Genomic DNA, 57,365 nt, shown 5'->3' on the forward strand with positions numbered 1-57,365 from the left:
CATCGTGCATGCTCATTTTCTCGTGGCGCCATTGCGAGCTGTGGCCGTAGAAGAAGCTGGTGCCGTTCATCTGGCGCGGTGGGCGGTTCCAGTCCAGGCCGAAGGCCAGGGGCAGCCAGCCGCACTGCGGACGCAGTTTTTCCTGGCCGACGTAGTGGGCCCAGCCGCCGCCGGTCTGGCCGACGCAACCGCAGAGCATGAGCATGTTGATCAGCCCGCGGTAGTTCATGTCCATGTGGTACCAGTGATTCATCGCCGCGCCGACGATGATCATTGAGCGACCCTTGGTCTTGTCGGCGTTGTCGGCGAACTCACGGGCGATCTGGATGGCTTTCTCGCGGCTGACGCCGGTGATCGCTTCCTGCCACGCCGGGGTGCCCGGCACGCTGGCGTCGTCGTAGTCCTTGGCCACGTTGTGGCCGCCCAGGCCACGGTCGATGGCCAGGTTGGCCGCCGACAGGTCGAACACGGTCGCCACCTTGGCCACGCTGCCGTCGGCCAGGGTCACGTTGTGGACCGGCACGCGGCGGTACTGCACCGCCTCGCCAGCGACGTGCTGGAAATGCTCCTGGACTTCGCCGGCGAAGTACGGGAACGCCACTTCGGCGACGTCGTCACCGATCAGGCTGAGTTTCAGGTCGATCGCGCGGCCTTCACCGCCCTCTTTGGCGAGGATGTTCCACTTGCCCTTCTCGCCCCAGCGATAGCCGATGGAGCCTTGCGGCGAGACCAGTTCGCCGCTCTCGTCGAGGGCGATGGTTTTCCATTCCGGGTTGTTGTCCTGGCCGAGGTTGCCGGTGAGGTCCGAGGCGCGCAGGAAGCGGTCCGGCTGGAAGCCTGCGCCGGGAGCGAAACCGGTCATCGGCTTGAGCATCACCAGCACCGGCAAGTCGGTGAAGCGCTTGGCGTAGTCGGTGAAGTAGGCGCTCGGCTTGTCCAGGTGAAATTCTTTGAAGATCACATGGTTGAAAGCCTGGGCCAACGCGGCGTCGGTGCCCTGCTTGGGGTTGAGCCACAGGTCGGTGAGCTTGGCCACTTCCGAATAGTCGGGGGTGATCGCCACGGTCTTGGCGCCCTTGTAGCGCACCTCGGTGAAGAAGTGCGCGTCCGGGGTACGGGTCTGCGGGACGTTGGAACCCCAGGCGATGATGTAGTTGGAGTTGTACCAGTCGGCCGATTCCGGCACGTCGGTCTGCTCGCCCCACACCATCGGCGAGGCCGGTGGCAGGTCGCAGTACCAGTCGTAGAAGCTCAGGCACACGCCGCCGATCAGCGACAGGTAACGCGAACCCGCCGCGTAGCTGACCATCGACATGGCCGGGATCGGCGAGAAGCCGACGATGCGGTCCGGGCCGTATTGTTTGATGGTGTAGACGTTGGAGGCGGCGATGATTTCATTCACCTCCTCCCAGTTCGAGCGAATGAAACCGCCCATGCCGCGCTTGCTCTTGTAGGAGTCGGCCTTGGCCTTGTCCTCGACAATGCTCGCCCAGGCTTCCACCGGCGCCAGGGTCTGGCGCGCTTCACGCCACAGCTTGAGCAGCGGCTTGCGGATCTTCGGGTACTTGAGCCGGTTGGCGCTGTAGATGTACCAGCTGTAGCTCGCACCGCGCGGGCAGCCACGGGGTTCGTGGTTGGGCAGGTCGTTGCGGGTGCGCGGGTAGTCGGTCTGCTGGGTTTCCCAGGTGATCAGGCCGTTCTTCACGTAGATCTTCCACGAGCAGGAGCCGGTGCAGTTCACGCCATGGGTGGAACGCACGATCTTGTCGTACTGCCAGCGCGAACGGTAGACGTTTTCCCAGTCGCGGGACTCTTTACGGGTCTCGCCGTGGCCGTCGGAAAATTCGTTTTGTTTGCGGTTGAAGAACCGCAGTTGATCCAACAAATGACTCATGGTGCTTTCCTCATCAGGCGTGCTGCGGGGTGCGTTGCCCCGCGAATTCAGGTCGGACTAGCAGGGGGTGGCGCAACCTTTGCGGGCATACCACCACCAGGTCACGACAATGCAGCTCAGGTAGAAACCGACAAACATGTAGAAGGCCATCGCCGGGCTACCGGTGGCGGCCATGGAGGTGCCGAAGGACTTGGGAATGAAGAACGCACCGAAGGCGCCCATGGCCGAACTGAACCCCAGTACGGCGGCGGATTCCTTGCCGGCATTCTTGATGGCCTGCTCGCGCTCGGCGGCGGATTTACCGGCGCTGGCTTTCTCGTGCTGGGTGCGGAAGATCACCGGGATCATGCGGAAGGTGGAGCCGTTGCCCACGCCTGTGGTGATGAACAGCAACATGAACAGGCCGAGGAAGCCGTAGAAGTTGCCGCCCTGGCCGTTCTGCGGCAGGAAGTGCAGCACGCCGAATACCATCACGATCATCAGCACGAAGTTCCACAGGGTCACTCGCGCGCCGCCCAGTTTGTCCGCCAGCCAGCCGCCCAGTGGGCGCACCAGGGCGCCAACCAGCGGGCCGAGGAAGGCAAACTTCAACGCTACTACGTCCGGAAACGAGGTTTTGATCAGCAGCGGGAACGCCGCCGAAAAGCCGATGAACGAACCGAAGGTCGCCAGGTACAACCAGCACATCAGCCAGTTGTGCTTGCGTTTGAAGATCACCGCCTGCTCGCTGAACGAAGCGCGGGCGCTGGACAGGTCATTCATGCCGAACCAGGCCGCCACGGTGACGGTGAGGATGAACGGCACCCAGATGAACCCGGCGTTCTGCAGCCACAGCTGGCTACCGTCGGGCAGGGTTTGCGCTTGCCCGCCGACCATGCCGAACACCCCGAAGGTGATCACCAGCGGCACGCAGAACTGCATCACCGACACGCCCAGGTTACCGAGGCCGGCGTTCAGGCCCAGGGCCGTGCCTTGCTGCGCCTTGGGGTAGAAGAAGCTGATGTTGGACATGCTGGAGGCGAAGTTGCCGCCGCCGAAGCCGCACAACAAGGCGATCAGCACGAACACGCTGTAAGGGGTGTTGGGGTCTTGCACCGCGAAGCCCATCCACAGCGCCGGCAGCAACAGCGACGCGGTGCTCAGGGCTGTCCAGCGACGCCCGCCGAAGATCGGCACCATGAACGAATAGAACACCCGCAAGGTCGCGCCGGACAGGCCGGGCAACGCCGCCAGCCAGAACAGCTGGTCGGTGGTGAAGCTGAAGCCGATGGCGTTGAGGCGCACGATCACCGTGCTCCACACCATCCACACGGCGAAGGCCAGCAGCAGCGCGGGAATCGAGATCCACAGGTTGCGGGTAGCGGTTTTTTTGCCGCTGGCCCCCCAGAACGCGGGGTCCTCGGGGCGCCAGTCGTGAATCACCGGGCCCGAATCGGGCTTTTGCGCGATGGACATGTTCATTCTCCTTGGAGACGTTGGGCGGTGTTGCCCAGCAGCGGTTGTTTGCGGATTTCGCTGAGGTACATCCAGGTCAGGGACACCCAGACCACGCCGTACATCAACATGAAGCAGGACGAGCGCACGCCGGTGAGGTCCACCAGGGCGCCAAACAGAATCGGCAGCACAAAGCCCCCCAGGCCACCGGCCAGGCCGACGATGCCGGACACCGCGCCCATGTTCTGCGGGTAGTCATTGGCGATGTACTTGAACACCGAGGCTTTGCCGAACGCGAAGGCGATGCCCATCACGAACAGCAGCACGGTGAACAGGGTGGGGTTGAGGCCGATGTGCAAATCCAGGGGACCGTTGACGGTCTGCACCTGCAATTGAGTCTGCGGGTAGCTGAGCAGGAACAGGCAGACCCAGCTCACCCACAACACCCACCAGGTCACGCTCTGGGCGCCCCAGCGGTCGGACATCCAACCGCCGACTGCGCGCAGCACACCGCCGGGCAGGGAGAAACAGGCGGCCAGCAGCGCCGCGCTTTGCAGGCTGAAACCGTATTCCTGTACGTAGTACTTGGTCATCCACAATGCCAGGCCGACGTAGCCGCCGAAGACAATCGAGTAGTACTGGCAGTAGCGCCACACGGCCGGGTCTTTCAGGCACCGCAGTTGCTCGCGCAAGGTGGCGCCGCCGGCACTGCGGTGGGCCTTGTTCTCGCTGGTGAGGAACCAGAACAACAGCGCGGTGATGAACAGGATTGCGCCGAACACCTTGGGCACCAGGTGCCAGGTGCCAAGGGCGATCAGCGCCGGGGCAAGGAACTTGGTGACCGCGGCCCCGGCGTTACCGGCGCCGAACACGCCCATGGCGAAGCCCTGGTTGTCCTTGTCGAACCACTTGGCGACGTAGGCGATGCCCACCGAGAACGAACCGCCGGCCAGGCCGACAAACAGGCCCAGCACCAGGAACTGCCAATAAGCGGTGGCGTAGGTGATCAGGTACAGCGGCAGCACGCAGGCGAGCATCAACAGGAAGAACACGATGCGCCCGCCGAAGCGGTCAGTCAGCAAGCCCAGTGGCAGGCGCACCAGGGAACCGGTCAAGACCGGTGTGGCGGCCAGCAGGCCGAACTGGGTTTCGTTGAGTTGCAGCAGCTCTTTGATGGGCACGCCCAACACGGCGAACATCATCCACACCATAAAGCAGACGGTGAAGGCCAGCGTGCTCATGCCCAGCACCAAGCCTTGTCTTATACGGGGTTGAGTCACGGTATGCGCTCCGAAAGGTGATTTCATGAGCGCAGGTTAGGGGCGACACCCCCTTGGAACTTGACGCAGATCAACGTCGGCCAGGGGGGTATAAGGCTATGCTGATCCCATATACCTCTAAGGAGGTAGTCCCTATAACAAGAGAAAGTCTTTATTTATCAATGGATTGATCTCTTGTGCCGGCGTTTTCCCGTGGGAGGGTTTGCCGGCAACTCTTTAGAGGTAGTGCGCCAGGGATCGCCGTTTTCCAGCTCGTTTTTCCTTTTCAGGTGCCGCCATGCAGGCTTTCTCCCCCCTCCGACTACGCCGTGATGTTTAACTGGCTACGCAGCTCCCTGCCCGCACGCGCCGGCTTGGCTGTGATCCTGATCGCTATCCTGGCCCTTGCCAGTTCCTTGAGTGCGGGGCTGATCGCCTGGTTCAGCCAGGGCGACGCCGCCGCAATCAACACCGCCGGCTCCGTGCGTATGGAGACCTACCACCTCAGCTGGCGGCTCGCCGCCGCCGCGCCGGCCGAAGAGATCAACACCATCACCCAGAGCCTGCAAAGGCGCCTCGACAGCGACTCGCTCAAGGCGGTGCTGGAAGACGGCCCGAACAGCGCCCTGCTGCAGAGCTACCAACAGATCCAGCAACGCTGGAACGACGAGCTGCGCCCGGCCCTGACGCGCGGTGATACGGCGCAATTCCAGGCCAGCGCGCCGACATTCGTCGAGCAAATGAATCAATTCGTCAGCCTGTTGCAGCAACAGAGCGAACGCAAACAAAGCTGGCAGCAAGGCATCCAGGGCCTGGCGCTGTTCAGCACGTTGATCATCCTGTTGATCGGCCTGTATGAATTGCAGTACGGCGTGGTCAACCCTTTGCAGGAACTGGTACAGGCCACCCGGCGCTTTCGCGACGGCGATTTCAAGACCCGGGTCAACCACCGTTCCGACGATGAGCTGGGGCAACTGGCCCTGAGCTTCAACACCATGGCCGAGACCATCGAGGCGTCCCACCGCACCCTGGAAAGCCAGGTGCGCCTCAAGACCCTCAACCTGCAACAAGCCAACGCCGCCCTCGAACTGCTGTACCAGAGCAGCAGCAGCCTGGCCACGCGCCTGGCCAATGCCGAGGGCCTGGACGAATTGATCCGGCGCTTCCAGAAACGCCTGCCGGGGTTGCGCCTGTCGTTGTGCCTGCAAGGCCACTTCCTCGCACCGGCCCAGCAGATGCTCGCCTTGCACGGCGGCGACAGCCGTAACATCTGCGCCATCGGCGATTGCGCGAGCTGCCATAAACACAAAGTGGCGCCGCCGCAGATATTCAGCATCAGCAACCAGGGCTCGGAACTGGGCGAACTCAAGGCCCACTTCGACGATGGCCACCCTCCGCAAGACTGGGAAAAGCAATTGATCCAGGCCCTGGCCAACCTGATCGGCACTTCGCTGTCGCTCAAACGCCAGCGCGAACAGGACCATCGTTTGCTGCTGCTCGACGAGCGCACCATCATCGCCCGGGAACTGCACGACTCCCTGGCGCAGGCGCTGTCGTACATGAAGCTGCAAGTCAGCCGCATGCAAACCCTGATCCGCCGGGGCGAACCCGTGGAAACCCTGGCCACCGTCACCGCCGAACTGCGCGACGGCCTGAACAACGCCTACCGCCAACTGCGCGAACTGCTGACCACCTTCCGCCTGCAAATCCACGATGCCGGGTTGGTACAGGAGCTATCGGAAACCGCCGAAGAGTTCTCCCGGCGCGGCGAATTCCAGGTCCACCTGCACGTCGACGCCCTCGCCTTCCAATTGTCGGCCAGCGAACAGATCCACTTGCTGCAGGTCACCCGCGAGGCCTTGTCCAACTGCCTGCGCCACGCCCATGCGCAAAACGCCTGGCTGCAACTGCGCCAGGAGGGCGAGACCGTGAGCCTGAGCATCGAGGACGACGGCCGTGGCTTTTGCGGCGCCGTCGACCAACGCGAACACCACGGCCTGACCATCATGGACGAACGCGCGCGCAGCCTGCACGGCCAACTCGACATCAGCCCCCGCGAGCCCCAGGGCACGCGGGTGCATTTACGTTTTCAACCGGAATTTCTCGGGCAACCTCTACAAGGTAACCTCCCATGAGCACACTCCCCCGCCACCGCATTTTGCTGGTCGACGATCACCCGATGATGCGCCATGGCATGCGTCAGATACTCGAACTCGAAGACGATCTGCAGGTGGTCGGCGAAGCCGGCAATGGCCAGGAAGCCCTGGACCAGATCGAAACCCTGCAACCGGACCTGGTGCTGCTGGACAACAACATGCCGCAGATGAACGGCCTGGAAACCCTGCGCCGCCTGCGCGCCATGAACTATGCGGGCAAGGTGCTGCTGTTTACCGTGTCCGATGCCGAGGATGACATTCGCGATGCACTGCGCCTGGATGCCAACGGGTATCTGCTCAAAGACATGGAGCCGGAGTTGGTGGTGGAGTTCATCCGTGATGCGTTGCACGGAGCGCTGGTGATCAGCCCCGGGTTGACGCGGGTGCTGGCCCAGGCACTGCGCTCGCCGCAACCCCATGCGGCAGTGGACTTGACGGAGCGGGAACGGCAGGTGCTGCGCACGATTGCCAGTGGCTACAGCAATAAGGTGATCGGGCATAAGTTGGGGATTACCGAGGGGACGGTGAAGGTGCATGTGAAGAATCTGCTGCATAAGTTGGGGTTGCGGTCACGGGTGGAGGCGGCGGTTTGGGCGATGGAGCACTTGCGGCAGGCGGGTTGATGGTTTTTCGGGGGGTTGGGTACATATCCGTTTCTTCGGTAGCGGCGGCTGGTGGCTCCGCTCTTGCCCCAACACTCGGCACCTCACTAATGCTCGGGCAAGGGCAAGAACAGATCAAAAGCAGAGCAAGGTCTATCTGACCCATAGAGATCCAAATGTGGGAGGGGGCTTGCCCCCTCCCACATTTTTGACCGAGTCCAGCTTCCAGGATCGGTTGGCTATAAGTCCGCACCTAAGAGCAAGAGCAAATACAGAATGAGGTCTATCTGACCCATGGAGATCCAAATGTGGGAGGGGGCTTGCCCCCGATAGCAGTGTGTCAGCCACTACATGCATGACTGCTCCACCGCCATCGGGGTGTACAGACGGAGACATCCTTTACAAACGAGACCGGGGACATCCTTTACGTTTCTGGGTGCTGGACAGCCGGCTTGCACCGCTGTCTAGCCTACCCAGTGGATAGTTACATAGGTACATGTCCCACACGTTGTCGTCCACTTCTCGCAGTCCAACGGACTCTCCTACCAGTGACTCACTCAAAAAGATCATCCTGCCCCTCCACTTCATTGATCCGTCTGTTCTGACTTTGCGTACCTCCATATCCGCTCCATATTCGGCAGGAGGTACCCAGCCTGTATAGATCCTTGGCGATTTATCGTACAGATCGTTCGGCACTTTCATACCCAACGCCTCGTGCGGCCGATCATGATTGAATTCCTGTCGAAATCGTTCAAACGCCAACTGCTGCTGGACCATATTGGCTTCTGGCGTCTTCAGTAACGCGGCCTTGAGTGAGCGATGCATACGCTCATGCCGCCCGTTCTGATCGGGTCGCCCCGGCTGAATACGCTCTGGGTAGATACCCAGTCGTATCCACCATACGGCCAGACTCGAGAGCCTGTTGAGGCCGGTTGAAGCGAAGGGTGAACCGTTGTCAGTCCTGATGACGTCAGGCAGACCATACTCGCGAAAAGCCCAGTCAAAACCCTCGCGGGCCCCAGCCACACTGGGCTGAGCACGACACAACAATATGAATCTGCTGGCCTGATCCGTGAGTGTCAGCGGGTAACAGCGTCGGCCATCCGTCATTAAAAAGTCACCTTTGAAGTCAGCGGCCCACGTTTGATTGGGGAGGTCTGCCGGGCGAAGTTTGACGGGGCCGGTAGGCGGACGATTGCGCTTGCGCCGCTCTTGGACCAGTCCCGCTCGTTTGAGCCATTCCCCCGCCGTGCTGGGTGCCGGCCAATGACATTCCGGATAGCGATTGGAAAGGACCTTGACCAGCTTTTTGGGGCCCCAGTCATGGTGTTGATGCTTGAGCTCAATTAGAGCAGCAATATGTGCATCGCACGTTTGAAAAGGGCTTGAGAGTGGACGGCGTGAAGCCTCCTTGAGTCCGTCCAAGCCCGCAGTGGCGTACCGTTGCAGCCACTTGTCCAAGGTCGGTCGACTAATGCCGTAGCTCAATGCCAGTTGACGTTTTGAATAGGCGCCGGACAGCCAGTCGCCTATCAATCTGACTTTTTGGTCCATAGGGGACTCTCGATTCCATGACATGGCCAGTTACCTCCTGGCCATGATTAATACATGTAAACGATGTCTCCGGTTTCAAACGTAAAGGATGTCTCCGGTCTGTACCGGGGCAAGCCCCCTCCCACATTTTTGACCGAGTCCAGCTTCCAGGATCAGGTTGGCTATAAGACCGCGCCTAAGAGCAAGAGCAAATACAGAATGAGGTCTATCTGACCCATAGAGATCCAAATGTGGGAGGGGGCTTGCCCCCGATAGCAGTGTGTCAGCCACTACATGCATGACTGCTCCACCGCCATCGGGGGCAAGCCCCCTCCCACATTTTTGACCGAGTCCAGCTTGCAGGATCAGGTTGGCTATAAGTCCGCACCTAAGAGCAAGAGCAAATACAGAATGAGGTCTATCTGACCCATAGAGATCCAAATGTGGGAGGGGGCTTGCCCCCGATAGCAGTGTGTCAGCCACTGCATGCATAAGTGATCCACCGCCATCGGGGGCAAGCCCCCTCCCACATTTTGACCGCATTCGGCTTGCAGGATCAGGTTGGCTATAAGTCCGCCCCTAAGAGCAAGAGCAAATACAGAATGAGGTCTATCTGACCCATGGAGATCCAAATGTGGGAGGGGGCTTGCCCCCGATAGCAGTGTGTCAGCCACTACATGCATGACTGCTCCACCGCCATCGGGGGCAAGCCCCCTCCCACATTTTTGACCGCATTCGGCTTGCAGGATCAGGTTGGCTATAAGGCCGCACCTAAGAGCAAGAGCAAATACAGAATGAGGTCTATCTGACCCATGGAGATCCAAATGTGGGAGGGGGCTTGCCCCCGATAGCAGTGTGTCAGTCACTACATGCATGACTGATCCACCGCCATCGGGGGCAAGCCCCCTCCCACATTTTTGACCGAGTCCAGCTTCCAGGATCAGCTCGGCTATAAGTCCGCCCCTAAGAGCAAGAGCAAATACAGAATGAGGTCTATCTGACCCATGGAGATCCAAATGTGGGAGGGGGCTTGCCCCGATAGCAGTGTGTCAGCCACTGCATGCATAAGTGATCCACCGCCATCGGGGGCAAGCCCCCTCCCACATTAAGGCCGCCTCTTTAACCCAAGCTGACCGAACGTGGGAAGAGGTACCCCCTTCGAGGCATATCCCCAAACCCCGGGCCGCCCTACCCTGATGAACCGCGGAGGCCCTTATGCTCACCCATCCCAACATCGTTCTAACCCTGCGCAGGCATCACCTGTTCAGCCGGCTGCCTGAAAAAACCTTCCAGGATGTCTGCACCCTGGCCAGTCTCAAGCGTTTGCCCAATCACACCCCGCTCATGCACCAGGGCGATCCCGCCGATCGGTTCTTCCTGCTGGTCAGCGGCCAGATCAAGCTGCACCGGGTCACTGGCGAAGGTCAGGAGCATCTGGTGGAAGTCATCCGCCCCGGCCAGACGTTTGCCGAAGCGCTGCTGTTCACCCAGGCCAAGGCGTACCCGGTGAGTGGCACCGCGCTCAAGGACAGCGTGCTGGTGAGTATCGAAGGCCAACACTATCGCCGCGCCCTGGAAGACCAACCGGCCATTTGCCTGGCGATTCTGGCGAGCATGAGTATTCACCTGCATCAGCGCCTCCAGGACATCGACACCCTGACCCTGGCCAATGCCAGTCGCCGGGTGATCAATTTCCTGTTCCAGGAGCGCGACGACGTCAGCGGTGAGGTGGTGTTGCAGGTGCCCAAGCGCCTGGTGGCGTCGAAGCTGGGGATTCAGCCGGAGACGTTTTCGAGGATTCTGCATCGGCTGGTGGAAGGCGGGTTGATTGAGGTGCGCCAACGCACCATTCGAATCCTGAACGCAGAACAGTTGATGGGGTATCAAGCCGGTTGATACCCCCTCGCGGTCAATGCCCGCTGTGCATCATCGGCATCGGTTGCTGCAACAGCGCCAGGTCGATCTGCTCGAAACGCAACAGCCGGCCACCGGTGTCCGCCGCGACTTTCTGCGCTTTGGCCTCATCGGCAAACGAAGCCAGTACCACGCCCATGGCGCCCTTGAGCCCGGTGCCGATCACGTAGTACGCAGTGCGGGCGTCGATCAGGTGCTTGTCGTCGGGGGCATTCCATTGGCTGCGGCCCATGTCGTGTACGTACAGCTTCGCGTCGTCGTGCCGGTTTTCCGGTTGCAGCCACCAGCCGAGCATTTCGGCGGTAGAGCAGAATTTCTTCACCCCGCCCCGCTCCACCACTTGGCCCTTGGGCCCGGGGAATTCGTTGATCACCATACCGCACACGTGGCACTCGTCGTTGGGATGAAACGCCACCGGCGCGTCACTGAAGCTCGACTCCGGCGCCTTGTCGCAGGCGGTCATCAACAAGCCGACCAACAAGGCCGCCACTACCCGTGTCTTGAAACCCATTTCACTCACTCCAGCAGTCATAAAAAATCCTCACGCCGCACGGCGGCGGAACAGCCCGTAGGCCAGTGCCAGCGGCACGGCCACCCATGCCAGCAGGCACGCCCACAGGGCCAGCGGCGGCACGTCCAGGTCCGAACCCAGGGCCATGACCCCGACGGACTGGGTGCCCGTACCGAAACCCGAGAGGTTGATCAACCGATACACGTCGGTGGGGTTGAGCAGCAGCAACCAGGGCAGCCCCTGCGGGTTGAACTGGCCTTTGCTGAGCACCAGCAAGGCCAGCAGCGCCAGGTCGAAGACCAGCACGAAGAAGAACCACACGCCGAGCGCCAGCCCGGCGGCGGTGGATTTTTCCGCGCACAGGCTGCTCAGGCCATAAGCCAGCCCGAGAAAGCACCAGCCAAGCAGGGCCGAGGTCAGCATGAACCGGCCAAAGGCCCAGAGCAGCATGGCGAAGTCCACGTCGTCGACCAGCAACGCAATGGCGAGCATCGCGCAGCCGAAGCCGAGGACCGTGGCCAGCGCGAGGATCAGCCCATGGCCGACGAACTTGCCGAGCAGGATCTGCCCGCGCCCCAACGGATAGGTGAGCAACAGCAACAAGGTGCCGCTCTCGTCTTCGCCGACGATCGCGTCGTAGGCCAGCAACAGCGCGATCAGCGGCATCAGGAACGTCGCCAGGCTGGCCAGGCTGGCGATGGTCGCCGGGATCGAGGTGAAGCCCAGTTGCCCGGCGGCGGCGGCGCCCAGCCAGGCGATGCCGATGGCCAGCACCGCGAACAACAGGCTGATCGCCAACAGCCAACGGTTGCGCAAGCCGTCGCAGAACTCTTTGCGGGCCATGTTCCAGATCGGGTTCATAAGGCCGCCTCCTGTGCCGTGACCATCGCGCTGTCCATGTAATGCCGGTAGATGTCTTCAAGGGACGGCGGCAGGATTTCCACGTCGCTGGGGCTGTCCTCGGCCAGCAGTTGGCGCAGCAGTTGCACTTTGCTGCCGTTGTGCGCCGCCACTTGCAGCCCTTCGACGCCCCAGCGTCGGGTGACATGGCCGGCGGCGCTCCAGCGTTGTTGCAGCGATTCGACGCGCTGCAAGCCGCAGGTGCGGATCAGCGTCGGCAAGCCGGCCTCGGCGCGCAACTGCGCCAGGCTGCCCAAGGCCAGCAGGCGGCCCTGGGTCAGGATCGCCGCGCGGTTGATGTGCGCCTCGACGCCCGGCAGCACGTGGGAGCACAGGATGGTGCTGGTGCCGGCCGCACGCAGGCGGTCGAGCAGGCGATACAAGTCCTGGGTAGCGAACGGGTCGAGGCCCACGGTGGGTTCGTCGAGCAGCAACAGGCGCGGCTCGCCGAGCAAGGCCTGGGCCAACCCGAGGCGCTGGCGCATGCCCTTGGAATAGGTCTTGACCCGCCGCCCTGCCGCCGCGGTCAGGCCGACGTCGTCCAGCAGGCTGTCGACCTGATGCATCGGCGCGCCCTTGAGCCGGGCAAAGTGACGCAGGGTTTCGACGCCGCTCAACTGTGCATAGAACGTGACGTTTTCCGGCAGGTAACCGAGCCAGCGACGCACGTGGGGATCACTCGGCGCACGGCCGAACACCCGCACCTCGCCGGCGCTGGCGCGCAGCAGGCCGAGCACCAGTTTCATCGCCGTGGTCTTGCCCGCGCCGTTGTGCCCGAACAACCCCAGGACTTCGCCGGGGGCCAGGCTCAGGTTCAGGTCGTGCAGCACCGTGGCACGCCCATAGCGCTGGCTGACGCCTTCGATCTCGACGACATTCATCATGCAGGTTCCTTCTGAGTGGGGGCTTGCATCAGGGGGTGGCTGTCCATCACACCCGGCGACTTCATCACCGGAAACGCACGTTGCACCCAGCGCAGCAACTCGATGCCGGGGCTGTTCATCAACAGCCGCACCTGGGGGTACAACCACAGCAGGCGGTCGACGTTGTCGTTCGGCTCATACGCCACATCGCCAAGGCCATCGCCGTTGCGGTCCCAGCCGAGGTAGTCGCTCCAGTAGTTGCCCCGGCCGTCCGCCGACCATTCCTGCAAGCGGCTGGCGACGTATTTGACCTGGCGCTGGTTGTCGATGAAGGCGTTGCCGGCGATGCGGTTGTCTTCGGAGCCGGCGGTCAGGTGAATGCCCACCGCGCTGCGCGCGAAGCGGTTGTTTTCGATGCGGTTGAACAGCGAGTTGTAGATGAACAGTGCCTTGCCTTCGCCGCCGGCGATCATGGTGTCGCCGGTGGAGCCGTCGCGCACATCGGTGACGACGTTGTCCTGCAAGGTCGAATAGGTGATGTAGTTCATCAGGATGCCGTAGTTCTGGTCCTGCTCGGAGCGATTGCCGATCACCGTCAGCTTGCGGCTTTGCATCAACGCATAGCCGGTGCGGGTGCGGCGGGTGGTGTTGCCCAGGACCTGGTTGTCGTTGGCAAACATGTAATGGATGCCGTAGCGCAGGTCTTCCAGGATGTTGCCTTGCAGCAGGTTGCCGTTGGAGGTGTCGATGTAGATGCCGTCGCGGGTGTCGCGCACGTGGTTATCGATGACGCGGGCACCGTGTACCGCGTACAGGTGAATGCCGTTGCCCCGGTCCTGCGAACGTACCGAGGTGTCACCCTGGATGCGGTTGCCGATCACGCTCACGTCCTGGGTGCCATCGACCCAGATGCCAAAGCCCTGGCCTTGCAGGCGGTTGCCCAGCACTTGCGCGCCACGCGCCTGGGGCTGGATGAACACAGCGGCGTTCATGGCCGTGAGGTCGTCGCCCCAATCGAGGAACGTGCAGCCTTGGACGCTGACATCCGGCGCGCTGATCAGCAGGCCGTTGCCCTGCCCTTCGGCCTGGAAGATGGCGCCGGGGGCGCAGGTCAATTGCAGCGGTTGGTCGATGCGGAACGAGCCCCGGTACTCGCCGGCAGGCAAGCGCCAACGGTTGGGGCCGTCGGCTTGCAGGGGTAAATCGGTGATGGGGCGAACGGCGGCGACCGATCCCGCCGAAGCCACTATCAGCATCACCAGGATGACGAGTGATCGAGCCACGATGATGTCCTCTTAAAGGAAATGCGGCTAAAAGTGGGAGGGACGGTGCGACGATTCGACTTGCTCCCGATGAGGGTGTGTCAGTTGATGCATCTGTGACTGATTCACCGCCATCGGGAGCAAGTCGAATCGTCGCACCGTCCCTCCCACATTTGCCTTGTGTCGTTTCTCAAACAGCGTGTCAGGCGGGCTCGACCTTCATCCGCCCGACCATTTCCATGTGCAGGGCATGGCAGAACCAGCTGCAGTAGTACCAATGCAGCCCGGGTTTGTCGGCAATGAACGTGATCGACGAGGTCTGCTGCGGGCTGATCTCCATGCTCGCGCCGTGGTTGACCATGACAAAGCCGTGGGTCACGTCTTCGATCATGTCGATATTGGTGATGGTCACGGTGACTTCATTACCCTGTTTGACGGTGAACTCCGAAAGCCCGTAGGCCGGGGCCATGGAGGTCATGTACACGCGCACTTTGTTGCCGTCGCGGATCACCTTGCTGTCGGTTTCCAGGTTGATCCCGTCCTTCTTGGCGATGGCCACCGTTTCGGCGAAGAATGGATCGTTGCGCTCCCAGATTTTCTTGGTCTTGATCTGGTCGCGGCGCGCCATCACACAGTCATGGGGTTCGGCGAAGGCCGGGCCGTCGTGGACCAGTTTCATTTCATCGCCGGAGATGTCGATCAACTGGTCGTTTTCCGGGTGCAGCGGGCCGGTGGGCAGGAAGCGGTCCTTGGAGAACTTGCTCAAGACCACCAGCCACTGGCCGTCGGCGTCGCGGGTTTCGGTCAGCGACGCATGGTTGTGACCGGGCTGGTACTGCACATCGAGCTTCTGCTTGATGTAGTTGACCTTCTCGCCGCCATAGGCACGGATGGCCTCGGCGATGTTCCACTTGACCACCTGGCTGTCGATGAACAGCGTGGTGTAGGCAAAGCCGCGTCCGTCGTAGGTGGTGTGCAGCGGGCCCAGGCCCAGCTCCGGTTCACCAACCACCACACCGCGCGGGTCGCTGATCTTGCCGCTGAACAGGTCGTCGAGTTTTTCGATGGCGATGATGGTGCAGGTCGGTGACAGCTTGCCGTTGGCGATGAAGTACTTGCCATCCGGCGAGGTGTTGCAGCCGTGGGGGTTTTTCGGCACCGGAATGTAGCGGGTGAACTCGCTGTCCTTGCCGTCCTCGGATTTGCGTCCGTCCACCACCGGCACCTTGACGCCGTCCACATTGATGAACTTGCCGGCCTTGATCGCCGCTTCGATGCGCGGGATGTTGAACACCACCACCCAATCGCGCTCATTGCGCATCATGCCGGCCAGGTCGGTGGCCTTTTCCGAGTTGTAGCAGGTGGCCGCTGCGTACTTGCCGGTGTAGTCCATGTCGGCGTTGTCGAGGTTGCCGTCGACGATCACCTGGAAGGCCATCTCCATTTTTTCCGCATCGATGGCGTTGAACATGGTGAAGCTGTTGCGATCCTGCAGGTCGAAGTTTCGGCCGTCATTGGGGTGCGGGATGATGAATTCGGCGTTGCAGAACACGTACTTGGTGTAGGGCACCTTTTGCAGGCGCAGGCCGTGGATGGCCTGGACGTTCGGTACGGTGAGGATTTTGTCGCACTTCATGATGTCCAGGCGGATGCGCGCCACCCGGCTGTTGGCCTTGTCATTGATAAACAGGTACTTGCCGTCGTAGTGGCCGTCGGTGGTGGACAAGTGCGGGTGATGGCAATCGCCGTTGGAGTACTTGGCGCCCTCGCCGAGGATGCGCTTGCTCTCGTTGGTCAGGCCCCAACCGGTGGCCGAATCGACGTTGAACACCGGGATACGCATCAGCTCGCGCATCGACGGGACGCCCATCACCCGCACTTCGCCCTGGTGACCGCCACTCCAGAAGCCGTAGTAATCGTCGAGCTGGCCGGGTTCCACATGGATTTTCGATTTGGCGTCCTTGGCCGCCGCCGCGAAGGATTCACGGGTAAACACCGCGCCGCCGAGGGCCGACGCACCCGCCAGTACGGCGCCGGTCACCGCACCGGTGCCGAGGAAACTGCGCCGGGTCAGGCCGTCATGTTTATCGTCTGTATCGTTCATGGGTTGCTCCTTCAAGCGTTGGGATTTATCTGCACTACGGGAATCTGTTCGGGCGCCGCCTTGTTGCGCTTCTTGCGTTTGTTGATCAGCGGCGGGCATTTGTTTTCGTTGTGCCAGGTCATCTGGCAGTCGAGGCAGTAGTGGCATTCGTTGGCGTTGATATGGCCGTCCGGGTGGATCGCCTGGATCTCGCATTCCTTCGCGCACAGCTGGCACGGGTTACCGCATTCCTGGCGCCGCTTGAGCCAATCGAACAGGCGGAATTTGCTGGGGATCGCCAGGGCGGCGCCGAGGGGACAGAGGTAGCGGCAGTAGACTTTGCGGGTGAACAGGTTGATCACCAGCAACGCCACGGCGTAGAGCACGAACCACCACTGGCGGTCGAACTTGAGCGTGATGGCGGTCTTGAACGGTTCCACTTCGGCAAAGCGTTCGGCGGTGGCCATGGATTCCAGGGAGAGGCCGAACAGCACCAGCAGGATCAGGTACTTGATCGCCCACAGTCGTTCATGCACCGCGAAGGGCAATTCGAACTGGCGGATCTTCAGGCGGCGCGCGGCCTCGTTGAGCAGTTCCTGCAAGGCCCCGAACGGGCACAGCCAGCCGCAGAACACCCCGCGCCCCCACAGCAGGATGCTGGCGGCGGTGAAGACCCAGAGCATGAAGATCAGCGGGTCGGTGAGGAACAGTTCCCAGCGGAAGTCCTGGACCAGCGCATGCACGAAGGTCAGCACATTGACCACCGACAACTGCCCCAGCGCATACCAGCCGATGAACCCCACGGTAAACACCAGGTAGCCGCGGCGCAGCCAGTGCAGCAGGCGCGGGCGCCGGGCCAGGCTGTCCTGCAGGAACAGGATCGCGGTAAGCAGCAGCAGCGCGACGCCGAGCACCATGACCTGCACCTGTTTCTGGTACCAGATGCTCAACCACAGTGGGCGGCTGGCCTCATCCAGCGCGGCTTGTTCGGCGGCGGTGGGCAGCGGCCGTTCCAGGTACTGTTCGGGCATCTGGTAAGGCAGTTCGAAGCTGCTGAACGTGCCGCTGACCGGGCCGGTCTGACGCCGCACCAGCAGTTCCAGGGTCCAGGGCGAGCCGGGGTCGAAGCCGGCCTGCGGGCGCACGATGAATACCGACATCTCGTCGAAGGCCGGGATGCCCTCGGCGTAGACATCGTCGATGCGCTGGTGGTCGAGGTCGCGGAAGCTGATCACGTTGCCGAACTGGCGCAACTGCACCCGGTCGAAAATCCCGCCGCGCACATAACCCGAACCCTTGAACGAAAACAGCCCACGGCCGAGCACGGCGATGGCCTGTTCGCCGGGTTTGAGCCCCTGCATCAGGTTGCGGTAGTGCTCTTCGCCCAGCAGGTTGCGGCCGATGCTCGGCGGGTTGATGTCGGCCACATAGAGGTCGATGAAGGTCTCATCCGCGGCCTCGGCGCCTTCGGCGGCGGTGTCCTTGAAGGCCGCGTCGACCTGGCCCCGGGTCAAATGCAGGCGGCGGATCGCGCCATTGCCGGTCAATTGTGCCCAGGTGGCGGGGTCAAACCGGTCGGTGCGGATCAACGCGACTTTCTGCGCGGTCGCGGCCTTGCCGTCGATCAGCTTGAGCCACACCGCCACGTCATGGGCCGCCCGCATCACCACTTCATTGACCACCATCGCGGTCACGGTCGCGCCGGCAATCGCGTCCACCGTCACCGCCTTCGGATCGCTGGAACGCCCGACCACCACGCGCTGGCGCACATCGACGCCGGAATAGTGCGCGGTGAATTCGTGCAGTTTGACCTCGGGAATACCGATCAACAGGATCGGCTCGTGGTGTTCCAGCACGTAGGCATCGCGGATCACCCCGGCGGCGTCGAGGATCACCAGGGTGTTGATCGGCTTGCCCGAATACGCCGGGATCGCCACCACATCCAGGCTCTGGAACACGTAGCCAATGGGCTTGCCGGCAGTCGAAATGGTCCGCACCTTGAACGGACCGTCGGGTGCGGAGACCGCATCCTGGGCGGGGAAAGCGCGTTCGATACGCTGCTGTTCGATGTCGCCGTAAGGCCGGGCCTGGGCGTTGAAGCTGGTGATGAGCAACACCACCAGCAGCGTCAGCCAGTGGCGTGTCAAGCGCGCGGAGCGAGTCATGGAGTCCCTTGAGGCGTCGGGCTGAAGAGGGCCCCGATAGTGGGGCGACGATGGCAAGTGGCCCTTGATCGAAATCAAGTCGAGTCCGATGAGGGTGCGGCGCATACGCACGGCTGGCGCGTTGTCGCACCTCTTACTTGAGCTTCAGGCGCCGCGCCAGCTTGTGCAGGTTGCTCGCGTCCACGCCGAGCAGGCGCGCAGCACTCGCCCAATTGCCGGCGCAGTGTTCCAGGGCGTGACGAATGTTCCAGCGCTGGCACTCGTCCACCGCCACCGCCAAGGGTTGGAAGGCCTCGATCGATGACGCGGGCATGGCTCGCTCCACCGCGACGGCGGCCGTATCCAGGCCCAGGGCGTGCGGTTCCAGGCGGATCACCGAAGTGCGCGGTTCGCCACGACTGAGCTGCTTCAACGCGGCGCGACTGATCACATGCTCCAGCTCACGCACATTGCCCGGCCAGGCGTACTCGAGCAGCGCCTGTTGCGCCGTCGGCGACAGTTGCAGGTCATGCAAGCCCAGGCGCTCGCGGCTGAGCTCAGCGAAATGCCGCGCCAGCAGCAACACATCCTCGCCACGCTCGCGCAACGCCGGGATCGGCAGCGGGTACACCGACAGCCGGTGATACAGGTCGGCGCGAAACAGGCCGTCACGCACGCGGTCGGGCAGGTGGCGATTGGTGGCGGCGATGATGCGGACATCCACATGCAATGGCCGATCGGCGCCCAGGCGCTGGATCTCGCCATTCTCCAGGGTGCGCAGCAGCTTGGCCTGGATGCTCAACGGCAATTCGCCGACCTCATCGAGGAACAAGGTGCCGCCGTTGGCCGCATCGAACCGCCCGGCGCGGTCGTGGGTGGCGCCGGAGAAGGCGCCCTTGACGTGACCGAACAGCTCGCTTTCGGCCAACGCCTCCGGCAGCGCCGCGCAGTTGACCTGGACCAGAGGTTTGTTGCCGCGTTGCGACAGACGATGCAGGCGCCGCGCGAACAGCTCTTTGCCGACCCCGGTTTCGCCAAGCAACAACACCGGCAACTGCGTTTCGGCCAGCAGCGCCAGCTCGTCGAGCAACTCCTGCAACACCGCGCTCTGGCCGAGGATGCCGTCGAGCGGCGCGGTCATTTCGACCCTCCTGGGGTTCAGAGCACCCTGGAAGCGTGTGGTCATGATTACCTTACTCCGGGATAAATCGTTACTTTTCAATGCGTTAAAATTGGCACGCTGCCTGCAATCACTGGTTCATACCCGTATTGCCGATGAGGAAAGCCCGATGACCGTGAGCGACTGGAACACCCAAACCCAGGACCACTTGATCGACCATCTGCTGGCGCGCTACCACGCACGTCATCGCGAGCAATTGCCGGAACTGGTCCGCATGGCGAGCCGCGTCGAACAGGTCCACGGTCAGCACCTGCAATGCCCCAACGGCCTGGCCGACCTGCTGCTCGACATGCAGCAGGAACTGGAGAGCCATATGCTCAAGGAGGAACAGGTATTGTTCCCGATGCTGCAAATGGGCATGGGGCCGCAGGCGTCGACGCCGATCCAGGTGATGCGCTACGAGCACGACCAACACGCCGAGGCCCTGGAGCAGTTGTTGAGCCTGACGAACCAGATCACCCCGCCGGCCGAGGCCTGTAATACCTGGCGCAGCCTGTACCGCGAGCTGAGCGCCTTTCATGCCGACCTGCGCGAACACATCCGCCTGGAGAACGACATATTGTTTGCCCGGGCCGCGCCCAGCCTCGCCGCGGCCCGCGCATAGCGCACTTTCGCAAGCGTTCACTGCGACGATCGTGCAGCGTTGCCTGTGCGCTGCCCTTGTCGTAGATCAAGTACGGCCGACGCCAACAGGATTAACCTTGGGTATCCCTTCCCGATATTCCCCGAGGTCAAGATGGTGCTCCATCGTGTTCATCACCAGATCCTGCGCAGCCACCACTTGTTCGAACCCCTGGACGAGGCGCAGTTGAACGAGCTGATGAGCAGCAGCCAATTGCTCAGTGTCGACAAAGGCGAACCGCTGTTCCGCCAGGGCGAACCGGCCGATGCGTTCTACTTCGTGATCGCCGGCGCGGTGAAAATCTACCGCCTCACCCCGGACGGCCAGGAGAAGGTGTTCGAGGTGATCGGCGAACGGCAGACCTTCGCCGAAGCCATGATGCTGATGGATACGCCCAACTACGTAGCGTGCGCCGAAGCGGTGTGCCCCACGCAGTTGTACCGGCTGTCCAATGCCACCTACATGCGTTTGCTGCAGAGCAACAGCCGCCTGACCTTCGCCCTGCTCGGCAAGTTGTGCGTGCGCCTGCACCAGCGGGTCAACGAGATCGAAACCCTGTCGCTGAAAAACGCCACCCACCGCGTGGTGCGCTACCTGCTCACGCAACTGGTGCGCTTGCAAAGCACCACCGACTGCAGCTTCGAGCTGCCGATGGCCAAGCAACTGATTGCCGGGCACCTGTCGATCCAGCCGGAGACGTTTTCGCGGATTATCCGACGTTTGATCGACGAGAAAATCATCACCCAGGACGGCCGGCAGATCGCAATTCTCGACCGCCCGCGCCTGGAGCAATTCGAGTGAAAACCTGCCTGGTCTGCCAGCACGGCAATGCCGTGGAGCGCGACCTGTGCGAGCGTTGCGCCACACCGCTGCCCGAGGCCCACGCCAGCACCCAGGCGCGCCGACTGAAGCGTTTCCAGTGGTTCTGCCTGGGCCTGACGCTGTTCTGCGTGGTGATGTTCTTCTGGTTGCCCAGGGACTTTTACTGAGTCTCGGTCAACTGCCGATACAGCTGCGGCAGGCGTTGCGGTAATTGTTCGGGGCGATGGATCAGGGTGAAACCATGGGCGCCGAACATGTACGGCAGATAGTCGCCGGCCTGTTTGTCGATGGTGATGCAGAACGGAATCAGGCCCTGGCGCCGCGCTTCGACCACCGCCTGGCGCGTGTCCTCCACGCCGTAACGTCCCTCATACAGGTCCAGGTCATTGGGCTTGCCGTCGGTGATCAACAACAGCAACTTGCGCCGCTGCGGGCAGGCGCCCAGCAACTGGGTAGCCTGACGGATAGCCGCGCCCATGCGCGTGTAGTAGCCCGGCTTGAGGCCCTGGATCGCGCCGCGCGTGCGGTCGTCATAGGCTTGCTGGAACGTTTTGAGCACCTGCAAGCGCACCTGGTGCCGCCGCAGTGAAGAAAACCCATACAACGCAAAGCGATCCCCGGCCCCGGCCAGGCTTTCACCAAACAGCAGCAGGCTGTCGCGTATCACATCGATGACCTTTTGCTCATCGTTGACATGGGCATCGGTGGACATCGACAGATCGGCCAGCAACAGGCACGCCAGGTCGCGGTGGGTGTGGCGTTGTTCAAGGAACAGCCCACGCTCGGCGCAGGCGCCCTGCTGGCGCTGCACATGAAAATCCAGCCAGGCCTGCAGGTCGACCTCTGACCCCTGGGGCTGCTGGCGCTGCCATTGGCGGTCGGTGCGCAGGCTCTGGAATTGCCGGCGCAAGCGCTGGGCCTGGGCCTGCAAGCGCGCGGGCAAGGGTTGCGGGGCGTCGCAACGCGGCTGCATCAATTGCAGGTTGACGAAGCCTTCCTGCAAGCACTGCCGGCGATAGTCCCACTCGGGCAACTTGATGCCGTCACCCAAGGGGATATCGTCGACATCGGCGGGCGGCAGATCCAGGTGCAGCTTGAGCCCGCCGCTCTTGCGCACGCGCTGGCGCGACAGGCTCAACTGGTCGAGGTCTTCGGCGACGCGGGCAGCGTCCGGGTCCTGGCTATCGTCGGACCAGCGATCGAGGTCGACGTGTTCGCTCCAACTGAACAGGTTTTCCAGGCGCACCACCAGCAGGCCGCCATCGCGGCTCGCGTCGTCAACGCGGGTGGCACGCTTGGGCCCGCCTTGCTGCTCGCCGGGCGGGGCTGAGAGGTCGTCGCCCTCCTCTTCCAGGTCGGTATTTTGCGCGGTGTCCAACTGCAGCGCCGGGTACAGCCATAACGGCAACGGCCAGGCGGCCCGTGAACTGCGCGGCAAGTGACGCACGCTGCCGGGTTCGCGCAGGGCCTTGCGCAAGGCCCGCTCCAGGGCGGCTTCGTCGGGTTTGAGGCTGGCGGGGTCGGGGCGCAGTTGCAGGTGCGCCTCCACCAGGCGTTGGTAGCGCGGCAGCATCGCCGGGTAGCGCTGCAACAGCAGCCAGGTCCAGCGTTGGTTGTCGCGCGCCCAGTGGCTCATCGGCCCGGAGTGGGCCGCGAGCAGCGCCAGCCAGCGGTACAACTCGTGATTCAGCGCCGCGTCGGGAAACACCGCCAGGCGTGCCGGCAAGCGCAAGCGGTTACCGTCGCAGGACGCCAGGGGGGCTTGCTTGCAGGTGCCGGCGATACGCATCAACAGGTTGCGGCGCAGCAACAGGTCGCGCTCGCAGGCCGCCTCCAGCGCCATCCCGCCAGCGCCGCCGAGGGCGCGGAACAACAGGGCCAGGCTGCGCTGATGGTCCGTCAGCGCGACCTGCGCCTCGGGGAAATCGACATTGGCACGGCGGGTGATGAAGCGGTGCCAGACGCTGCCGACCCACTCTTCCAATTCCAGGGTAAAGGCCATGAGCCGTGCTCCAAACGTAAAACGGCCCGCTGTACCAGCCGGGCCGCCGTCTTAGGGATTGACGATCAATACACAATCGGCGCCGGCGCACCGGCGACGGCTTGGCGTTGGCGGAAGCTGTACAGGTAGCAGAGCAGCCCCAGCAGGAACACCACGCCACTGGCCAACCGGGCCCAGAACAAGACGGTCAAATGCTCGACCGTGGCCATGAACGGCAAGGCCACACCGTCCGCCGGCCAGCGCTGCAACCACACCTGCACTGCACCGGCTGCGGTGAGGAGCAAGGTGATCATCACCATCGACAGCACCATCAGCCAGAAGCCCCAGATTTCAATGGTCTGCGAACGCGCATCGGGCGCTTCGCCGAGGCCGCGCAAGCGTGGCATGGCGTAGCTGATCAGGGTCATCACGATCATCGCGTAGGCCCCGAAGAACGCCAGGTGACCGTGGGCCGCCGTGAGCTGGGTACCGTGGGTGTAGAAGTTGACCGGTGCCAGCGTATGCAGGAAGCCCCAGACCCCGGCGCCGAAGAACGCCGTCACCGTGGTGCCCTTGGCCCACAAGGTCGCCGCGCGGTTCGGGTGCTGGCGCCGCCGACGTTTGACCATGGTGAAGGCGAACATCACCATCGCCAGGAACGGCAGCGGCTCCAGGGCCGAGAAGATCGAGCCGACCCACAGCCACACCTCGGGTGCGCCGATCCAGAAGAAGTGGTGCCCAGTGCCGATGATCCCGGTGATCAAAGCCATGGCGATGATCACGTACAGCCATTTCTCCACCACTTCACGGTCGACGCCGGTGACCTTGATCAGCACGAACGCCAGCATCGAGCCCATGATCAGTTCCCACACGCCTTCTACCCAAAGATGCACCACCCACCACCAGTAGAACTTGTCACGTGCGAGGTTGCCGGGGTTGTAGAAGGAGAACAGGAAGAACACCGCGAGGCCGATCAGGCCGGTCATCATCACCATGCTGACCGTGGTTTTGCGGCCCTTGAGCAGGGTCATGCCGATGTTGTAGAGAAAGCCCAGGCACACCACCACAATGCCCATTTTGGTAATGGTCGGTTGCTCGAGGAACTCGCGGCCCATGGTCGGCAGCAGTTCGTTATGGGTCAGCTTGGCCAGTGCCGCATAGGGCACCAACAGGTAACCGAGGATGGTCAACACCCCGGCTGCGGCAAACACCCAGAACAGCAAGATCGCCAGTTTGGGGCTGTGCAGTTCGCGGTCGGCCTCCTCGGGTATCAGGTAATAGGCGGCGCCCATAAAGCCGAACAACAGCCAGACGATCAACAGGTTGGTATGGACCATCCGCGCCACGTTGAAGGGGATCAACGGGAACAGAAAGTCGCCCACCACGTATTGCAGGCCCATGATCAGGCCAAACAGCACCTGGCCGACGAACAGGATCAAGGCAAACACAAAGTAGGGTTTGGCCACGGCCTGGGATTGGAATTTCAGATAGGGATTGGCGCTGCGCATGGCTCAGCCCTCCTTGTTGGGTGGCCAGTTATTGGTATCGATCTTCGAGCTCCATTTGAGGAACTCGGCCATATCGTCCACCTCCTGGTCGCTGAGGTTGAATTGCGGCATGGCGCGACGCCCCGGCACCCCAAGGGGCTGCATTTTCATCCAGGCGTGCAGGAACGGCTTGAACCCTTCGTCACCCCCACGACGCTTGAACACATTGCCCAGCTCCGGCGCAAAGTACGCGCCTTCGCCCAACAGAGTGTGGCAACCGACGCAGTTATTACGCTCCCAGACGCTTTTGCCGCGGATCACCGATTCAGTGAGCTGGTCGACATTGCTACGGGCGGGAAAGGTTTGTTCGGTGTGGTAGGTCAAGGCCAGGAAAATCAGGAAGAAGAACACGCTTCCTCCGAAATAGATGTTCCTGGCCATGCCCTTGGTGAAGGTCTCTGACATGGTCGCTTCCTCATGGCTTGGCGGGGGTCATGATAGGAAGGTGGGGGGTGAAAACCGCTTGATGGCGATCAAGAATTGTTGATCGGGGTGGTCAAGTATTCTTGGGGAATTGAGTCTGGGTCGGTTGCGGCGGTGACAGTGCCTTTTTAAAGCGGGTTTTCATTGGCTCAAAAATATTGAATAAATCCGTCCCGTTTGGCTCCGTGTGATTCAGGGTGTGGCGAAGAAACTAAGCGTGCTCTTTAGCGTTGCCCAGTGAGCCGCTTCGGCGGGCCCGAGGGGTTGGGTCTTGACGTAACTCAACGCGATCAGGCGGCGTGTGCCCGGTAGTTGCAGCGCCAACTGGTACTGGTAAAAGCTGTCGCTGCCTTTGTTGAAACTGTTCTGCACTTCATAGGCATCGACATCCAGTGCGGCCCCCACCTTTATGGCTTGCATTGGCGAGTAACGAAGGGACTTCTCCTGTTGTTCGAGCGTCTTGAGCTGCGCTTCGAAGTTACGTTGCGACGTTTCGCCGTCCGCCAGCGGGCTACGGCTGACGACCAGCGTGGTGCCCAGGTGGGCGAACTTGAGAATATTGATCGAGGCATCCTGTACGGCTGCATCGGGCAAGGTGAATTGGGCTTCATTGATCAAATAGTTCATGGTGCAAGCATCTCGTTATTGGCCGGCGCCCGGCTTGTCCGCAAATGTTGATTCGACGGCGTTATGAATAGTGGTTCGCACCCCCTGCTGACCGGGTGATGTGCCCTTGTCACTGCCCTGGTTGATATCCAGTTTGCCTTGTGTCTGGATCTTGCTGCTGCCGGAGGAAAACAGATTGAACGAGCCACAGGTCAGGTTGATGGCTCCGTCTGCCGTGAGCTCAATCACACTGTCGCCGCACACCAGGCGAATACTGTCTCCAGCTTCGATGGTATAGCGCGTGGCGGCGCTGTCGGATTTGGCGCCGCCCACCAGCAGGGTGTCGTTGTTGCGTACTACGCGCAGGCGATTAGCGCCAATCGTCACCGTCTCGTTGTGCCCGATGCGCTTGTTGCGGTCATGCCCCACCGAGTGGCTTTCGTCCACTTCGACGACGACGTCCTGATTCCTCTCGGCATGGATATACACCTGTTCCGACCCCTTCTTGTCCTCCATGCGAATTTCATTGAAGTTGGCCGGCGTGCCGCCCTTGCTCGAGCGACTTTTCATGCCGCTCTGGGTCGCGTTCTCCGGCAAATCGTAGGGCACCGTCTGCTCCGCGTTGTACACCCGCCCAGTAATAATCGGCCGGTCCGGGTCGCCTTCCAGAAAGCTCACAATCACCTCCTGGCCGATCCGTGGGATCTGCATCGAGCCCCAGTTCTTGCCGGCCCAGGATTGCGATACGCGTATCCAGCACGAGCTGTTTTCGTTGGACTGGTCGTGGCGGTCCCAGTAGAAATGCACTTTCACGCGGCCGTACTGGTCGGTCCAGATTTCCTCGCCTTTGGGGCCGACCACCAGCGCGGTCTGCGGGCCTTTGACGATGGGGCGATAGGTGTTGGCCAGCGGGCGGAAGCTTTGTTGGGCGTCGATGCAGGTCAGGCTGCTGTCGAACTGCGCCGAGCTTGAACCGCCGCCGCTTTCCAGGCTTTCCTGAACGATGTAATAGCGGCAGCCGACGATCAGGTATTCGCGGTTCTGGTCCTGGCGGCTGAAGCCGGTGAGGCTGAACAGATGGCCGGAACCGAGGCCGCGGGCGTTGCCGTTGAATTCGATTTGTTCATGCAGGGTTTGCAGGGCTTCGATGCGGGTGCGCGCGTAGTGTTCGCCGTCCGCGCTTTGCACGTAGGTGCCGGGGTAGTCGTACAGCGGGTAGTCGCCGGCGGCGTGCGGGCGCGGCATCGCCGAGCGCACGTCGATGCTCGCGCTGGGGCGCTGGAAGTCGTAGTCGTTGAGCTCCAGCGAGCCCGGCTGCACTTGCTGGGCCAGGTGCCAGTTGTACAGGTGGTCGCGTTCGCGTTGCTGCTCGTCCTTGGGGTAGTACGGAATCGACACGTAGCCCGGCACCGTGGCGTGGGCGCCGTAGGCATCGGCCAGTACCAGCACGTGGCGGTCCTGTTCATGGCGGAAGAAGTAGTAGATGCCTTCCTGTTCCATCAAGCGGCTGACGAAATCGAAGCTGGTCTCGCGGTACTGCACGCAGTATTCCCACTCGCGATACGGTCGGCTCAGGGCGTCTTCAAAGTCGGAAAAGCCGAGGTCGCGGAACACCTGCTTGATGATCTGCGGGATGCTCAGGTTCTGGAAAATCCGGCAGTCCGACGTGCGGCTCAGCAGCCACAGCCACGGGCGCAGCGTCACCTGGTAGCTGGCGAACTGGCCCTGGTCGATGCTCTGGCTGCACTGCGCGACGATGCCGTGAAAGTGCCGCTCGCCGCCGTCCGCCAATTGCACGCCGACGCTCATCGGCTTGCCCAGCAACTGGTTGAGGTCGATGTTGGCGTCCAGGGAGGTCAGTTGCAGCTCATAGGCGAACAGCCGACCCAACTCTTCGCCGCCACCCATTTGATTGAGCAACAGCACGTCCGGCCCGAGGGGGCTGGTGATTTTGGCTAGGCGTGAGGTTTGGTTGAATAGCATCGAAGTACCCTAATAGCTGAACAAATGTGGGAGGGGGCTTGCCCCCGATAGCAGTGTTTCAGTTGATGCATGTGGTGACTGATTCACCGCCATCGGGGGCAAGCCCCCTCCCACATTTGCATTGCATTCCAACAGTCGTTATTCGGTGTCGCTGAAGTCGTAGTGCAGTTCGTTTTCCCGGCTGCTGATCCGCACACCTGCCAGCGCCTTGCCTTCGAGCATGCGCGTGAGGAATTCATGCAATTCAGAACCGTCTTATTTATGCCTTTTTGCACTCGCTTAAGTGGCCGAAAAATAAACAGACTAAATAACAAATAGACCTATCCCGTCTTACGCGCCTGGGCGATAAGCGCTGAGTGATAGTCTTAGTCATTAGGCATAAGAACCTCACTGATATCAGCGCCTCTTAATTTCAATGATTTTATTGCGCTCTTTATTTCAAATGCGGTTTCGATGCCGAGAATAATGGCCGGGCTTTTTTCTTTCCCGCTACCGAAGCCAATACTCGTGAAAAACATGCCATATTCCAGAGGCTTTCCAGTTTCTTGATAGAAACTCGGGATGGGAACCACACAGTCAAAATATTGACCACACGTACTACATAGGTTTTCCAACTGTTGAACACTGTATTTGATAATTTTTTGAGGTTGCATCATGAATAGCTGATTTTTTTCATTGACCAATGAAAATTCAACACTCAATTTTAAATTTTCGATGTATTCCTTGAAACGTAGCGACGCGATGAAGCGCCCATCATAAGTTGCACCAATATCAGCCTTGTTTGGTGTTTTCAGTTCTCTAGGCAGATAGCTTTGATCAATGCAGCAACCACAGATTTTGCAAAAAATACTATCAGGTGCTCCATCAAAAAAGTACGCGTGATTATCTATAGCGCTTAAGTTGTAGGCAATGGTTAAGAACTGAGTCACTACTTTAGCCCCTGGTGTTGTGTGAAGAAGTCAAAAATAGCATATTTGTATTATGCACCTTTCCTTTTGTCGGAAAAATTTAACCCATCCATCAAGTCAATGTGGTCGATTGTGGTAAACTTCCCCACATCCGAATCATAAAACCTAAACATATTAAAATGCAGCCCCGTCTCCCGATCCAGATACTGCTCCTGAAACCGCAATTTCTGTTCTTCAATGTAATATGGCTCACGCACTTCCTCCAACGTATTGCCCCACACTCGATAAGTCGCCCGCCAGATGTCGTGGCCGTCGACCTCGGTCAGTTGTTCACGCAGCCCGTTGAGATCGGTGGGTAGTAGCGGACTTTCTGCAGCGCCCCACTACCGTCGATGCGAGCCAGGAGGACATGGCCTTCGTCTTCGTAAATATTGAGGCTGGTCTGGGTGTGCTTGTGTTACCTTTAAACTAAATATCGATAAAAAAGCTCGACCTCATGCGGATCTTCAAGCGATTTTAACGCCGCCTTGTAGTGCTCCTCAACTCTCTGCTTGAGCCCCTCAGTAGCGAGTAAGTATAGAGCAGGGTACACGGTATTGGAGCGAATCCATTCATTTGAATCTACTTCATCAAACCACTTGAGTGCTAACTCAACGCTGGTCAGTAACTGCTCTTTCCAGCCCGGCTTTTCATCCGGAGTTTCGAATGAATATAGCCATATCGAAAACCTCTCATTGAAGTGCTGAAGTGATTCGCTGGATTCCTTCAGTATCCGCCAATCGGTCAGTTCGGCGACAACCTGATTGGATGTGCGAGTTTTTATAGATTTCTCTATAATTGATTTTGACCAACTTTCCGGATACTCGAACTTGTCATCTCTCAGTGCCTTTTCAAGGACTGTATTCACATGCACCATCAGTGTCGGATCGAGAAGCTGCAGCGTCAAGTGGAGAGAAAACCATCCTTTTTGCTTGGAAAGCCCCATTGAGTAGCGCCTGATTCGACCCTTATTGTCGGTTTTTTCAAAAAAACGGTCTTTTTTTTGCGTGAACCCATGGTTTTCAAATGTCTCAGCTATACCTGAGATTAGTAATTTCAACATATTCTCGACACTTTCAATCATTACGGCAACCTCCATAGTGGCACCCTAGCCTCACTCACAGTAACACCTGTTGCTTTTTTCCCGGAATGCCCAAATACCCCCTGCCCATTAGTGATGACTTTATCTTTTGCAAGCTGGGCTTTAGAGCGTATCGCACGGCCTGATTTAACTTCGACAGAAATGATTTTTTGTGTTTTGTTATTTCTTATTAAAATATCTACGTAGCGGCCCCGCCCTGCGCCTGGCGTTCTTACATAAACCTGCCTACCGAGCACGGTAACATTAGGGTTTTTCATGAGTCTCTGATAAACCAGGTTCTCCGCTGCTAAACCATTGGCCTTATTCTGCCGTCGTTGTGCAGCAGAGCATGCCCAACCCAATGGGTCTATCCATCCCGAAGGATTAGGAGCGTATTGATAAAAGTTGAACCCACCCATCAAGTCAATAGGGTCGGTTGTTGTAAAGCGACCTACATCCGGATCATAAAACCTAAACGTATTAAAATGCAGCCCCGTCTCCCGATCCAGATACTGCCCCTGAAACCGCAAATTCTGCTCTTCAATGAAGTAAGGCTCGCGCACCTCCTCCCGCGTATTGCCCCACACCCGATAAGTCGCTCGCCAGACATCATGGCCGTCGGCCTCGGTGAGTTGCTCCGGTAAGCCGTTCAGGTCGTTGTGGTAATACCGCACGCGTTGGTATTCACCTTCGCCGTCGACTCTGGCGAGGGGTTCGTAGCTGTCGCCGTCGTAGAGATAAAGGCTGGTCTGGCTGTGTTTATGCTCCTGCAACAACCGCAGGCCATCCCAGGTGAACCGGGTTTCGCCCCGCGGATAGCCATCGCTGCCGTGTTCAGTTTTTTCAATGCGCCGCCCCAGCGGGTCGTAGGCCATCCTGACCACGCTGCCATTTTCATTACGCACTTCAACCAACCGGCTTTCGGCGTCGTAGGCAAAACGCTGCAAACCTCGCACAACGCTGCGCTTTTCAATCATTCGCCCAAGAGCGTCGTATTGGTAACGTTTGTCTTGATACGTCAGCAGCCGGTTATGCCGTACCAGGCCGCCTTGTTGTGGCCCGTCGAGCAGGTTGGCCGCCGCATCGTAGGCATAGGTTTCGATCCGGCCTATCTGTTGGCTGACGAGGATACGTCCGCTACTGTCGTAGGCCAGGTGCTCTTGGCGATCGGTACGGCGGCGTCCGATCAGGTTGTCGCTGGGGTCGTAGCTGTAGTGGGTTTCGACCAATGGCGGCAACTGCCACGGCTGGTCGATGCTGCGCCGCTGGCGTGAGCGGACCCGGCCACTGCGGTCGTAGTCGGTATTTGTTCTGAGTTGACCCTGGGTGCGTTGCAGTTCGCGGTGCAGGCGGTCGCGTTCAAAGTCGCTGATGACGTGGCCGTCGAGATTCAGCTGATGCAGGTGGCCGCTGCCGTAGTACAGGCGATTGAGCCAGCGTCCGTCAGGCAAGTGGGTTTGAGTCAGGTTGCCCAATTCGTCGTAATGGTGTTGCAGACACCCCGCCGAGCTGTGTTCTTCAAACAGTTGCCCCAGCGCGTCATAGCTAAAGCCAAGTGCTTGCTCGCGACCGTCGAGAGCGGTGAAGGTGACCGCGACCAGTTGGTCGTTCAGGTCGTGCTTATAAACGGTGGTGCCGTCGGCGGTGACTTTGCTGACCAGGCGCCCGAGCGGGTCGCGTTGGAACTGGTGTGTCAGGGCGTCTACCGGCTCGCCTTCGGTGCCCGGCAGGTAACCGACGGCGACGACGTTATCCAGCGGGTCATAGGCATAGCAGCGCCGACTGTGGTCGAGGTCTTGTTGCTGCACCAGGCGATCGGCCGCGTCCCACTCAAAGCGATAGCTTTCGCCGTTTTCATTGGTCAGTTTCAGCAGTCGCCCGTAGGCGTCGTGGTCGAAGGTGACGCAGCGGTTGTGCGCGTCCCAGCGTTGTTTGACCTGGCCGCGCCGGTCGTAGGCATAGCGGGACGTGTTGCCGGCGGGGTCGACATAGCCCGTCAGATAACCACTGGCGTTGCGCTGGAAATGCTCAAGGCGCCCGTCCGAAAGTCGGCATTCCAGCAACAACCCTTGCCGGCTGTACTGATAGCGCACCGACTCACCTTCAGCATTGGTGTGCACCACCACATTGCCGAACGCATCGTACTGGTAGGCGGTGGCGTAGCCCGAGCAATCCACCTCCTCGATCAGTTGGCTCCACTCGTCCCAGTGCAGCTTCCGGGTTTTGTCGGTGGCATCGATGATCTGCACCGGCTGGCCGAAATCGTCGTAGACATAACGGGTGCGGTTGCCCAGCGGATCGATCTCTTCGATGCAGTTGCCATGCCGGTCGTAGCGGTAATGCCAACGGTTACCCGCCGGGTCGGTTTCCACTTCGGGCAATGCCCAATGCGCCAGCCACTGGGTGTTGCTGATCCTGGCCAGTGGATCGGTCACTGCGCTCAGGTTGCCGGATTCGTCGTAACTGAAGCGCCACTGGCCGTTTTGCGGATCAATCGCGCCGAGCAATTGGCGATCTTCGCTCCATTCGAACTGCCACGTATGGCCCAGGTTATCGACGTAGCGGATGATCTGGTACTGCGGGTTCCAATAGCGTGTGCTGACCCGTTTCAGGCCATCGGTAACGCGCGTGATACCGGCATCCAGGTCGTAATCGAAGGTGAATTCATCGCCGGCGTCGGTCCAATGCCGGCTGACCCGCCATTCTTCACCCTGCGGGCCAGACACTGCGCGCCATTGGTAGAAGCAGCGCAAGCCACTCGGCAGTTGGTGTTCGACCATGCGCCGCGCGCTGTCGTAAGCAAAACGTCGTTGGCTCGTGCCTTGTGCGTCGAGGACTTCGGCCAGGTCGCCGTGGGTGTCGTAGCGATAGCTGACCAGCACGTCGCTGCGCCCAGCAAAATGTTGCCGATGCAGGTAACGGCGCTCGATATGGCTCACGCGCCGCGGATGCTCGACGGTGTAGCTCACGTCGACATGCATCAGCGCATGGCTGTCGCGCAGGCGACACAGGCGCCCCTGGGCGTCGTAATCCAGAAAGAGGCGCCCTTCGTTGCGATCACCCAGCAGATACAGGCGCATCCGCAAGGAGTTCAGAGGGTCGGGCTCGAAGAGCCGATACAGGCCGTCGATACTTTCGATCAGGATGGCGCCGTCGGCGCTGCGCCTGACCGCAAGGCCTTCGCCGGGGCTGAAGGCGCCGCCTGACAACGGGATGTAGCCGATGTCTACGCGGCGCCCCTGTTCGTCGATGTAGGTGAGGTGTTCATCTTGATCGATCTCGACGGCGACCTCATAGGCAACGCTCCAGCCGGCGCCGAAAAGGCCGTCGTGGCGTTGATCGAGGCTGCTGTAGAAGCGCTGCCAGTCGATGGGGAGCAGGCCTGGCAGGACGAAGTCCAGTTCTTCTTCGGCGCCGAGGATTTTGGCCCCGGTCGGGCTATGCACCGGGTTGGGCGAACCGTTGACCGCGCTGTTGAGTGCCGAGGTGAGCTTGCCGGTTCCATACGCCACGGCCCCGCCCGCCAGCGCGCCGCCGGCCAGGCACGGCAATTTGCTCCAAAAGCCTTTCACATTGCCGCGTAGCGCAAGCAGCGCGGCAATCGCCAAGCCGACGCCCGGTGTCTTGCCACTGCGAATTTCGCGCACCACGACGGGGTCGCCACCGATACGCACATCGGCAGAAATCAGCCCCTCGACGCTGCCGATCTTGGCGTCACACGTGCTGCGGTCACCGCTGCGTGCGGCCGGTTGCCCGTTGATGAAGACCGAACTGGAACCCTCGGCAATAAATTGCTCGGGCATGGGCGGGTGCTTGGTGCAGGCGACCGTGTCCAGCGGACACGGCACGGTACCGGCAGCGGGTGTGGCGACCGTCGGGCGCCACAGTTGTGAGAAAAATCCCTGTGCGATGTCCAGAAAACGGGGGGCCGGTGGCTCACTGGGCGCGATCGGCACAGCCATCATCTGTCCGGCGGCCCGGGCCGCTGGTTTGCCATTGATGAAAACGTCGTTTGAGCCGCTGGTGATAAAGGCCTCGATCACCGGCGGAAAAACCCAGTTGGCGGCGGTTTCGCACCAACTGGAGATCTTCACGTCAGCCCCCGAGAGCCCGGCGCTGATCCCCACCACCGCGCCGACCGCCAGTCCCAGGGCGACGCATCCAACGCCACCTGTGGCAATGGTCACGCCGGTCGCTGCGGCAATCAGCGCGCCAGCGGCCAGGCAGCCCACGGACGTGATGGCGGCATAGGCGGCGACTTCCAGCACACCGCCGAGAACATCGGCCATCATTGAGGCGTGCAGCAGCGCGTCGCCTTCGCGGGCGGCCCAAAACGCGTCAGTCATGACCAGCAATCCCTGCCTGAAAAGGCCGGAATCAAATCACGCGACTAACGTGTTGCTCAGGTGAGACTTTCCGAGGGAGGCGTAAGAATTTTCCCAAAGCAGGCGGAGCGGAGGTGCCTGCGATGCAGACATCTCAGTCCATCAGGTCCACCCAGGCGATGCCATCGCAGGCAAGCCAGCTCCCACTGGTGACCGGGCCCGGCTTCCAGAATCAAGTCGGCTATACGGCCGCCTCGCTTTGGCTTTTGATCTTGGGCGCCCCGAGCCTAGACAAGCCCCACCACCAACACCAGAACCACCGGCCAACCCAGCACCAGCCGACGCCAAAACCTGGGAGCATGCCGCAACTCCATGAACCCATCGGCAATCAGCCACGCCTTGACCACCGCCAGCAGCAAAACCGCCAGCCACAGCCCGGAGCCGCCGGCGAGCACGGTGCCGACGCTGAGCACCACCAACGTGGCCCAACACACGATCAGCCCTTGGGAAATGGACATCGGTACCTCATCCAATCACGTAAACCAACGGAAACAGCACCACCCACACCAGGTCCACCATGTGCCAATACAGCACCCCCGACTCCAGCCCGCCGACCGACAGCCCGCCGCGCCAGCAGCCCAGCGCCAGCCACGCGAGAATCACCATGCCCAGCAGCACATGCAGGAAATGGAACCCGGTCAGTAGCCAGTACAAGGTAAAAAACGTGCTGTGCTCCAGGCCCAACCCGGCAGCGCCGAGGTGGGCGTACTCGGTGAGTTTGATCGCCACGTAGACCAGCGCCACCAACAGCGCCGCGACGAACAAGCCGGCACCGCGCCGCCAGCGCTGCAATCGCACCTGCTGCAACGCCAACGCCGCGAGCAGCCCGGCGGTCAACAGGCTCAAGGTCATCGCCAGCCCGGTGGAGGTGTCCAGTTGCGCGCGCCCTTCGGCATACACCTCGGGCTTGAGCACCTGGGTCACGGCGAACGCGAGGATCAGAATCGCGAACACCGACAACTCGGCAAGGATGAAAAACCACATCGCCAGGTCGCCCGGCAGGCGGCGCGGTTCAGGCAAAGTACACATCGACCACGTCCATCAAGGCGGTCACGGTGTGCGGGTCGTCCGTCAGCGCCTCGGCCAGGCATGCCAGGCAGGCTTCGCGAATGGGCATGCCGGCGGCGATCAGGCGCGCGGTGAAAATCAGCAGACGCGTGGAGGCCACTTCTTCCAGGTCGTGTTGATCGAGGCGGCGCAAGGCCTGGCCGAGGCGCACCACCTGGGTCGCCAGGGCAAGGTCCACCTGGGCCTCGCGCGCCACGATGCGCGCTTCGCCCTCGACGGCCGGGTAATCGAAGCGCATCGCGACGAAACGCTGGCGGGTGCTGGGTTTCATGCCCTTGAGCAGGTTCTGGTAACCGGGGTTATAGGACACCACCAGCATGAACGACGGCGGCGCCTTGACCACTTCGCCGGTGCGCTCCAGGTACAACTCGCGGCGGTCGTCGGCCACCGGGTGCAGCACCACGGCGGTGTCCTGGCGCGCCTCGACCACTTCGTCCAGGTAGCAGATTCCGCCTTCGCGCACGGCACGGGTCAGCGGGCCGTCCTGCCACCAGGTGCCCTCGGCGCCGATCAGGTGACGGCCGATCAGGTCGGCGGCACTCAGGTCGTCGTGGCAGGCCACGGTGTACAGCGGCAAGTTCAGACGATGCGCCATGTGCTGCACGAAACGGGTCTTGCCGCAGCCCGTGGGGCCCTTGATCAGCACCGGCATGCGGTGGCGCCAGGCGTGTTCGAACAGCAGGTGTTCATTGTCCAGGGGTTGGTAGAAGGGCTCAGTCATGACAGGCATCCACAGCGGGTTTGATGGCCACGCTAAGGGCGCCTGCGACAACCTGGCAAGCACCGCCCGAGACAAACTTGATCGTGATCAAGCGAAGTTTGCGGTGCTGCCCCCTAGTCTGGCCCCGCACGAAGAACCTGCGCCCCGCACCGTGTTGCGAGGCAACGCAAAGGTCCCGCCTGAGGAGTAAATGGAATGCTGACTCGCAACAGAAAACCCTTCACCCTGAGCCTCGCCGCACTGAGTTGCGCGTTGGCCTTGGCACTGCCCTTGAGCGCCCATGGCGCACCCCAGCCGGCCGAAGTGAAAACCGCCGGCGCGCCGGACATGAGTCAGGCCGACTTCGACACCTCCAAACAGATTTACTTCGAGCGCTGCGCCGGTTGCCACGGCGTGCTGCGCAAGGGTGCCACCGGCAAACCGCTGACACCGGACATCACCCAGGCCCGTGGCCAGGCCTATCTGGAAGCGCTGATCACCTACGGTTCCCCCGCCGGCATGCCGAACTGGGGCACCTCCAATGCGTTGACCAAAACCCAGATCAGCCACATGGCCAGCTTTATCCAGCACACCGCGCCAACCCCGCCGGAATGGGGCATGGCCGAAACCCTCAAGACCTGGAAAGTGCTGGTCAAGCCCGAAGACCGTCCGAAGAAACAGCTGAACGATCTGAACCTGGAAAACCTGTTCTCCGTCACCCTGCGCGACGACGGCAAGATTGCGCTGATCGATGGCGACAGCAAGAAAATCGTCAAACTGATCAACACCGGTTATGCCGTACACATCTCGCGGATCTCCGCCTCGGGCCGCTACCTGCTGGTGATCGGCCGCGACGCCAAGATCGACATGATCGACCTGTGGCCCGCCGAACCGACCAAGGTCGCCGAGATCAAGGTCGGCATCGAGGCGCGCTCGGTGGAGACCTCGAAATTCAAGGGCTACGAAGACAAGTACGCCATCGCCGGTTCCTACTGGCCGCCACAGTTCACCATCATGGACGGCGAGACCCTGGAGCCCAAACAGATCGTGTCCACCCGCGGCATGACCGTCGACAAGCAGGAATATCACCCCGAGCCCCGTGTCGCGGCGATCATCGCCTCCCACGAATGGCCGGAGTTCATCGTCAACATCAAGGAAACCGGCAAGGTGATGCTGGTCAATTACCAGGACATCAAGAACCTCACCATCACCACCATCGACGCCGCGCCGTTCCTGCATGACGGTGGCTGGGACAGCACGCACCGCTACTTCATGACGGCGGCCAACAACTCGAACAAGGTCGCGGTGATCGACTCCAAGGAACGCAAGCTCACTGCCTTGGTCGAGGTCGGCAAGACCCCGCACCCAGGCCGTGGCGCCAACTTCGTACACCCTACCTACGGACCGGTCTGGGCCACCAGCCACTTGGGCGACGGCGGTATTTCGGTGATCGGCACCGACCCGATCAAACACCCGCAATACGCCTGGAAACAGGTGGAATCGCTCAAGGGCCAGGGCGGCGGCTCGCTGTTCATCAAGACCCATCCCAACTCCCGGCATTTGTATGTCGACACCACCCTCAACCCCGACGCCAAGCTGAGCCAGTCGGCCGCGGTGTTTGACATCGACCATCTGGACAAGGGTTACACGGTGCTGCCGATCGCCGAATACGCCGGCATCAAGCAAGGCGCGCTGCGCGTGGTGCAGCCGGAATACAACAAGGCCGGCGACGAGGTGTGGTTCTCGGTGTGGAACGGCCAGACCGAGGAATCGGCGCTGGTTGTGATCGACGACAAGTCCCTGAAGCTCAAAGCTGTTATCAAGGACAAGCGCCTGATCACCCCAACCGGAAAATTCAACGTCTACAACACCCAACACGACATTTATTGAGCCCCATCAACACAAGGACTTCCGATGAAAAATACTCTCCTCGCACTGCTGACCTGTGCCGCCGCATTCAGCCTGCAACCGGCCTTCGCCCAAGACGGGCTGGCCTTGTTCAGCAGCAAACCCTGCGTCGGCTGCCACATGGTTGACAGCAAACTGGTGGGGCCGGCCTTGAAGGACGTCGCGGCCAAGAACGCCGGGGTGAAAGACGCCGCCGTGACCCTCGCCAGCCACATCAAAAACGGCACCCAAGGCAACTGGGGGCCGGTTCCGATGCCACCGAATATGGTGACGGAAGACGAAGCCAAGGTCTTGGCCGAATGGGTCCTGACCTTGAAATAAGCACAAGGAGCGCGCCATGAATGCATCGATGATCGGTACGGCCATGGCGCTGTTCCTGCTGATTCCCACGTGGGCGCTGGCCACACCGGACGCCGCCCGCCTCGAACACCTGCTGACCCAGGACTGTGGCGCCTGCCACGGCCTGTACCTCACCGGCGGCCTGGGTCCGCCCCTCACCCCGGCGGCCCTCGCCGGGCAAAGCCGCGACAGCCTGACCGCCACCATTACCTATGGCCGCCCTGCCCGCGCGATGCCCGGCTGGGCGCCGTTGCTCAGTTCCAGCGAGATCGCCTGGCTGGTCGAACGCCTCTTGCAAGGAAGCCCCGCACCATGATGCGCCCCACTCTTCTATCGCTGTGCCTGCTGCTCGGTGCCTGTGCCCAACCGCCGCTGCGCGGTACTGGCGACCTGGGCCTGGTGATCGAACGCGCCAGCGCCAGTGTGCAAATCATCGAGACCAGCGGGATGACGGAGCTGAGCCGGATCGACGGCTTGGGCGACCTGTCCCATGCCTCGGCGGTGTTTTCCCGCGACCAGCGCTACGCCTACATTTTCGGCCGCGATGGCGGCCTGAGCAAAGTCGACCTGCTGCGCCAACGCGTTGAAAAACGCATCATCCAGGGCGGCAACAGCATCGGCGGCGCCATCAGCCAGGATGGCCGCCTGATTGCCGTGTCCAACTACCAACCCGGCGGGGTCAAGGTGTTCGATGCGCAGACCCTGGCCCAGGTGGCCGACATTCCCGCCACGCCCCTGGCCGACGGCAAACGCTCGCGGGTGGTGGGCCTGGTGGATGCGCCCGGCCAGCGCTTCGTGTTCAGCCTGTTCGACACCGGCGAGATCTGGAGCGCCGACTTCAGCCAGGGCAACACCCCGCAGATCACCCGGTTCCGCGGCATCGGCGAACAACCCTACGACGCGCTGATCACTGCCGATGGCCGTTACTACATGGCCGGGCTGTTCGGTGAGGACGGCATGGCCCAGCTCGACCTGTGGCATCCCGAGCACGGGGTCAAACGCGTGCTCGCGGATTACGGGCGCGGCCAGGCAAAACTGCCGGTGTACAAGATGCCCCATCTCGAAGGCTGGGCCGTGGCCGACAACCAAGCCTTCGTGCCCGCCGTCGGCCATCACCAGGTGCTGGTGATGGATGCACGCAGCTGGCAGCAGACCGCCGCCATCGACGTCGCCGGCCAACCGATTTTCGTCACCGCACGCCCCGACGGGCGCCAGCTGTGGGTCAATTTCGCCTACCCGGACAACGACCGCGTACAGGTGATCGACACCGAGACCCACAAAGTGGTGGCCGACCTGCGCCCCGGTCCCGGGGTGCTGCACATGGAGTTCACCGGGCGTGGCGAACAGCTCTGGCTGTCGGTGCGCGACGGTGAGCAGGTGCAGGTCTGGGACCCGTACCGCATGACCTTGCTCAAGACCTTGCCGGCCTTGAGTCCCAGTGGAATTTTCTTCAGCAGCCGCGCGCAAAAAATGGGGTATTGAGATGGACCTTGACCTGCTTAGCCGTCAATTGATCGAACGCTACCAGCACGGCATGCCGCTGTGCGCCGAACCTTATCGCGAAATGGCCCAGGTGCTGGGCTGCAGCGAGGCCCAGTTGATGACGTGCCTGCACCGCCTGGAACTGGCCGGTTCGCTGTCGCGGGTCGGCCCGGTGTTCGAACACACCCGCGCCGGCGCCAGCACCCTGGCTGCCCTGGCGGTGCCGGTCGAACGCCTGGAACAGGTGGCACGGCGCGTCAGCCAGTACCCGGAAGTCAACCACAACTATGCGCGCGAGCATCAGTACAACCTGTGGTTCGTGTTGACCGGCCCACACCGTCAGCACCTGCGACAGATCCTCGACGAGCTGGAGCAAGACACCGGCCTCATTCCCCTGGATCTGCCGATGCTCACCGCCTATCGCATCGACCTCGGGTTCTCCCTGGGAGCGCATCCGTGATCATCCCGCTGAGCCAAGAGCAAATGCTCGACCTGCGCCAATGCCTGGAACGCGGCTTGCCTCTTGTCTCGCGGCCCTACGACAACCTCGCCGAACAGATCGGCGCGCATCACGACCAGGTGTTGCAGCAGATGCAGCAATGGCAGGACCAGGGCCTGTTCCGCCGTGTCGGCCTGGTGCTCAATCACCGCGCCCTGGGCTTTGTCGCCAATGCCATGCTGGTGCTGGACGTGCCCGATGCGCTGGTGGACGAAGTGGGCAACCGCCTGGGCCGCGCGCCCGGTGTCAACCTGTGTTACCAGCGCCCACGCCGCCTGCCGCAGTGGCGCTACAACCTGTTCTGCATGGTGCATGGCCGCGAACGCGAGGAGGTCACGGCGCATATCCAGCGGATGCTGGAACAGCAGCAACTGAGTGACCTGCCGCACCAGTTGCTGTTCAGCACCCACGCCTTCAAGCAATGCGGCGGGCGCTTTACGCCGCCATCGTCGCAGGTATGGGCCCATGGATGATCTCGACCGGCGCCTGATCAATCGCCTGCAACACGGCCTGCCGCTGGTGCGCGAACCCTGGCGGCAGGTGGCGCAGGAACTGCACAGCCACCCGAGTGAAGTGCTCGACCGCCTGCACGACCTGCTCGAAGACGGGGTGCTGACGCGCTTCGGTCCGATGTTCGATGTCGAACGCCTCGGCGGCGCCTTCACCCTGGCTGCGCTGGCCGTACCCGACGCGCGCTTTGACGCGGTCGCCGAACAACTCAACGCGCTGCCCCAGGTGGCCCACAACTACCGCCGCGAACACCGCTGGAACATGTGGTTCGTGCTGGCCTGCGGCACCGAGGCCGAACTGGCCGCCACGCTGTCCCGCATCGAGACCCTGACGGGGTTGGCGGTGCTCAATCTGCCGAAGGAGCAAACCTACCATGTCGGTCTGTATTTCCCGGTCTGACCACCACCTGGCCCTGCGCCTGGTCGCCCTCACCCAGGGTGGCCTGCCGCTGCTGGACGATCCCTGGGCCTGGCTCGCCGAGCAGTTGGGCATCAGCGTCGAGTCGACCCTCGACTTGCTCAAGCACCTGCAGGCTGAAGGCGCGATCCGGCGTGTCGCCGCCGTGCCCAACCATTACCGCCTGGGCTATCGCCACAACGGCATGACCGTGTGGGACGTGGCCGACGTGCAGATGCCGCGCCTGGGCGAATTGATCGGTGCGCAGCCGTTTGTCAGCCATTGCTACCGCCGCCCGCGCCGTCCCGACTGGCCCTACAACCTGTTCGCCATGGTGCATGGGCGTAGCCGCGAGGAAATCGACAGCTACCGCGAACACCTGCGGTTCCTGCTCGGCGATGCCTGCCGCGGCGACGAGATGCTGGTGAGCAGCCGCATCCTGAAAAAAACCGGCCTGCGCCTGACGCCGGCACCTTAGAAGGAGCGTCCTATGCTACGGATCAGTCAGTACCTGCGTACCCTGGCCGGAAAATGCCCGCCGCCCCGCACCTCGCCGCCCGGCAAGGAGCGGCCGCCGGTGGTGATCTGGAACCTGCTGCGGCGTTGCAACCTCACCTGCAAACACTGTTACGCCACCAGCGCCGACAGCGTGTTCCGCGATGAACTGGACACCCCGGCGGCGCTCCAGGTGATCGACGATTTGCACGCGGCCGGGGTGCGTGTGCTGATTCTGTCGGGCGGCGAACCGCTGCTGCGCGCAGACCTGTTCCAGCTCAGCGCGTATGCCCGGGACAAAGGTTTTTTCGTCGCGCTGTCGAGCAACGGCACGCTGATCGACGAACACAATATCCAGCAGATCACCGACGCGCGCTTCGACTATGTGGGCATCAGCATCGACGGCCTGCAGGCGACCCACGATGCGTTTCGCCAGTTGCAGGGCAGCTTCCAGCGCTCGATGCACGCCATCCGCCTGTGCCGCGAGGCCGGCATTCGCGTGGGCCTGCGCACCACCCTGACCCAGGAAAACCATGGGCAGTTGCCGCAACTGCTGGCGCTGATGCGTGACTACGATGTGCAGAAGTTCTACCTGTCGCACCTCAACTACAGCGGGCGCGGCAAACGCAGCCGCCAGCTGGACGCGCACCGGCAGATGAGCCGCGATGCGATGACGCTGATTTTCCAGCAGGCCTGGCACGACATCGAGAACGGCGTCGACAGTGACTTCGTCAGCGGCAACAACGACGCCGACGCCGTGCTGTTGCTGCAGTGGGTCCACCAGCATCTGCCCGAGCATTATCCGCAGCTGGAACACCTGCTGCACGGCTGGGGCGGCAATGCGTCGGGCAGCGGCATCGCCAATATCGACAACACCGGCGAGGTACACCCCGACACGTACTGGTGGCAGCACTCGGTGGGCAATGTGCGCAACACCACGTTCCGCCAGCTCTGGCTGGACCGGCCCGACCCGTTGCTGCTGCGCCTGCGCGAACACCCGCGGACCATCGGCGGGCGGTGTGCCGAGTGTCGCTGGCTGCCGATCTGCAACGGCAACACACGCACCCGCGCCTGGGCCAACGGCGACCTTTGGGGCCCCGATCCGGGTTGCCACCTCAGCGACGCCGAGATCGCCCTGCAGCCTCGCAACCTGATCCCTTGCTCGACCACCCGGTGACACAACCGGGGGCAGCCTACCTGATGATGTATCAAGGACGTCTCATGCACACTCCGACCACCTTACCTGCCAGTTTGCACAGCCCCTTCCACCCCGGCGAAGTCGCCTTGGTGGGCGCCGGCCCCGGCGACCCGCGCCTGCTGACCCTGCGGGCCTGGAGCCTGCTGATGCAGGCCGATGCGGTGGTCTTCGACCGGTTGATCAGCGCCGAGATGTTGGCGCTGATCCCGCTGACCTGCGCGCGCCATTACGTGGGCAAGGCCAGCGGCTGTCACAGCCTGCCCCAGGATCAACTCAACGAACTGCTGGCCGAACTGGCCGACCAGGGGCAACGGGTGGTGCGCCTCAAGGGCGGCGACCCGTTTATCTTCGGCCGTGGCGCCGAAGAGCTGGAATACCTGCTGGCCCGAGGCGTGCCCTGCCAGGTGGTGCCGGGCATCACCGCCGCGTCCGGGTGCAGCGCCTATGCCGGCATCCCCCTGACCCACCGCGATCTGGTCAACTCCTGCCGCTTCGTCACCGGGCACCTGCAACGCGACGGCGCGTTGAAGCTGCCTTGGGCCAGCCTTGCCGAGCCGAGCCAGACGCTGGTGTTCTACATGGGCCTGTCGAACCTCGCGCTGATCGCCGAACACCTGGTGGCGGCGGGCCTGCCGGCGGACACCCCAGCGGCGCTGATCAGCAACGGCGCGCGAGCCGACCAGCAGGTGGCCCGTGGCACCCTGCGCCAGTTGCCGACGATGGCCGCCGACTGCGAACCCGGTGTGCCGACCCTGACGGTGATCGGCCATGTGGTCAACCTGTTCGCCGGAGCCGCCCTGCACTTCCCCGCCAGCCTGTCGCCGGCCCGCGAAGCGGTGGCGGTATGAAACGCCTGCTACTGCTACCCTTGCTCTGGGCCGCCGCCGCCCACGGCACGCCGGCCGAGGACTACCAGCGTCACTGCGCGAGCTGCCATGGCGTCAACCGCATCGGTGCCAGCGGCCCGGCGTTGCTGCCGGAAAGCCTGGGACGGATCAAGCCGGAGGAAGTGCGCAAGGTCATCGAGCAAGGGCGCCCGGCCAGTCAGATGGCGGCGTTTGCGCCACAGTTGAGTGCTGCGCAGATCGACGGCCTGGCGAATTTCCTGCAGCAACCGCCCGCCACACCGGCGACCTGGAACGAGCAGGACATCCATAACAGCCACACCCTGCTGGCAGACCTGAGCCGCTTGCCGACTACGCCTCAGCATCATGCCGACCCGCTCAACCTGTTTGTGGTAGTGGAGTCCGGCGACCATCACATCGACATTCTCGACGGTGATACCTTTGCCGTGCTGGACCGCTTCCCGACCCATTTCGCGGTCCACGGCGGGCCGAAATTTTCCCCCGATGGGCGCTTTGTGTACTTCGCCTCGCGCGACGGCTGGATCAGCCTGTACGACCTGCACAACCTCAAGCTGATCGCCGAAACCCGCGTGGCGCTCAACACCCGTAACCTCGCGGTGAGCAAGGACGGACGCTGGGTGCTGGTGGGCAATTACCTGCCGGGCAATCTGGTGGTGCTGGATGCCCGGGACCTGTCGCTGGTCAAGACCCTCGACACCGCGTCGCGGGTCAGCGCGGTGTACACCGCTCCTCCGCGCAACAGCTTTATCGTGGCACTCAAGGACGTGAATGAAGTATGGGAACTGTCCTATGCCGCCGCCCGGCCCAGCTTCGAACCCCGGCGCATCCAGGCCCAGGACGTGCTCGATGACTTTTCGTTTTCCCCGGATTATCGCCAACTGGTCGCCACCTCACGCAAGGCCGGCGGCGGCCAGGTAATCGATCTGGACACCGGCCACGTGGTCACCGACATCCCCCTGTCCGGCATGCCGCACCTGGGCTCGGGGACGTATTGGCAGCGCAATGGTGAGTGGGTGTTTGCCACGCCCAATATCAGCAAGGGGCAAATCTCGGTGATCGACCTCAAGACCTGGACGCTGATCAAGCAGATCCCCACCCTCGGCCCGGGCTTTTTCATGCGCAGCCATGCCAATTCGCGTTATGTGTGGAGCGATGTGTTTTTCGGGCCGGACAACGATGCGATTCACCTGATCGACAAACAGACCCTGGAAATCGCCCACACCCTACGCCCAATGCCGGGCAAGACCGCCGCCCACGTGGAATTCACCCGCGACGGCCGCTACCTGTTGCTGAGCATCTGGGCCAACGATGGGGCGTTGATCGTCTATGACAGCCAGACACTCAAGGAGATCAAGCGCATCCCGATGAACAAACCGTCGGGCAAGTACAACGTGGGCAACAAAGTCGAATTTGCCGAAGGCACATCACACTGAACCTCGCGCCGGGCACCTGCTCGCCAGCGAGGAAACCCCGGCATGGGTTGAAATGGAAATCGACAACTCCCACAAAGAGACCGCGCGGCGGGCGGACATGGCGATCTACTGTGGGAGGTGTCGAGCCCCGGCGAGGCTGCGACGGGGCCGGTACTGCTGACAGTTTTGCTGCCTGACCGTCCGCTATCGCAGCCTCGCTGAAGCTCGACAGCTCCCACAAGGAGACCGCGCTGCGGCCGGACATGGCGATCTACTGTGGGAGGTGTCGAGCCCCGGCGAGGCTGCGACGGGGCCGGTACTGCTGACTTTTTTGCTGCCTGACAGCCCGCTATCGCAGCCTCGCTGAAGCTCGACAGCTCCCACAAGGAGACCGCGCTGCGGGCGGACATGGTGATCTACTGTGGGAGGTGTCGAGCCCCGGCGAGGCTGCGACGGGGCCGGTACTGCTGACTTTTTTGCTGCCTGACCGTCCGCTATCGCAGCCTCGCTGAAGCTCGACAGCTCCCACAAGGAGACCGCGCTGCGGGCGGACATGGCGATCTAGTGTGGGAGGTGTCGAGCCCCGGCGAGGCTGCGACGGGGCCGGTACTGCTGACTTTTTTGCTGCCTGACCGTCCGCTATCGCAGCCTCGCTGAAGCTCGACAGCTCCTACAAGGGGACCGCGCTGCGGGCGGACATGGCGATCTAGTGTGGGAGGTGTCGAGCCCCGGCGAGGCTGCGACGGGGCCGGTACTGCTGACTTTTTGCTGCCTGACAGTCCGCTATCGCAGCCTCGCTGAAGCTCGACAGCTCCTACAAAGGGACCGCGCTGCGGGCGGACATGGCGATCTAGTGTGGGAGGTGTCGAGCCCCGGCGAGGCTGCGACGGGGCCGGTACTGCTGACATTTTTGGCGCCTGACCGTCCGCTATCGCAGCCTCGCTGAAGCTCGACAGCTCCCACAAGGAGACCGCGCTGCGGGCGGACATGGCGATCTAGTGTGGGAGGTGTCGAGCCCCGGCGAGGCTGCGACGGGGCCGGTACTGCTGACTTTTTTGCTGCCTGACCGTCCGCTATCGCAGCCTCATGCTCGTTCCCACATGTTGATCGGTGTATGGCCTAACTCATCCAGTTCCCGCCATCGACGTTGTAGGTCTGGGCGACGACATAGTCGGCGTCCTTCGACGCGAGGAAGATCGCCATACCGGTGAGGTCTTCAGCGGTGCCCATGCGTCCGAACGGCACCTCGTCGCCTACTCGCTGCTTCTTCTCGCCCGGCGCCAGGCCTTCGTGCTTGGCGAACAGTGCGTCCACCCCGTCCCAATGCTCGCCGTCGACCACGCCCGGGGCGATGGCGTTGACGTTGATGCCCTGCTTGATCAGGTTCAGCCCCGCCGATTGGGTGAGGCTGATCACCGCCGCCTTGCTCGCGCAGTACACCGCGACCAGCGGCTCGCCACGCCGCCCCGCCTGGCTGGCCATGTTGATGATCTTGCCGCCGTGGCCCTGGCGGATCATCTGCCGAGCCGCGGCCTGCAGGGTGAACAGGGTGCCGGCGACGTTGATCGAGAACAGCCGCTCGACACTCTCGCGGGTGATGTCGACAATCGGCGCCAGATCGAACAGCGCCGCGTTGTTGATCAGAATATCCAACTGGCCGGCATGGGCCACCACGGCGGCAATCGCGGCGTCGATCGACGCCTGGTCGGTGACGTCCATTGCCACCGCGTAAGCCTGCGGGCCCAGTTCGGCTGCTGTGGCCTGGGCCCGCTGCAGGTCGATATCGGCGATGGCAACCGTGGCGCCTTCATGGATATAGGCCTGGGCAAAGGCGCGACCGATGCCTCGCGCCGATCCGGTGATCAGCGCGCTCTTACCTTCCAGTCGTTTCATGGGGTGCGTGTCCCTCGGGCATTGATGGGGGATAACCGGCGCGGTTGATCTCGTGCTCGGCGGTGTCCACCGCTTGTTTTTATGGTCGAGGGCCGATTACAGCAGCTTGGCCGGGCCCTCACAAACCCGTGGCGAATGCCCGACCGATACTTTTTTAACCGCAGGCCCGGGATCAAAAAAGTATCAGTACCGGGCGAAAGCTTCGGTAGCGCGGCTGTCGCCAACACGCGTATTTTGGCGCAATTCCCCAAGTACAAGAGGCATCACCATGCCCATCAGCCGCGCCGAGTTGTTCGAACACCGCCCCGCGGAACTCGAAGTGATCCTGCCCGAGCCGGAACACTGTTTTCGCTGGTTCGAACATGACTACCCCTACGAACTGGCGCGCTGGAATCACCACCCGGAATTCGAGATCCACCTGATCCGCCAAGGCAGCGGCAAGTTGGTGGCGGGCGATTACATCGGCGCATTCGGTGCCGGGCATGTTGCGCTGATCGGCCCGGACCTGCCCCACGACTGGATCGGCGACCTGGCCCCCGGCGAACACCTGAACGGCCGCGATGTGGTGCTGCAATTCGACGGCAGCGCCCTCCTCGCCCTGCGCAAGACCCTGCCGGAACTCGGCGACGTGCAGCCGTTGTTCGAACAGGCCCGGCGCGGCCTGGCATTCAGCGGCGAAACCGCTGCGCAAGCGGCCCGCCTGCTGGAAGACATCGGCAACGCCCACGGCCTGCAACGCCTGATCCTGTTCCTGCAACTGCTCGACACCCTCAAGAACGCCCCGCCGCCGCAGGTGCAGGCCCTGGCCAGCCCGTGCTATGCGCCGACCCTGGACGCGCGCAGCGCCGAACGCATCAACAAGGCGTTCGACTACCTGATGCGCGAATTGACCGGCGATGTGCGCCTGTCGGTAATCGCCCGGCAACTGGAGATGAGCGAAGCGGGCTTCTCACGCTTCTTCAAGCGCAACACCGGCCACGGCTTTATCGACCTGATGCGCAAGTTCCGCATACAGCGGGCGTGCCGGCTGTTGCTGCAAAGCGAGCTGTCCGTGGCGGCGATCTGCTTTGAAGTGGGCTACGCCAACCTGTCCAATTTCAACCGGCACTTTCGCATCGAGATGCACCAGACGCCCAGTGAATATCGGCGCGAAACGGCCATGCACCTGTTCCAGCGCAGCGAAAAAATGACACTGCGTCAATACTGACCAAATGGTCGATTAATTAGGATTTTTCCCAAGCTATTCAGCCCATTGAGTAAAGTTGGTACAGCTTGTGCAAACGTTTGCGGAACGAACTTGGCCGCCAAGTTCACCTCAACCCGAAGAATCGGGTCTAAACCGCAACTGAATAGGGATTTTCAATGCACTCCACCTCAAGGCATTCCGCTTCCTTTGGTGTTTCCCTGCTATTGAGCGCCGTTACGGGAGTACTCAGCCCGCCCATTCTGGCGCAGGAACAACCCGTCGATGACTCAGCACAGGGCGAAACCCTGAGCCCTGAAGCCAGCCCGGCGAAAAAAGGCGTGTACCTGTCGGACTGGTTCAACCAGGACCTGACATTGATCGGCAGCAAAGACATCAGCTTCGGCCCCAAGCCGGCCGATGACGTCTACCTGGAATACGAGTACTTCGGCCGCAAGGGCCCCTTCGAGCTGTACGGTTATATCGACGTGCCGAAGATTCTCGGCATCGGTAACAGTAATGACAAAGGCGCATGGGATCATGGCTCGCCGCTGTTCATGGAGCACGAGCCACGGATCTCCATCGACTACCTGGCGGGGCGCAGCCTGGCCATCGGCCCGTTCAAGGAATGGTACGTGGCCTTTGACTGGATCTACGACCACGGCAGTAACACCGCCAACCGTGCCAACACGCTATACAGCGGCCTCGGCACCGACATCGACACCCACTCGCGGGTCAACCTGTCGGCGAACTTTTATGGGCGTTACCAATGGGAAAACTATGGCGCCAGCAATGAATACGCATGGGACGGCTACCGCGCGCAGATGAAGTACATTGTGCCCATCGACACGTTCGACAATGGCGCCTCGCTGACCTATATCGGCTTCACCAACTACGATTTCGGCTCGGACCTGCACAAAGACAACCCGGCGCGCACCGCCAACGCGCTGGTGGCGACCAACGTGCTGCTGTACTCGTTCACCCACCTGCGCCTCACTCTGGTCGGTCGTTACTTTCACAACGGCGGTAACTGGGAGGATGGCAGCGAGCTGAATTTCGGCGACGGTAACTTCCGCGCCCGCTCCAACGGCTGGGGATACTACGCCGGCGTAGGCTACCAATTCTGATCAAGGAGTTTTAGATGAGTCTGTTTACCCGTGTCTCGCTGGCCGTCGGCCTGGCGCTGCTGCCCCACCTGGTACTGGCGCAGGCGCCTGCGCCGATCAAGCCCAAGGTGATGCTGATCACCATGTTCGCCCCCGAGGCGCAAACCTGGATCGATCGCCTGGCGCTCAAGCAGGAAGTCCGCGTGCCGGGCTTGTCCGCCGAATACCCGGTGATTCGTTGCAATACCGAAGACGTCTGCCTGCTGGTGACCGGCATGGGCCAGACCAACGCCGCCGCCTCCACCCTGGCGTTGGCGCTGTCACCCAAGTTCGACCTGCGCCAGAGCTACTTTCTGATCGCCGGGATTGCCGGCATCAGCCCCAAGCACGGCACCCTCGGCACCACCGCCTGGGCGCATTACCTGGTGGAGTTCGGCACCCAGTGGGAAATCGATTCGCGGGACGCGCCCAAAGACTGGCCGACCGGCTACATCGGTATCAACACCAAGGGTCCGAACGAAAAACCGCCGCTGGACTACAAGACCGAAGTGTTCGAGCTGAACCCGAAACTGCAGGCCAAGGCGTTTGCCCTGTCGCAGAAGGTTGAGCTGACGGAAAGCCCGGAATCCAGCGCCTGGCGCAAACACTACCCTGCGGCACCGGCCAACCAACCGCCGCAAGTCACCCGCTGCGACACGCTGGCGGGCAACACCTGGTTCTCCGGCACGCGCCTGAGCGAGCGCGCCGAAGTCTGGACGCGGTTGCTCACCGACAACCAAGGCGAATACTGCACCACCCAGCAGGAAGACAACTCCACCTATGAAGCCCTGCTGCGCGCCAGTCGCGAAGGGCTGGTGGATATCCAGCGCCTGGCGGTGGTGCGCGCCGGGTCGGATTTCGACCGACCTTATCCGGGCTACAGCGAGGTGGATAACCTGCTCAAATATGCGGACCAGGGCGGCTTCGTGCCGGCGCTGGAGAACCTGTACCGCACGGGCAACCCGTTGGTCCAGGCGATCCTGAAGCACTGGTCGACGTGGGAAAAAGGCGTGCCCGACGCCTAGTCAAAAACCACCGGTGGGAGCGGGTTTGCTCCCACCTGTTCAAGCGCGTCAGGGCAGCAAGACGATCTTATCGGCGCTGCCCACATTCACCTCCTCGAAGCATTTCACACCCTCGGCCAACGCCACTTCGCGCAGGCCGCTCGGCAGCGGCAGCAACCCTTCGTCAAAGAAGTGCCCAAACTGCTCCAGCATCACCGCACATTGTTCGCAGTTGTAGAGCAACGAATTGATCCCCACCACCGAACCGCCCTTGCGATACAGGGCCAGGGCCGGCAGTTGCACCTGACCGTCGACCGGCGCAGCGATGATCGCGATGCGCCCGAACGGCGCCAGCCCCGCCACGGCGGCGGGCAACCAGAACCCCGTGGTGTCGAAGATCACATCGGCGCCGCCCTTGAACACGACATTGACCTGCGCGCCCAAATCCTCCGGCTGGCCCAGGGTAATCGCGGCGATACCTTGCGCCTGCAACACTTCGGCCTGCTCAGGGCGTCGCACCGCCGCCAGTACCTGCGCCCCAAGGATTTTCGCCAAGGCCAACGCCGCACTGCCGACGGCCCCGTTCGCACCGATGACCAGCACCCGCGTGCCCTCGCCGACCGCGCTGCGCTGCAGGGCGTCCCACGCGGTGGTGTACGGCACACCGAGGCTGGCGGCCTGGACAAAACTCAGGTGGCTGGGTTTGTGCGCCAGGCCCTTGGCCGACACAGTGAGGTACTGGGCGTGGGAACCGTCGGCGAAGAAACCGAGGTCACGCCCGGTGCCCCAGACCGCCTGCCCGACCCATTCCTGCGGGCCTTCGACCACCACGCCGGCGAAGTCGCGACCGGGAATGCGCGGCAGCGTGGTGTAGGGAAAGCGACCGAGCACATTCTTCACGTCGCTGGGGTTGAGACCGGCGGCCTTGATCTGTACCAGCACGTCCCCGGCGGCGGGCACCGGGGTGGCGACGTCGACGAAACGCAGGGTGGAGAGGTCGCCGGTGGCGGAAAATTGCAGCGCTTTCATGAGCGGCATCCATCAAAGGGGAAAGGACATTCAGGACAACCAACCACTGACCAACTGACGCCCCATCGGCCACAGTTTTTCGCCGAGCAACATGCCCATCAGGCCGACCAGCGCGATGGCCGGCGGCGCGGGCGAGCGGAAATCCAGCGCACCGTAGATCACGCCGACGAAGAGGCCAATGGCAAGGGAGATCAAGTAACTCATGGGGGCGGCGCCTGGTGGTTGGATGGCGCTTAGTGTAGGAAGCCGCCGCCCACCTCATCGGCCAAGTGCTTCAGGATTTCGGCCAAACCTTCAACCGCGATACTGCGACGGTGCCACGCCGAGTTCACGACGGAACATGTCGCTGAAACTGCTGGGTGAGTAACCCAGGGACCGTGCGATCGCGCTGACTGACTGGCCTTGGATCAACTCGGCCACCGCCGTGGCCAGTTGCACCTGGCGGCGCCATTCGGCGAAGCCCATGCCAAGGTGGTTCTGGAACAGCCGCGCCAAGGTCCGCACACTGGCACCGGCGGCCTCCGCGTGATGCTCGAAGGGAATCGCCAGGGATGGCGCCGCCATCACCGCCTGGCAGGCATTGACCAGGCGGCGGTCGGCCTCCGGCGGCATGGCGATGCGGATTGACGCGCGGCGTGCGCGCTGCAGCTCCAGCAGGGCCAGGCCGACCACCGCGTCGTAATAGCCGGCATCGCCACTGTCGCCCTGCTCCACCAGGGTGACGATCAACTCGCGCAGCAGCCCGCCGACGTCAATCACCTGCACCTGGCTGTCCAGCGTCGCGGCCAGCGCCGGGCGCAGGTAGATATTGCGCATCTGCAAATCCGAGACCACGCGTATCCCATGTTCCACGCCCGGCGGCAGCCAGACGGCGCGTTGGGGCGGCACCACCAGCGCTTCGCGTGGCGTCTCGACCCACATCACCCCGCTCATGGCATAGAGCAACTGGCCCCAGTCATGCCGATGGGGCTCTACGTACCAACCACGTGGGTAGGTCCGCGCCAGCGGCTGCACGGGCACGGCGTGATCACTGAGGTCGGGGGGCGTGGCCAGGGCCATGGGGAACACATCCGGCAAGGGTGAGCGGCCATGGTAATGACCAGCGCCCGACAAGCCGAGCGAATTTTTACTGCGCTCAGCCTTTAGCCGACTTGGCGCATTCGCAGCCCGTCGGCGCCACACACGGCTCACCATGGGCATGGTGTTCGGCACAGCCCTGGCAGCAATAGCCCTTACCGTCTTTCATCACCGCCTCCACTCCCAGCACACATTTGCAGTGTGGGCAGGCACAGGTTGTATCTGGCATGGTCAGACTCCTTCGTCATGGTCGTCCCGGTGCGGCGGGCGCCGACACCTTTAGCAGTGACTGCGGGCCGGCGCGGATGGTTCCTACCATCAGTCAGTCGGTGCGGGTGTTGCTGCGGTACCTGAACACCAGCGCTAGCGCCAGGCAGGCCATTGCCACGATCCGGCTGCCCGACAGTTCGATGGCCGGGTGGCCCAGCCAGCCGAAATGGTCGATCAGCACGCTCATGGGGAAAACGCCTCGCGGTAAAAGTAGGTCCATTCCGATTTTTCGGGCCACTATTCCTAAGCCCGGCACGCTGCGACAGACTTCGGTGAAACCCTTGTTTGGAGCAATGCCATGGATGTCATATACCGCAACCCGTCGCGCTCAAAACGGTTGGCGTCAACCAGCGGTCAGGCTGTCTTTGATAGCGCCAGCAGTTCTGGCTATATTTGGCCAAAATATGCGGAGAGCCCCATGATTACAGTGCCGTTGGGCGAAGCCAAAAACACGCTGTCAAAACTGGTTGATGAGGCAGCTGCCGGCAAAATCATCACCATCGCCAAGCATGGGCGAGCGATGGCGCAGCTTGTCCCTGTTGGAAAATCCAAAGGTCGCCGAATTGGCGCCATGCAAGGCAAGCTGGTGATTCCGGATGACTTCGACGCGCCTTTGTCCGACGACCTCATCGCGGCGTTCCAGGGCACTCATTCATGAGAGTGCTGCTGGATACCCACATCCTATTGTGGACGTTGAACGATGACCCCAAGCTCTCCAGCAAAGCCCGAAAGCTGATTGAACATGCCGCAGAGATCTATGTCAGTGCCGCCACATTCTGGGAACTGGCGATCAAGGTCGGCCTGGGGAAACTCACTGTCGATCTGGATGAAATCCGTGAGTGCTGCCTGCAAAGCGGTTTCGTCGAACTCCCCATCACGTCAGAACACGCCATTGCGGTCAAGGATCTCAAGCCTCATCACAAAGACCCTTTCGATCGGCTCATCGCTGCAACCGCCCTGAGCGAACCGATGAAGCTATTGACGGCCGATCCGCAGGTTGCCCAATACACATCGCTGGCGGTCCTGGTGTAGAGCGCCCCAGCACCGCGGGCCTTGGATCAAAACAACCACTGCCCGATCAACCACGCATTCGCGCCACTGATCAGCGCAAACAGAAACCACGCGAGCAAGCGCGTCGGCAGGCGATTGACGAACGGGCCCATCAGTCGCGCGTCGCCGGTCATGCGGATCAGCGGATACAACGCAAACGGCAACTGCAAGCTGAGCACCACCTGGCTGAGAATCAGCAACTTGCCAATGGCCGCGTCGCCCATCAGCCACACGCCCACGAACGCCGGGATCAGCGCCAGCCCACGGGTGATCAGGCGTCGCTGCCAGCAAGGAATGCGCAGGTCGAGGTAGCCCTCCATGATCACTTGCCCGGCGATGGTGCCGGTGAACGTGGAACTCTGCCCGGAAGCCAGCAAGGCGATGCCGAACAGGATGCTGGCGAAGGCGCCGCCGACCAGAGGATCGAGCAAATGGTAGGCGTCCTGGATCTCGACCACATCGGTATGCCCGGTTTTATGGAACGCAGCGGCGGCAAGCACCAGGATCGCGGCGTTGACCAGCAAGGCCAGGGCCAGGGAGCCAATGGTGTCGATACGCGCCAGCTTGACCGCGTCCTGCTTGCTGGCGAGGTCTTTGCCGATCAGCCGGGTTTGCACGATCGAGCTGTGCAGATAGAGGTTATGCGGCATCACGGTGGCACCGAGGATACCAATCGCCAGGTACAACGGCGCGGCATCGCTGATGGCCGACAACGACGGCGCAAAGCCGCTGAACACGTCCGGCCAATAGGGCTTGATCAGCACCAGTTCGATGAAGAAACACACGCCAATGGTGGCGACCAGCGCCAGCATGATTGCTTCCAGGCGACGGAAACCACGATTTTGCAGGGCCAGCACCAAGAGCGTGTCAAACGCGGTGATGACAATGCCGGTGGTCAACGAAACACCGAGTAGCAGGTGAAACGCCAGGGCGCAGCCGAGCACTTCGGCGAGGTCGGTGGCGATGATGGAAATTTCCGCCAGCACCCACTGGGTGCGGGCCGAGCGTTGGCTGTAGCGTTCGCGGCACAGTTGCGCCAGGTCCTTGCCGGTGGCGATGCCCAGGCGCGAGCACAGGCACTGCACCACCATGCCCGCCAGGCTGGCCAGCAGCACCACAAACAGCAGGTTGTAGCCGTAGCGCGAGCCGGCCTCGATCGCCGTGGCCCAGTTGCCCGGGTCCATGTAGCCGATGGAAATCAGCAAGCCGGGGCCGGCAAACATCAGCATTCGTTTGAAAAACGACGCCTTGGGGTCGACGATGACAGAGCCAGCCACTTCCGGCGGGCAAAACGGAGCGGTAGCGATTTTCGGCAGGCTGAATTTCACGCAGTATCCCAGGCAAACACTCTAGACAAGCCCGTAGCTTATCAGTCGGATGCAACCGTTCGCATCACCGTGTCCCGCGGCAGGTCAAACGCTTCGACCACTTGCACCACCAGGTCCATTTCCTGGTTCAACGCTTCGCGCTCCATGCGCTGGCGGATCACCCCGATCACCAGTACCGCCAAGGTCGTGATCGAATAAGCCGGGCCGGAAAACGCACGCACCCCGCTCACCAGCAACATCGCCGCCGCCAGCGCCTGGCCCACCAGCGGAATCGCCGTGGCCGCGCCGCGCCGCAGGATGAACCCAGTCAGCCCCGCCAACGCCGTACCGCTCAACGCCGTGGCGGCCGAACGGCCGACATCGATGCGATGGAACAGGCCCTGCTCCTTTTGCGCCGCCGCCTGAAGCTCGGCGTCGAACGCCTGGCGGTCGGCGTGGCTGAGTTTGTCCTTGTATTGTTCGATGAGTTTTTCCGCGACCTGCGCTTCGATGTCCGCCAGCACGACGGTCTCCATCGGCTCATCGAACTTGATCCCCAGCCGCTGCGCCACATCCTCGGCGATCTGGCGATACCCCACGCCGTGCCCCCGGGCGAGGTTCATGAAGCTGTCGCCGCCCATGCGCTGCAACTCGATGGCCAACTTCAGCGGCTCGCGCACCGTGGCATCAATCGAGGCACTGCGCTTTTGCGCGATCAATTCGGCGAGGAATTTCAGCTCGTCCGGGCGCGCCCGCACCAGCACCGGGAACAGTTCGTCATCTTCTTCGGCAAAGCGCACCTCGCTACTGCGCTGGTCGGCGCGGATCATGCCGCGTCGCTCCTGCAGCAGGTCGGTGTACTGCACCACCGTCTGCAACTGCGGCCAATAGGCCGCGTGATCGAAGCTGGCCAGGTGAACGTTGGTCACCTTGGCCTTGAGCGCGGGTGTGATCGGGATGGCGTAGCGACCGATGCAACGCTCGGTATCCGGTTTCATCGCCAGGGCCCAATCCTTACTGGAGTGACAGTTGATCACCCGCCCCGAAAGCGCTGCGCACACTTCATCCCAAGGGCTCGACGTACAGATCGCCCCGCCCATCAACAGCAAATGGTTCAACGGCAGTTCGCGCGCAGTGTCGGGGTTGGCCAACACGCTCTTGACCAGGATGCGCGCGCCGAGGGAATGCCCGATCAGGTTGATGCGCCGCACCTGCAGCGACTCGCCGTGGAGGAATTCGGCCAATTCCGGCAACAGGCTGCGGGCCACTTCATCCACCCGCGCCTCGACACTTTTGTAATGGTCGAGAAAATACCCGATCGCCTTGCCCACCCCTACCGTCGCCGCTCCCAGGCCGCCGCCGCCGAGCATCGCGGTGATCACGTCCTTGAACGGTGCGAACAGGTTTTCCAGAAAATGCCCGGCCGGCCAAAACAGCATCAGGTTGGTCGAACCTTCGATACTTGCCAGTTGCGCCGTGAAGTTGCCCAGTTGCTGCCGGTTGAAGAACGCCGAGTAACCGTGAACATAGAGATTGAGCACGTCCCCCTGAGGCTCGCCGCACAGTACGAACGTAGGCTTGCGGGTACGGTGCATTTCATCCCACTGGTGCTGCATGGGCCGGTGACTCCTGGTGACGAAGGACGCCGATAGTAACAAAGGGCGAGCCGCAGGAAGGTGAATCCTGACGGGCGCGGACGCCACAACCCCCTCAGAACAACGACGCGGCCTTTGATTTAGTCAGATAACGCGCCGGGGTATCGCCCAGGTTGCGCCGGAACAGCGCGGTGAAGGCGCTGGCACTGCTGAAGCCCAACTCAAACGCCACCTCGGTGACGGACACGCCGTGGCTGAGCCGGGCAGTGGCTTCCAGCAGGCAGACTTGCTGGCGCCAGGCGACGAACGTCATGCCCGTGCTCTCAAGGAAATGGCGGGTAAAGGTGCGCCGGCTCATGCTCGACCACGCGGCCATTTCGTCAATCGAAGTGTGTTGCGTAGGGGCCTCCAGAAAACGCTGGCAGGCGCTCGCCAGCCGTGGCTCGCGGGGCAACGGCGCGCTGAGGGGCAACTCGGGCATCGCTCCGATCTCATCGATCAGCAGCGTCAGCACGCAGGCCTGCCTGGCATTGGGTAAGGTCGAAGGCTCGATGGCCAGCGCCGCCTGCAACAGATGCCTGAGCAGGGGCGACACTTCAAACACCTGGCAGCGTGCCTGCAACCCCGCCCGTGCGGCGGCGCCGGCGTCCAGGTAGGTATTGAGCATCACCACATCGCCGCGCATCTGCATTTCATGGGGCACGCCGCCGGGCACCCAGATCGCCCGCTGCGGCGGCACCACCCAGTTGCCCAGGTCGGTAAACATTTTCAGCGCGCCGGTGGAAGCGTAGGCGAACTGACCTCGCG

At 62.1% G+C, this 57,365-nt stretch carries 50 protein-coding genes and 5 pseudogenes (2 of these 55 running past the window's edge); 22 read left to right on the top strand and 33 right to left on the bottom strand.

All coding sequences use genetic code 11. The annotated features are described in order from the left end of the window. The 3 genes in view from PverR02_RS18575 to PverR02_RS18585 are tightly spaced (at most 57 nt apart) and all read right to left on the bottom strand, a layout consistent with a single transcriptional unit that may run on beyond the window. Positions 1 to 1,894 carry the 5' portion of a nitrate reductase subunit alpha gene (locus PverR02_RS18575; RefSeq protein ID WP_079444112.1) on the bottom strand. 1,880 nt of this gene lie to the left of the window's left edge, so 1,894 of the gene's 3,774 nt are visible here — the first part of the coding sequence; it begins with the start codon at positions 1,892 to 1,894; the stop codon falls past the left edge of the window. A 57-nt stretch (positions 1,895 to 1,951) separates the two neighbouring features. Further along, positions 1,952 to 3,349: a NarK family nitrate/nitrite MFS transporter gene (locus PverR02_RS18580; protein WP_046489190.1), complete on the bottom strand. Its 1,398-nt coding sequence runs from the start codon at positions 3,347 to 3,349 to the stop codon at positions 1,952 to 1,954. 2 nt (positions 3,350 to 3,351) lie between these two features. Further along, entirely contained in the window at positions 3,352 to 4,569 is a 1,218-nt protein-coding gene (locus PverR02_RS18585; RefSeq protein ID WP_017849326.1) for an MFS transporter, read from the bottom strand. Positions 4,570 to 4,919: 350 nt separating this feature from the next. On the opposite strand from PverR02_RS18585, the gene PverR02_RS18590 reads away from it, so the two are divergent. Both PverR02_RS18590 and narL read left to right on the top strand, forming a co-directional pair. Beyond that, the gene (locus PverR02_RS18590) at positions 4,920 to 6,722 is read left to right on the top strand and encodes a HAMP domain-containing protein (RefSeq protein ID WP_079444113.1); all 1,803 of its coding nucleotides are present in this window, start codon (positions 4,920 to 4,922) and stop codon (positions 6,720 to 6,722) included. Next, positions 6,719 to 7,366 (top strand): two-component system response regulator NarL, encoded by a 648-nt coding sequence (gene narL / locus PverR02_RS18595; protein WP_017849328.1) that lies wholly within the window; start codon positions 6,719 to 6,721, stop codon positions 7,364 to 7,366. Before PverR02_RS18590 ends, narL begins: the two co-directional genes overlap by 4 nt. A gap of 378 nt (positions 7,367 to 7,744) precedes the next feature. On the opposite strand, the gene PverR02_RS18600 is transcribed toward narL, so the two are convergent. Then, positions 7,745 to 8,923, bottom strand: a complete 1,179-nt coding sequence (locus PverR02_RS18600; RefSeq protein WP_372340312.1) for an integrase core domain-containing protein — start codon at positions 8,921 to 8,923, stop codon at positions 7,745 to 7,747. Positions 8,924 to 10,093: 1,170 nt separating this feature from the next. Between PverR02_RS18600 and PverR02_RS18610 the strand changes: the two genes are divergently transcribed. Next, positions 10,094 to 10,774 (top strand): Crp/Fnr family transcriptional regulator, encoded by a 681-nt coding sequence (locus tag PverR02_RS18610; RefSeq protein WP_046383082.1) that lies wholly within the window; start codon positions 10,094 to 10,096, stop codon positions 10,772 to 10,774. Positions 10,775 to 10,787: 13 nt separating this feature from the next. Here PverR02_RS18610 and PverR02_RS18615 read toward each other — a convergent pair whose 3' ends face one another. The 7 genes and pseudogenes from PverR02_RS18615 to PverR02_RS18645 form a co-directional block, all read right to left on the bottom strand. Further along, a complete protein-coding gene (locus PverR02_RS18615; RefSeq protein WP_057006107.1) occupies positions 10,788 to 11,303 on the bottom strand; it encodes a nitrous oxide reductase accessory protein NosL in 516 nt (171 codons plus the stop codon). A 30-nt stretch (positions 11,304 to 11,333) separates the two neighbouring features. Beyond that, complete coding sequence (locus tag PverR02_RS18620) at positions 11,334 to 12,164, bottom strand: ABC transporter permease (RefSeq protein ID WP_046383080.1); 831 nt, start codon at positions 12,162 to 12,164, stop codon at positions 11,334 to 11,336. After that, complete coding sequence (locus PverR02_RS18625; RefSeq protein ID WP_017849332.1) at positions 12,161 to 13,084, bottom strand: ABC transporter ATP-binding protein; 924 nt, start codon at positions 13,082 to 13,084, stop codon at positions 12,161 to 12,163. Before PverR02_RS18625 ends, PverR02_RS18620 begins: the two co-directional genes overlap by 4 nt. Continuing rightward, positions 13,084 to 14,322, bottom strand: coding sequence for a nitrous oxide reductase family maturation protein NosD (locus PverR02_RS18630; protein ID WP_079444115.1), 1,239 nt, complete (start codon positions 14,320 to 14,322; stop codon positions 13,084 to 13,086). Before PverR02_RS18630 ends, PverR02_RS18625 begins: the two co-directional genes overlap by 1 nt. Positions 14,323 to 14,530: 208 nt before the next feature. Further along, the gene (nosZ, locus tag PverR02_RS18635) at positions 14,531 to 16,432 is read right to left on the bottom strand and encodes a TAT-dependent nitrous-oxide reductase (RefSeq protein WP_046383078.1); all 1,902 of its coding nucleotides are present in this window, start codon (positions 16,430 to 16,432) and stop codon (positions 14,531 to 14,533) included. Between the two features lie 11 nt (positions 16,433 to 16,443). Beyond that, a complete protein-coding gene (gene nosR, locus PverR02_RS18640; RefSeq protein WP_079444116.1) occupies positions 16,444 to 18,576 on the bottom strand; it encodes a transcriptional regulator NosR in 2,133 nt (710 codons plus the stop codon). A gap of 133 nt (positions 18,577 to 18,709) precedes the next feature. Then, a pseudogene (locus tag PverR02_RS18645) lies at positions 18,710 to 19,675 on the bottom strand (sigma 54-interacting transcriptional regulator); the annotation flags it as partial. Between the two features lie 208 nt (positions 19,676 to 19,883). Here PverR02_RS18645 and PverR02_RS18650 point away from each other — a divergent pair. From PverR02_RS18650 to PverR02_RS18660, 3 genes and pseudogenes are all read left to right on the top strand, one after another. After that, positions 19,884 to 20,339: pseudogene (locus PverR02_RS18650) on the top strand (hemerythrin domain-containing protein); the annotation flags it as partial. A 132-nt stretch (positions 20,340 to 20,471) separates the two neighbouring features. After that, a complete protein-coding gene (locus tag PverR02_RS18655; protein WP_017849338.1) occupies positions 20,472 to 21,158 on the top strand; it encodes a Crp/Fnr family transcriptional regulator in 687 nt (228 codons plus the stop codon). Further along, complete coding sequence (locus PverR02_RS18660; protein ID WP_017849339.1) at positions 21,155 to 21,346, top strand: hypothetical protein; 192 nt, start codon at positions 21,155 to 21,157, stop codon at positions 21,344 to 21,346. The genes PverR02_RS18655 and PverR02_RS18660 overlap by 4 nt, the downstream gene beginning before the upstream one ends. Here the strand turns inward: PverR02_RS18660 and PverR02_RS18665 are convergent. From PverR02_RS18665 to PverR02_RS18715, 13 genes and pseudogenes are all read right to left on the bottom strand, one after another. Then, positions 21,340 to 23,181 carry a nitric oxide reductase activation protein NorD gene (locus PverR02_RS18665; protein WP_079444118.1) on the bottom strand — a complete coding sequence of 614 codons (1,842 nt, stop codon included), beginning with the start codon at positions 23,179 to 23,181 and terminating at the stop codon, positions 21,340 to 21,342. The genes PverR02_RS18660 and PverR02_RS18665 overlap by 7 nt on opposite strands. A 65-nt stretch (positions 23,182 to 23,246) precedes the next feature. After that, positions 23,247 to 24,668, bottom strand: a complete 1,422-nt coding sequence (locus PverR02_RS18670; RefSeq protein ID WP_079444119.1) for a cbb3-type cytochrome c oxidase subunit I — start codon at positions 24,666 to 24,668, stop codon at positions 23,247 to 23,249. A gap of 3 nt (positions 24,669 to 24,671) precedes the next feature. After that, complete coding sequence (locus PverR02_RS18675; protein WP_017849342.1) at positions 24,672 to 25,112, bottom strand: c-type cytochrome; 441 nt, start codon at positions 25,110 to 25,112, stop codon at positions 24,672 to 24,674. A gap of 210 nt (positions 25,113 to 25,322) precedes the next feature. Beyond that, positions 25,323 to 25,757: a DcrB-related protein gene (locus tag PverR02_RS18680; protein ID WP_079444120.1), complete on the bottom strand. Its 435-nt coding sequence runs from the start codon at positions 25,755 to 25,757 to the stop codon at positions 25,323 to 25,325. 15 nt (positions 25,758 to 25,772) lie between these two features. After that, entirely contained in the window at positions 25,773 to 27,719 is a 1,947-nt protein-coding gene (locus PverR02_RS18685) for a type VI secretion system Vgr family protein (protein WP_079444121.1), read from the bottom strand. A gap of 138 nt (positions 27,720 to 27,857) precedes the next feature. Then, positions 27,858 to 27,956 (bottom strand): annotated as a pseudogene (locus tag PverR02_RS33160) (hypothetical protein); the annotation flags it as partial. A gap of 128 nt (positions 27,957 to 28,084) precedes the next feature. Then, the gene (locus PverR02_RS31925; RefSeq protein WP_152032030.1) at positions 28,085 to 28,648 is read right to left on the bottom strand and encodes a hypothetical protein; all 564 of its coding nucleotides are present in this window, start codon (positions 28,646 to 28,648) and stop codon (positions 28,085 to 28,087) included. Between the two features lie 77 nt (positions 28,649 to 28,725). Continuing rightward, positions 28,726 to 29,084: pseudogene (locus PverR02_RS33165) on the bottom strand (RHS repeat-associated core domain-containing protein); the annotation flags it as partial. 6 nt (positions 29,085 to 29,090) lie between these two features. Beyond that, entirely contained in the window at positions 29,091 to 29,750 is a 660-nt protein-coding gene (locus tag PverR02_RS18695; RefSeq protein ID WP_079444123.1) for a hypothetical protein, read from the bottom strand. Further along, complete coding sequence (locus tag PverR02_RS18700; RefSeq protein WP_079444124.1) at positions 29,750 to 34,093, bottom strand: RHS repeat-associated core domain-containing protein; 4,344 nt, start codon at positions 34,091 to 34,093, stop codon at positions 29,750 to 29,752. Before PverR02_RS18700 ends, PverR02_RS18695 begins: the two co-directional genes overlap by 1 nt. Before the next feature lie 266 nt (positions 34,094 to 34,359). After that, the gene (locus PverR02_RS18705) at positions 34,360 to 34,590 is read right to left on the bottom strand and encodes a cytochrome C oxidase subunit IV family protein (protein WP_017849346.1); all 231 of its coding nucleotides are present in this window, start codon (positions 34,588 to 34,590) and stop codon (positions 34,360 to 34,362) included. 7 nt (positions 34,591 to 34,597) lie between these two features. Further along, positions 34,598 to 35,161 (bottom strand): cytochrome c oxidase subunit 3, encoded by a 564-nt coding sequence (locus PverR02_RS18710; protein WP_079444125.1) that lies wholly within the window; start codon positions 35,159 to 35,161, stop codon positions 34,598 to 34,600. Continuing rightward, positions 35,145 to 35,921 carry a CbbQ/NirQ/NorQ/GpvN family protein gene (locus tag PverR02_RS18715; protein ID WP_017849348.1) on the bottom strand — a complete coding sequence of 259 codons (777 nt, stop codon included), beginning with the start codon at positions 35,919 to 35,921 and terminating at the stop codon, positions 35,145 to 35,147. Before PverR02_RS18715 ends, PverR02_RS18710 begins: the two co-directional genes overlap by 17 nt. Before the next feature lie 195 nt (positions 35,922 to 36,116). Here PverR02_RS18715 and nirS point away from each other — a divergent pair, with 195 nt between their 5' ends. From nirS to PverR02_RS18775, 11 genes are read left to right on the top strand one after another with little or no spacing between them, the layout of a single operon-like run. Next, positions 36,117 to 37,790, top strand: coding sequence for a nitrite reductase (gene nirS / locus PverR02_RS18725; RefSeq protein ID WP_046383073.1), 1,674 nt, complete (start codon positions 36,117 to 36,119; stop codon positions 37,788 to 37,790). Between the two features lie 24 nt (positions 37,791 to 37,814). After that, complete coding sequence (locus PverR02_RS18730; protein ID WP_046383072.1) at positions 37,815 to 38,129, top strand: c-type cytochrome; 315 nt, start codon at positions 37,815 to 37,817, stop codon at positions 38,127 to 38,129. Positions 38,130 to 38,145: 16 nt separating this feature from the next. Further along, positions 38,146 to 38,463: a c-type cytochrome gene (locus PverR02_RS18735; RefSeq protein WP_017849352.1), complete on the top strand. Its 318-nt coding sequence runs from the start codon at positions 38,146 to 38,148 to the stop codon at positions 38,461 to 38,463. Further along, entirely contained in the window at positions 38,460 to 39,629 is a 1,170-nt protein-coding gene (locus tag PverR02_RS18740) for a cytochrome D1 domain-containing protein (protein WP_079444126.1), read from the top strand. Before PverR02_RS18735 ends, PverR02_RS18740 begins: the two co-directional genes overlap by 4 nt. Position 39,630: 1 nt before the next feature. After that, positions 39,631 to 40,089, top strand: a complete 459-nt coding sequence (locus tag PverR02_RS18745; RefSeq protein ID WP_017849354.1) for an Lrp/AsnC family transcriptional regulator — start codon at positions 39,631 to 39,633, stop codon at positions 40,087 to 40,089. Between the two features lie 23 nt (positions 40,090 to 40,112). Continuing rightward, entirely contained in the window at positions 40,113 to 40,601 is a 489-nt protein-coding gene (ahbB, locus tag PverR02_RS18750) for a siroheme decarboxylase subunit beta (protein ID WP_057004487.1), read from the top strand. Beyond that, positions 40,594 to 41,037: an Lrp/AsnC family transcriptional regulator gene (locus PverR02_RS18755; protein WP_046383070.1), complete on the top strand. Its 444-nt coding sequence runs from the start codon at positions 40,594 to 40,596 to the stop codon at positions 41,035 to 41,037. The genes ahbB (PverR02_RS18750) and PverR02_RS18755 overlap by 8 nt, the downstream gene beginning before the upstream one ends. Beyond that, on the top strand, positions 41,012 to 41,512 hold the full coding sequence (ahbB, locus tag PverR02_RS18760) for a siroheme decarboxylase subunit beta (RefSeq protein WP_017849357.1): 501 nt from the start codon (positions 41,012 to 41,014) through the stop codon (positions 41,510 to 41,512). The genes PverR02_RS18755 and ahbB (PverR02_RS18760) overlap by 26 nt, the downstream gene beginning before the upstream one ends. 12 nt (positions 41,513 to 41,524) lie before the next feature. Further along, positions 41,525 to 42,706, top strand: coding sequence for a heme d1 biosynthesis radical SAM protein NirJ (nirJ, locus tag PverR02_RS18765; RefSeq protein ID WP_017849358.1), 1,182 nt, complete (start codon positions 41,525 to 41,527; stop codon positions 42,704 to 42,706). A gap of 44 nt (positions 42,707 to 42,750) precedes the next feature. Next, positions 42,751 to 43,575, top strand: a complete 825-nt coding sequence (cobA, locus tag PverR02_RS18770; RefSeq protein ID WP_017849359.1) for a uroporphyrinogen-III C-methyltransferase — start codon at positions 42,751 to 42,753, stop codon at positions 43,573 to 43,575. Then, positions 43,572 to 45,026: a cytochrome D1 domain-containing protein gene (locus PverR02_RS18775; protein WP_079444127.1), complete on the top strand. Its 1,455-nt coding sequence runs from the start codon at positions 43,572 to 43,574 to the stop codon at positions 45,024 to 45,026. The genes cobA and PverR02_RS18775 overlap by 4 nt, the downstream gene beginning before the upstream one ends. Before the next feature lie 1,098 nt (positions 45,027 to 46,124). Here PverR02_RS18775 and PverR02_RS18780 read toward each other — a convergent pair. Beyond that, positions 46,125 to 46,898, bottom strand: coding sequence for an L-iditol 2-dehydrogenase (locus PverR02_RS18780; protein ID WP_017849171.1), 774 nt, complete (start codon positions 46,896 to 46,898; stop codon positions 46,125 to 46,127). Between the two features lie 268 nt (positions 46,899 to 47,166). Between PverR02_RS18780 and PverR02_RS18785 the strand changes: the two genes are divergently transcribed. The 3 genes from PverR02_RS18785 (at position 47,167) to PverR02_RS18795 (ending at position 50,251) form a co-directional block, all read left to right on the top strand. Further along, the gene (locus tag PverR02_RS18785) at positions 47,167 to 48,105 is read left to right on the top strand and encodes an AraC family transcriptional regulator (protein WP_079444128.1); all 939 of its coding nucleotides are present in this window, start codon (positions 47,167 to 47,169) and stop codon (positions 48,103 to 48,105) included. Between the two features lie 155 nt (positions 48,106 to 48,260). Continuing rightward, a complete protein-coding gene (locus PverR02_RS18790; RefSeq protein ID WP_079444129.1) occupies positions 48,261 to 49,208 on the top strand; it encodes a nucleoside-specific channel-forming protein Tsx in 948 nt (315 codons plus the stop codon). Positions 49,209 to 49,222: 14 nt separating this feature from the next. Continuing rightward, entirely contained in the window at positions 49,223 to 50,251 is a 1,029-nt protein-coding gene (locus PverR02_RS18795; RefSeq protein WP_079444130.1) for a purine-nucleoside phosphorylase, read from the top strand. A 48-nt stretch (positions 50,252 to 50,299) separates the two neighbouring features. Here PverR02_RS18795 and PverR02_RS18800 read toward each other — a convergent pair whose 3' ends face one another. The 5 genes and pseudogenes from PverR02_RS18800 to PverR02_RS18820 form a co-directional block, all read right to left on the bottom strand. Next, positions 50,300 to 51,259, bottom strand: coding sequence for a quinone oxidoreductase family protein (locus PverR02_RS18800; RefSeq protein ID WP_079444131.1), 960 nt, complete (start codon positions 51,257 to 51,259; stop codon positions 50,300 to 50,302). A 30-nt stretch (positions 51,260 to 51,289) separates the two neighbouring features. Continuing rightward, positions 51,290 to 51,463: a DUF1427 family protein gene (locus tag PverR02_RS18805; RefSeq protein ID WP_017849167.1), complete on the bottom strand. Its 174-nt coding sequence runs from the start codon at positions 51,461 to 51,463 to the stop codon at positions 51,290 to 51,292. A 90-nt stretch (positions 51,464 to 51,553) separates the two neighbouring features. Beyond that, positions 51,554 to 52,318 (bottom strand): AraC family transcriptional regulator, encoded by a 765-nt coding sequence (locus PverR02_RS18810; protein WP_079444132.1) that lies wholly within the window; start codon positions 52,316 to 52,318, stop codon positions 51,554 to 51,556. A 76-nt stretch (positions 52,319 to 52,394) separates the two neighbouring features. Then, entirely contained in the window at positions 52,395 to 52,565 is a 171-nt protein-coding gene (locus PverR02_RS18815; protein WP_079444133.1) for a metallothionein, read from the bottom strand. Positions 52,566 to 52,658: 93 nt separating this feature from the next. Beyond that, positions 52,659 to 52,793: pseudogene (locus PverR02_RS18820) on the bottom strand (DMT family transporter); the annotation flags it as partial. Between the two features lie 111 nt (positions 52,794 to 52,904). Here PverR02_RS18820 and PverR02_RS18825 point away from each other — a divergent pair. Together PverR02_RS18825 and PverR02_RS18830 are read left to right on the top strand one after the other, a co-directional pair. After that, positions 52,905 to 53,264 carry a type II toxin-antitoxin system Phd/YefM family antitoxin gene (locus PverR02_RS18825; protein WP_227778671.1) on the top strand — a complete coding sequence of 120 codons (360 nt, stop codon included), beginning with the start codon at positions 52,905 to 52,907 and terminating at the stop codon, positions 53,262 to 53,264. Then, on the top strand, positions 53,261 to 53,638 hold the full coding sequence (locus tag PverR02_RS18830; protein ID WP_046489214.1) for a type II toxin-antitoxin system VapC family toxin: 378 nt from the start codon (positions 53,261 to 53,263) through the stop codon (positions 53,636 to 53,638). Before PverR02_RS18825 ends, PverR02_RS18830 begins: the two co-directional genes overlap by 4 nt. A gap of 26 nt (positions 53,639 to 53,664) precedes the next feature. On the opposite strand, the gene PverR02_RS18835 is transcribed toward PverR02_RS18830, so the two are convergent. The 3 genes from PverR02_RS18835 to PverR02_RS18845 form a co-directional block, all read right to left on the bottom strand. Next, positions 53,665 to 54,984: an Nramp family divalent metal transporter gene (locus PverR02_RS18835; RefSeq protein WP_046383062.1), complete on the bottom strand. Its 1,320-nt coding sequence runs from the start codon at positions 54,982 to 54,984 to the stop codon at positions 53,665 to 53,667. A gap of 41 nt (positions 54,985 to 55,025) precedes the next feature. Continuing rightward, positions 55,026 to 56,579 (bottom strand): DUF726 domain-containing protein, encoded by a 1,554-nt coding sequence (locus tag PverR02_RS18840; RefSeq protein ID WP_017849161.1) that lies wholly within the window; start codon positions 56,577 to 56,579, stop codon positions 55,026 to 55,028. Positions 56,580 to 56,673: 94 nt separating this feature from the next. Beyond that, positions 56,674 to 57,365: the 3' portion of an AraC family transcriptional regulator gene (locus tag PverR02_RS18845; RefSeq protein ID WP_079444134.1), read on the bottom strand. 91 nt of this gene lie beyond the right edge of the window; 692 of the gene's 783 nt are visible here — the last part of the coding sequence; the start codon falls outside the window, past its right edge; it ends in the stop codon at positions 56,674 to 56,676.

The organism is Pseudomonas veronii, assembly GCF_002028325.1.
Classification (GTDB): Bacteria; Pseudomonadota; Gammaproteobacteria; order Pseudomonadales; family Pseudomonadaceae; genus Aquipseudomonas; species Aquipseudomonas veronii.

Coding starts and splice junctions, on each gene's coding strand:
- PverR02_RS18680 (WP_079444120.1), bottom strand. CDS start 25,757: ATGAACTATTTGATCAATGAAGCCCAATTCACCTTGCCCGATGCAGCC.
- PverR02_RS18790 (WP_079444129.1), top strand. CDS start 48,261: ATGCACTCCACCTCAAGGCATTCCGCTTCCTTTGGTGTTTCCCTGCTA.
- PverR02_RS18700 (WP_079444124.1), bottom strand. CDS start 34,093: ATGACTGACGCGTTTTGGGCCGCCCGCGAAGGCGACGCGCTGCTGCAC.
- nirJ (WP_017849358.1), top strand. CDS start 41,525: ATGCTACGGATCAGTCAGTACCTGCGTACCCTGGCCGGAAAATGCCCG.
- PverR02_RS18730 (WP_046383072.1), top strand. CDS start 37,815: ATGAAAAATACTCTCCTCGCACTGCTGACCTGTGCCGCCGCATTCAGC.
- PverR02_RS18795 (WP_079444130.1), top strand. CDS start 49,223: ATGAGTCTGTTTACCCGTGTCTCGCTGGCCGTCGGCCTGGCGCTGCTG.
- PverR02_RS18715 (WP_017849348.1), bottom strand. CDS start 35,921: ATGACTGAGCCCTTCTACCAACCCCTGGACAATGAACACCTGCTGTTC.
- PverR02_RS18590 (WP_079444113.1), top strand. CDS start 4,920: ATGTTTAACTGGCTACGCAGCTCCCTGCCCGCACGCGCCGGCTTGGCT.
- PverR02_RS18800 (WP_079444131.1), bottom strand. CDS start 51,259: ATGAAAGCGCTGCAATTTTCCGCCACCGGCGACCTCTCCACCCTGCGT.
- PverR02_RS18840 (WP_017849161.1), bottom strand. CDS start 56,579: ATGCAGCACCAGTGGGATGAAATGCACCGTACCCGCAAGCCTACGTTC.
- PverR02_RS18655 (WP_017849338.1), top strand. CDS start 20,472: ATGGTGCTCCATCGTGTTCATCACCAGATCCTGCGCAGCCACCACTTG.
- PverR02_RS18580 (WP_046489190.1), bottom strand. CDS start 3,349: ATGTCCATCGCGCAAAAGCCCGATTCGGGCCCGGTGATTCACGACTGG.
- PverR02_RS18810 (WP_079444132.1), bottom strand. CDS start 52,318: ATGGCCCTGGCCACGCCCCCCGACCTCAGTGATCACGCCGTGCCCGTG.
- PverR02_RS18775 (WP_079444127.1), top strand. CDS start 43,572: ATGAAACGCCTGCTACTGCTACCCTTGCTCTGGGCCGCCGCCGCCCAC.
- PverR02_RS18805 (WP_017849167.1), bottom strand. CDS start 51,463: ATGAGTTACTTGATCTCCCTTGCCATTGGCCTCTTCGTCGGCGTGATC.
- PverR02_RS18735 (WP_017849352.1), top strand. CDS start 38,146: ATGAATGCATCGATGATCGGTACGGCCATGGCGCTGTTCCTGCTGATT.
- cobA (WP_017849359.1), top strand. CDS start 42,751: ATGCACACTCCGACCACCTTACCTGCCAGTTTGCACAGCCCCTTCCAC.
- PverR02_RS18785 (WP_079444128.1), top strand. CDS start 47,167: ATGCCCATCAGCCGCGCCGAGTTGTTCGAACACCGCCCCGCGGAACTC.
- nosR (WP_079444116.1), bottom strand. CDS start 18,576: ATGACTCGCTCCGCGCGCTTGACACGCCACTGGCTGACGCTGCTGGTG.
- PverR02_RS18610 (WP_046383082.1), top strand. CDS start 10,094: ATGCTCACCCATCCCAACATCGTTCTAACCCTGCGCAGGCATCACCTG.
- PverR02_RS18615 (WP_057006107.1), bottom strand. CDS start 11,303: ATGGGTTTCAAGACACGGGTAGTGGCGGCCTTGTTGGTCGGCTTGTTG.
- PverR02_RS18630 (WP_079444115.1), bottom strand. CDS start 14,322: ATGCTGATAGTGGCTTCGGCGGGATCGGTCGCCGCCGTTCGCCCCATC.
- PverR02_RS18830 (WP_046489214.1), top strand. CDS start 53,261: ATGAGAGTGCTGCTGGATACCCACATCCTATTGTGGACGTTGAACGAT.
- PverR02_RS18825 (WP_227778671.1), top strand. CDS start 52,905: ATGGATGTCATATACCGCAACCCGTCGCGCTCAAAACGGTTGGCGTCA.
- PverR02_RS18665 (WP_079444118.1), bottom strand. CDS start 23,181: ATGGCCTTTACCCTGGAATTGGAAGAGTGGGTCGGCAGCGTCTGGCAC.
- PverR02_RS18625 (WP_017849332.1), bottom strand. CDS start 13,084: ATGAATGTCGTCGAGATCGAAGGCGTCAGCCAGCGCTATGGGCGTGCC.
- PverR02_RS18745 (WP_017849354.1), top strand. CDS start 39,631: ATGGACCTTGACCTGCTTAGCCGTCAATTGATCGAACGCTACCAGCAC.
- ahbB (WP_057004487.1), top strand. CDS start 40,113: ATGCTCGACCTGCGCCAATGCCTGGAACGCGGCTTGCCTCTTGTCTCG.
- PverR02_RS18695 (WP_079444123.1), bottom strand. CDS start 29,750: ATGATTGAAAGTGTCGAGAATATGTTGAAATTACTAATCTCAGGTATA.
- nosZ (WP_046383078.1), bottom strand. CDS start 16,432: ATGAACGATACAGACGATAAACATGACGGCCTGACCCGGCGCAGTTTC.
- PverR02_RS18600 (WP_372340312.1), bottom strand. CDS start 8,923: ATGTCATGGAATCGAGAGTCCCCTATGGACCAAAAAGTCAGATTGATA.
- PverR02_RS18815 (WP_079444133.1), bottom strand. CDS start 52,565: ATGCCAGATACAACCTGTGCCTGCCCACACTGCAAATGTGTGCTGGGA.
- PverR02_RS18685 (WP_079444121.1), bottom strand. CDS start 27,719: ATGCTATTCAACCAAACCTCACGCCTAGCCAAAATCACCAGCCCCCTC.
- PverR02_RS18705 (WP_017849346.1), bottom strand. CDS start 34,590: ATGTCCATTTCCCAAGGGCTGATCGTGTGTTGGGCCACGTTGGTGGTG.
- narL (WP_017849328.1), top strand. CDS start 6,719: ATGAGCACACTCCCCCGCCACCGCATTTTGCTGGTCGACGATCACCCG.
- PverR02_RS18675 (WP_017849342.1), bottom strand. CDS start 25,112: ATGTCAGAGACCTTCACCAAGGGCATGGCCAGGAACATCTATTTCGGA.
- PverR02_RS18755 (WP_046383070.1), top strand. CDS start 40,594: ATGGATGATCTCGACCGGCGCCTGATCAATCGCCTGCAACACGGCCTG.
- nirS (WP_046383073.1), top strand. CDS start 36,117: ATGCTGACTCGCAACAGAAAACCCTTCACCCTGAGCCTCGCCGCACTG.
- PverR02_RS18710 (WP_079444125.1), bottom strand. CDS start 35,161: ATGTGTACTTTGCCTGAACCGCGCCGCCTGCCGGGCGACCTGGCGATG.
- PverR02_RS18620 (WP_046383080.1), bottom strand. CDS start 12,164: ATGAACCCGATCTGGAACATGGCCCGCAAAGAGTTCTGCGACGGCTTG.
- PverR02_RS18740 (WP_079444126.1), top strand. CDS start 38,460: ATGATGCGCCCCACTCTTCTATCGCTGTGCCTGCTGCTCGGTGCCTGT.
- PverR02_RS18780 (WP_017849171.1), bottom strand. CDS start 46,898: ATGAAACGACTGGAAGGTAAGAGCGCGCTGATCACCGGATCGGCGCGA.
- PverR02_RS18585 (WP_017849326.1), bottom strand. CDS start 4,569: ATGAGCACGCTGGCCTTCACCGTCTGCTTTATGGTGTGGATGATGTTC.
- ahbB (WP_017849357.1), top strand. CDS start 41,012: ATGTCGGTCTGTATTTCCCGGTCTGACCACCACCTGGCCCTGCGCCTG.
- PverR02_RS18670 (WP_079444119.1), bottom strand. CDS start 24,668: ATGCGCAGCGCCAATCCCTATCTGAAATTCCAATCCCAGGCCGTGGCC.